The organism is Massilia jejuensis, from assembly GCF_042656795.1.
Lineage (GTDB): Bacteria > Pseudomonadota > Gammaproteobacteria > Burkholderiales > Burkholderiaceae_D > Telluria > Telluria jejuensis.
Map to the genome: position 1 here is coordinate 172,194 of NZ_JBHSMS010000006.1, position 47,415 is coordinate 219,608.

The following is a 47,415-nucleotide window of genomic DNA, read 5'->3' on the forward strand; positions in this document are numbered from 1 at the left end:
GGTTGATGGCTTCCTCGTCCTGGTTGACGCCGCTCGTGGCCTGCCAGTCTTCTTCGGCATGGGTACGCATGGTGCGGGCGGTGGCGAGCGCGTCCTGGTTCTGCAGGCTGAGCACGCCGAGCTTGCCGACGAGCTGGCTGTCGGCATCGCGCAGCGTCGCGCTGCTCTTGTCCTTGAAGGTGACCGTCTTGCCGTCGATTTCTAGCAGTTTCTGCAAGTTGCCCGTATCGCCGTCCGAGCCGTCGCTGGAAAACGCCAGGTCGGCCGGCACGAGGCCATCGGCGACCGTCAACATGTTGTTCGCGCCCGCCGTGAAAATAAACAGCGCCTTGCCGTCAGGCACGGCCGAGGTGCTGTTCATGACATAGCCCTGCTTCAGCTGCGCATTGACTTGCACTTCCAGCATGCTGGCCATGGCGGCCACGTCATCCTGCATCGACGTCAGCGTGCCACGCTCGTAGACGGACAGGCCGCCGAGCTGGCCGCCGAGCTTTTCGGCATCCAGGACGAACCTGGTCGATGCAAACTCGAGCGAGAATACCTGCCCGCCGCCGGCGCCTTCGGCCTTGAGGGTGCCGGCGACGTTGCCGATCACCAGCGCCTGGCCTGTTTTGAGGGAAATGTCGCGCACGCCGCCGGGCTGTTCCGACACTTCCAGCGCCATCTGGCCGGCCAGCTCGTCAATGGCGAGGTCGCGTGCGTCGATCAGGCTCGACACCGGAGAGCCGACGGCATTGGCCTGGGTGATACGTGCATTCAGGGCGGCGATCCTGTCGATGTTGGCATTGGCCGAGGCGACGATCGCGCCGCGTTGCTGGGTGAGCGACTGGCGCTGGGCGTTGTAGACGTTGTTCAGGCTGTTGAAGCGCTGGGCCAGCAAGCCGGCAGCGGTCAGGACTTGCTGGCGCAGCGGGGTCGAGGTGACGCTGTCGCCGGCCACCGCGTTGAGCGCGGCGAAGAAGCCGTCGACCGCGACCGACAGGCTGGCCGTCTCGTCGCCCATCACGCGCTCGAGCTGGGTGAGATAAGGCTGGGTCTGCGAATACTGGCCCGCCTCGGCCGCAGCGCGCCACATCTGCTGGCTCTTGTAGCCGTCCGAAAAACGCAGCAGCGAAGTGACCTGCACGCCGTTGCCAACCGACTTGCCGCTGGCGTCGGCGCCCACGGCCGACAGCAGCGCCGCCTGGCGGGTATAGCCTTTGGTCTGCAGGTTGGCGATGTTCTGGCTGGTTGCCGACAGCGCCAGCTGCGAAGCGAGCGCGCCCGACAGCGCGTTGGACATGATGGTCATGGAGGTCTTTCTCGAGAAACAGGGGGCCTACCGTAACAAGGCGACCGGTGAAGTGAAATGATTAAGTATTTCCCGGAGTAATTTTCTCAGGCAGTAGCTGGCGCAGGATCGCATCGGCCACGCCGAAGGCGCGCTGGCCGGCCATCTGCTTGGCGAGGATGCCGTCGGCCATGTCCTGCATGTCCTGGTTGACGCGGTCCTTGAAGACGCTGTCCTCGTCGGCCATTTCTCGGGTGGTCGCGCGCATGTCCTTGAGCATCTGCGCAATGAAGAAGCTTTCGAACTCGACCGCGGCCTTGGTGGCGTTCGCCACGTGGGCGGCGTCCGCCGCGGCCGGCGTCACCGCGTCCGGCTTGAGGGCGCCCGGCCGGGCCAGGAAGGGATGCAGGGGCGGGGTGCGGTCCATCAGATCACCACCAGTTCGCCTTCGATGGCGCCGGCCTGGTCAAGCGCCTGCAGGATCGCCATGATGTCGTCGGGCGAAGCGCCCAGGCTGTTGACCACGTCGATGATCGTTTGCAGCCTGGCGCCGGCCGGCCACTTGAACATCTGGCCCGAACCCTGGTCGACCGACACCTGCGATTGCGGCGTGACGGCGGTCTGGCCGCGCGAGAACGGACCGGGCTGGCTGACGCGCGCGCTTTCGGAGATGACGACCTTCAGCGCGCCGTGGGTGACGGCGGCCGATTTGACGCGCAGGCCGTCGGCGATCACCACGGTGCCGGTACGCGAATTGAAGACCACCTTCGGCACTTCGGTACCCGATTCGACCGACAGGTTCGACAGCTTGGCCACAAACGCCACGCGCTCGGTCGGGTTGCTCGGGGCGACGACTTCGACGCTGGTGCCGTCGGCGGTGGTGGCGACCTGGCCGAAGCGGCGGTTGATCGCTTCCACGACATTGGTGGCGGTTTCGAAATGCGGATGGCGCAGGCGCAGCAGCACTTGCGGGCGGGTCGAGAAATCGGTGGCGATCTCGCGCTCGATCATGGCCCCGTTCGGGATGCGGCCGGTGGTCGGGGTATTCACCGTCACCGAAGAGCCGCTCTTGCCCGACGCCGACAGGCCGCCGACCACCAGGTTACCCTGGGCCAGTGCGTAGACTTCGTTGTCGGCCGCGCGCATCTGGGTCATGAGCAGGGTGCCGCCGCGCAGGCTCTTGGCGTCGCCCAGCGAGGAGACGGTGACGTCGATCGCCTGGCCGCGGCGGTAGCCGGGCGGGAAGACGGCCGAGATCATCACGGCGGCGACGTTCTTGTTCTTGGCGTCCTGGCCCTCGGGCAGCTTGACGCCGAATTGCTTGAGCATGTTCAGGACCGACTGGCTGGCGAATTTCACCTGGGTCGAGTCGCCCGAGCCGTTCAGGCCCACCACCAGGCCGTAGCCGACCAGGGGATTTTCGCGGACGCCCTCGATGCTGACCAGGTTGCGCAGCGCCTGCGCGGCCTGCGCGGGCACGACCGCGCTCAGGCCGAGGACGGCGGCGAACATGATACGGGGGAGGAGGGTAGTGCCACGAAATTGAATCATGTTTTTACCTTGATTAGAACGGCATCAGCGGGCCGGTGAAAAAGCGCGTCAGCCAGCCGGCCGAATTCGCATCGGCCAGCACGCCCTTGGCCGAATAGGCGATGCGGGCATTGGCCACGCGCAGCGACGACACCTGGTTGTCGGCGTCCACGTCGGCCGCGCGCACATAGCCCTTCAGGCGCACGAATTCTTCGCCCTGGTTCAGCGTCATGTTCTTCTCGCCCGCCACCCGCAGCAGGCCGTTCGGCAGCACTTCCTGCACGATCACGGTCAGGGCGCCGGACAGGGCATTCTGCTGGGTGCTGGTCGAGTCGCCCGAGAAGCTGCGGTCGGCCGAGATGTCGACGCCGGTCTTGCCGAAGGTTTTACCCAATATGCCCAGCGGGGTCACGCCCACCGACGCGCCTTTGTTGAAACTGGTGCCGGCACGCTTGCTCGCCTGCGTGGTCTCCTGCAGGATCACGGTGACCACGTCGCCCACGCGGTAGGCGCGGGCATCCGAGGTGAGCGAGAGCGCATCGCTGCTGAACACGCCGCCGGAGACGCCGCGCTGCACGTTGCGGGTGAGCGGCACGGCATCTTCCTCGGGCAGCGCCGCGATCGGCGCACGCGCGGCGCAGCCAGCCAGCAGCAGCGCCGAGGCGGCGCCCGCTACCGTCGCGGCAAGGCGGGAGCGCATCATTATCGGGCTGCCTGCGCGAGGTATTGCAGCATGTTGTCGGCGGCCGACAACACCTTGGTGTTCATCTCGTAGGTGCGCTGGGCGGCGATCATGTCGACCATTTCCTCGACCACTTGCACGTTCGAGCCTTCCAGCGTGCCTTGCTTGAGCTTGCCCAGTGCGCCGTCGCCCGGACGGCCCTCCAGCGGCGCGCCGCTGGCGGCCGTTTCCGAGAACAGGTTCTCGCCCAGCGCCAGCAGGCCGGCGGGATTGACGAAGCCGGTGAGGGTCAGCGCGCCGATTTCGGTCGGCGTCGCCTGGCCGGGCACGCTGGCCGAGACGGTGCCGTTTTCGGCGATGGTGATCGCGGTGGCATTGTTCGGCACGGTGATCTGGGGCACCAGTGCCAGGCCCTGGGCATTGACCAGGGTGCCGTTGGCGTCGATCTGCAGCTGGCCGGCGCGGGTGAAGGCGGCCTCGCCGTTCGGGCGGCGCACCTGCAGGAAGCCGTTGCCGGAAATGGCCACGTCGAGCTGCTGGCTGGTCGTTTGCAGCGAACCGTTGGTAAACACCTTCTGGGTGCCGACCAGGCGCGTGCCGTTACCGAGCTGGACGCCATTGGAAACGGTGTTGTCGGCGCTTTGCGCGCCCGGCTGGGCGTCGACCTGGTAGTGCAGGTCTTCGAAGACGACACGGTCGCGCTTGAAGCCGACGGTATTCACGTTGGCCAGGTTGTTGGCGATGGCTTGCAGCTTGGCGTCTTGGGCCTGGACACCGGTCTTGCTGATCCACATTGCTGGATTCATGACATTCTCCTTGGGTTGTCGATCAGCGCAGTCAAGCGCCGAGCAGGCGGTTGCCCGCCTCGTTCATCTTGTCGCCGGCCTGGAACAGCTTCATCTGCAGCTCGAAACTGCGGTTCAGGGCCATGGTCGCGACCATCTCTTCGACGGCCGACACGTTGCTGCCTTCCAGCGCGCGGCCGCGCACGGTGATGTTGGCGTCCGCTTCCAGCTGGTTGCCGTTGCGCGCCACGATCAGGCCGGCTTCGTTCTTGGTCAGCTCGGGGCCTTCGGCGTTCACCAGGCGCAGCTTGTCGATCACCTGCATCGTCGTCGCGCCTTCGGCCATGACGGAAATCGTGCCGTCGGTGCCGATTTCCACCGCCGAATGCGGCGGCAGCACGATCGGCCCGCCTTCGCCCAGCAGCGGGCGGCCGGCCACCGACAGGGCGCCGGCGGCATCCAGGTCGATCGCGCCGGCGCGGGTATAGGCTTCGGCGCCGTTGAACTCGACGGCGAAATAGCCATTGCCGTTGATCGCCACGTCGAGCGGACGGCCGGTCTCGCGCACGGTGCCCGGCTTGGTCGAAATGGCGTCGGCCTGCGTCCTGGCCATGTGCACGTCGTCGTAGCCGTAGTTGCCTTGCGCGCCGAGCGACTGGGTCGTCACCAGTTCCAGGTTGGCGCGAAAGCCCGGCGTGTCCATGTTCGCCAGGTTGTTCGCGTGGACCTGCTGGGCGCGCAGCGTGTGCTCGGCGCCGGAGACTGCGGTGAAGATCAGTTTATCCATGGCCCGTCGATCCTTAGTTCAGCGCTTGCATCAGGGTTTGCATCATCTGGTTCTCGGTCGTGATGACCTTCGAGTTGGCCTGGTAGTTGCGCTGCGAGGTCATCAGGCCGACGAGTTCCGAAGTGATGTCGACGTTCGAGCCTTCGAGCGAACCGGTATTGAGCTTGCCGGCCAGGCCTGCGCCCGGGGTGCCCAGCAGGGCCAGGCCCGAGGCGGCGTTGGCCTGCCAGCTGGTGTCGCTGATCGCGGTCAGCGCGCCTTCGTTGCCGAAGGTGGCCAGGGCGATGGTGCCGACGGTCTGCTTTTGCTCGTTGCTGTAGCGCGCCACGACCGAACCGTCCGCCGCCAGCTCGACGCCGACATAGGTGCCCGAGGCATAGCCGTCGGTGCGGTTGGTGGTGCTGGTCGCTTCGCCGGCGAACTGGGTGGTGCCGGTGTAGTCGATCGAGAACACGATATTGGCCGCGCCGTTGGCCGGATCGAGCGTCAGCGTACCGCTGTTGGCGGAACCGGCGGCCAGCTGGCCGGAGCTGTCGAAGCTCAATGCCTTCGATGCGCCCGCGGCCGGCGCCTTGTTGTCGAAGCCGTAGTGCACCGTGACGGCGTTGCTGCCGGTCTTGACGAAGTACTGCGACACGGTGTGCTGGTTGCCCTGCGAATCGTACAGGACCGATTGCTTGACCATGTTGTAGCTGGATGGGTCGTTGGCGTCGAAGGTGCCGTTGGCGGGCGGCTTCCAGTCGGACGACAGGTTGCCGACGAAGTTCACGGCGGTCGAGGCCTTGGCCGCGATCTGGCCGGTCGGGATCTTGATGTCGCCCATGGTGCCGAGCGTACCGTTGAGGGTCGGGCCATAGCCCTGCACCTTGCGTCCGGCCGCGTCGACCAGGTTGCCGGCGTTATCGGCGGCGAAGATGCCGACGCGGCTGTACGACAGCGTGCCCTGCGCATCGCGGCTGATGAAGAAGCCGCGGCCCTCGATGGCGGCGTCGAGCGAGCGGCCGGTCGATTCGACCGAACCGTTGGTGCCGATGTTCTGGGTCAGCGAGCCGACCGCGACGCCGTTCGCCTGCTCACCCGCGTACATGGCGGAGAAATTGGCGCGGCTGCTCTTGAAGCCGTAGGTGCTCGAGTTGGCGATGTTGTTCGACACGGCTTCCAGTTGCTCGTTGATGGCCTGGATACCGGAGAGGGCGATGTTGAAGCTCATGGTGTCATCCTTGAATAGTTAGTTGGCGGCGACCGACGCGGCCTTGCCGTTGAAACCGGTGATGGCGGACGGGTCGACGTCGCCGACGCCCGCCACCTGCAAGACGACGGCGCCGCTGCCCGACAGGCGCACGCTGCGCACCGTGCCGGCGACTTCGACCGCCATGGCCGCGCCGTCGGCGCCCTTGGCCGAGATCGCATAGCTGCCCGGCGCCAGTCCCAGTGCGGCCGGGTCGAGCGTGAAGGCCTGCGCGCCGGCCCTATGGAAGGGCAGGGCGATGCTGTGCGCCTGGCCGTCCGCGCCGGTGAGCACCAGGCTGGCGCTGCCGGCCGCGGGCAGCGTGACGCTGCCGGTGAGCGGGGCGCCGTCCAGCTGCACGCGGCCGGTCGCGACCGTCACCTGCGAGCCGACCTGGCCGCCCATCGCCAGCACTTGCAGGCTTTGCAGCACGCTGGCGCTGGCGCTGGTGGTCTTGGACAGGCTTTGCAGCGCTTCGGTCTGCGACAGCTGCGACAACTGGTTGACGAACTGGCTCGGGTCCGACGGCGCCAGCGGATCCTGGTTGCGGATCTGGGCCACCAGCAGCTTGGTGAACATGTCCTTGGTGGCGCTGACGTCGGCGCTGGCCGCGACCGTGCCGGTGGCGGCGGCGCTGTTCGACGCGGCGAGGGAATTATTGGTCAGCATGGTTTAGCCTTCGCCCAGTTTCAGCAGCGACTGCTGCATCGATTTGATCCGGCCCAGCACTTCGACATTGGTCTCGAAAGCGCGCGAGGCGGACATCATGTCGGCCATTTCGGCGACCGAGTTGACGTTCGAGTAGACGACCATGCCTTCGGCGTCGGCCAGCGGGTTGCCCGGCTCGTATACCTTGCGCACCGGGTCGGCGCTTTGGACCACGTCGAGCACCTGCACGCGGCCGCCCGCATCGTTTTCCATGACGGCGGCGAACACGGGCTTCCTCGCGCGGTAGGCGTCGGCTTCCGAGGAAGCGGCGGTATCGGCGTTGGCCAGGTTCGAAGCGATGGTGTTCAGGCGCACCGACTGCGCCGTCATCGCCGAACCGGCGATCGTCGAAATATCCTTGAAACTCATGCTTATTGACCCTGGATGGCTTTGGCCAGGCCGCGCAGCTTCATGTTGATGAAGGTGAGGCTGGTCTGGAAGTCGGAGGCGTTCTGCGAGAACGCGGCCTGCTCGACGCCGATTTCGACGGTGTTGCCGTCGGCGCTGGGGTGGAAGGGCACGCGGTACAGGGTTTCGGCATCGAGCATGGCCAGGTCGCCGTTGCCTGGGCCGGCGCTGTCGAGCGCCGCACGTTCCTGCAGCATGGCGCCGAAGTCGACGTCGCGCGCCGTGTAGCCGGGCGTGCTTTCGTTGGCGATGTTCGCGGCCAGCACTTTCGTCCGCTCGGCGCGCACGTGCAGCGCATCCGCGTGAACGCCGAGTGCGTCCTTAAAATTAATCGTCATGTTCGATCCTCCGTCGTGAACTGCAGTACGTTTCGTTAGAATGGGTACATCTTTGATGCCTGGGTTCCTGCAATGATGCTTCGCACCGCTCGTCTTCTTGTTCTGCCCGTCTTGCTGGCCGCCTTGCCGGCCTTCGCCACGCCGTCCGTCCTGGCCCAGGTCGAGGAAGCCGCCCGCGCCCAGCTGGAGAGCCAGGCCGCCGCTTCCGGATTGAACGATGCCCGCTTCGAGCTGACCGTGGTGCCGCCGCGCGTGGCGCCACGCTGTTCCGGGCCGGTCGAAGTCGGCGCGCTCGACACCCGGCAGGCGAGCCGGATGCGCTTCGCGGTGCGCTGCCCCGGCGCCGGCGCGAGCCGCCTCGAATACATCGTGCGCGCGCGCATCTCGGCGGCGGTGGTGCTGACCGCCGCGCCGGTGGCTGCCAACGAATTGATTACCGACGCTCATATTACCGTAGGGCAACGTGACATTACCAGCATTGCAGACCCAGTTGTCGCACCAAGTGATGCCGTAGGCCAAACGAGTCGCCGTTCGTTGCGTGCCGGCGACGTTCTCCGTAGCAGTTCGCTAACGGCGCCGGTGCTGGTCAAGCGCGGGGACGCGGTCGTGATGATCGCCCGCGTCGAGGGAATCGAGGTCAGCACGGCCGGCGAAGCGCTCGACCCTGGTGCGAAAGGTGCAACGATCCGGGTACGCAACAGCGCCAGCGGGCAGACGCTGCGCATGCGCGTGACCGCGCCCGGCACCGTCGAGCCCACCGACATGCCCCGCATCAACCGCTAGTTCCCTGCAGTTTGCCGGCCAGGCGCGCCAGCTTGGCGGCGTAGGCCGGGTCGGTGGCATAGCCGCCCCTGGCGAGACCCTGGGCGAAGGCGTTCGCATCGTTGCCGACGCCGAGCGCGCCTTTATAACGCGGGTTATCGAGCAGCATCCGGGCATAGTCGCGGAAGGCCGCCGCGCCGTCCGGATAGGCGCGGAATTTCGCGCTCGTCCTGATCGCGGCGCCGCCGACGTATTCGGTGGTCGCCGTTTCGCTGGTCGCGCCATCCCATTTGGCGCCGGCCTTGATACCGAACAGGTTGTGGCTGCTGGCGCCATCGCCGGTCCGGATCGGGCGCTGGCCCCAGCCCGATTCGAGCGCGGCGTGCGCCTGCACCAGTTCGGGGGCGACGCCCAGCTTGTCGGCCGCTTCCCTGGCCCAGGGCGCGATGCTGTCCAGGAAAGCCTGCTGCTCTTCATTGGTCGAGCTGGCCCCGGTTTCCGGCGCGCCCAGCACTGTCGCCGCGCTGCGCGCATGCCACAGGCCGCCTTCGGGCGTCAGGTCGGGCAGCGCTGCGCCGCCGCCGTTCTGGATGAAGTCGGCGACTTCGCCCTGCACCTCGGCGAAGGCGCGTCCGAAGCCGCTGCCGCCGCCGATCGCTGCGGCCGGGCGGGCCGATGGGGTCGGCAGCGTCGCCGAGACCGGAGCCGTCGAAAAATCAGCGTGGCGCATAGGTGCCGTCCCCGCCGTGCAGCACGCGCTGCATCACGGAAAATTGTTCGGCCAGCAGGTTGCCGTTGCGCGTGGTGGCCAGCTTGCAGGCCACGACCAGGCGTTCCAGCTCGCTCCAGGCGGCGGCGAGCTTGGCGCGGCCGGGTTCGGCCTGGGCGGCGATGAAGCCGGCCATCGTGGCGTCGGCGCCGTGCAGCGCGCGCACCAGGGCCACGCGCTGCCTGCGGCGCGCGTCCATCGCGTCCAGCGCCGGCGCGAGTTCTTCGGCCAGCGCACCGAGCGCATCCCCCTGGTGGCGCAGCGCGGCCTGGAACTGGCGTTCGAGCAGGGCGTGGATGGCATTCGCGGCAACCAGGTCCTGTTCGACGCCGTCGGCCAGGGCGCTGGCCGCCTGCTGGCGCGTAAGGCGGGGTACCGGCGGGCTCATCCGCGTCCTCCGTGGAAGCGCTGGATCAGGCCCGCGAGGCGGCCGGCGTCGAAGGGCAACTCGCCCTTGGCCAGCGCGTCGCGCAGCTCGGCCACGCGCGCGGCGTCGAAGTCGGGCAGGGCGGCAAGGGCCTTTGCGGCCGGCTGCAGCACTTCCGATTCCAGCGGCGAGGCGCTCCGGCCCGGCTGCGCGGCTTGCGCAGGTGCGGGAGCGGGGGCCGCGCCGCCGATCGCAGGCGTCAGGGCGGGCGCGCCGGTTCCAGTGATTTTCATGCGGTTACCTCGGGTTTTCGATTGAATCGTCATGGTTGGTTCGCCAATTGGCCGCGCAACGCCGCGGCGGCGGCGCCCTTGCCCGTGCCTGGCGCGCTGACCGACACGCCGTCGAGCAGTTGCGCGGTGGCGCCGGGGGCGCCGAACATGGCGGCCACCGAGCGCGATTGGGCACGCGTCAGGATCATCAGTTCGATGCGGCGGTTGATGCCGGCATCGGTGCGTTTGGCGTCGAGCGGTGCGCGGTCGGCCATGCCGACCACCTGCAGCACGCTGTCGCCGCGCATGCCGCCGGAAAGCAGCTGGGCGCGCGCCGCCATCGCGCGGTTCGAGGACAGCGACCAGTTCGACATGCCGGTTTTCTCGGCGAAGGTGTACTGGACCGAGTCGGTGTGGCCGACGATCAGCATCTGGTTTTCCATTTGCGCGAACAGCGGCGCCATCTTCTGCAGCAGGCGCGCGAAGCGTCCCGTGGGCAGCGCGCTGCCGCGCATGAACATGCCCTGGCGGTCGGTATCGTGCAGCATCACGCGCAGGCCGTAGGGCGTCACTTCCGACTGCAGGTTCGACGCCAGGCCCGCGTCTTCACTCATCTTTTCCAGCTTTTTCGACAGCTGCTTCAAGTCCGCGGGCGAATCGTAGGAAACGCGCGCTTCGCTCGTCGCACCCGCATCCTCGGCCGGGCCGCTGCCGTCGTGCAGCGTCGGGAAGCGTTCGATCAGGCTGCCGCGCGGCGCGGTCGCGATTTCCGGACGGTTGCCGGGACCTTCGAGCTGGCCGGCGGCGGCGTCGCGCGTCATGCTCTGGATCGCTTCCTTTTCTCGCGCGGCCATCAGCCACAGCACCAGGAACAGCGACAGCAGGGCCAGGCAAAAGTCGGCGAACGCGACTTTCCAGGCGCCGCCGTGCTCGTCGTGGTCGTGCTTGCCGCCGCCACGCTTGACGATGGTCTGGTCGTGGTGCTTGTCGTTAGGCTTGGACACCGCTTACCCCGTCATGCGATCGCTGTTGCGGCGCCGCTTGTTCTGCGATTCGTCGTCGCCGCCCATCGCATTGATCCACTGTTCGAGCTGCGCGAAGCTCGGCTTCGTGTTGAGCTGGATGAGGCGGCGGCCGGCGTCGATCGCCAGCAGGGCGGGCTTGCCGGCCACGTGGGTGCACAGCACGACCTTCACCGTTTCCATGGTCGACGCTTCGCCGTTGACCAGCTGCTTCATCATGTTCGACAGCGGGTCGAGCAGGCCGTAGCAGAAGAAGATACCGATGAAGGTACCGACCATCGCCGCGCCGACCTTCTCGGCGATCGCGCCCGAGTCCGCGCCTTCGGAGACCGAATACATGGCCATCACGATGCCCAGCACCGCGGCCAGGATGCCGAAGCCGGGCATGCCTTCGGCGATCTTGTGCAGGGATTTGGACGGCTGCGTGAGTTCTTCGTGAATCGCGTCGAGTTCCTGTTCGAGCACGCCTTCGAGTTCATGGGCGTTGATCTTGCCCATCGCCATCAAGCGGAAATTGTCGACGATGAAGGCGAGCAGTTTCGGCTCGTCCAGGATGCGCGGGTAGCGCTGGAAGATCGCGCTCTCGCGCGGCGCCTCGACGTGGGCGTCGAGCGCCTTCAGGCCGCCGGCCGCCAGTTGCAGCAGTTCGTACATCAGCAGCAGCAGCTGGCGCTGGAATTCCGAATCGTGCTTCTTGCGCGAAGCGATTTTTTTCAGCTGGTGCGCCATTTCGGCCAGCACGTGCTTTTCGTTGCCGATCACGAGCGCACCGAAGGCGGCGCCGACGATGATCAGGATCTCGATCGGGTGCCAGATCGCAACGACCGTGCCGCCCATCAATGCGAAGCCGCCGAATACGGAGCCAAGCACGATGAATAAACCTAGGAATTGCTGCATGACAGGCCTTTCTGGATGAGGATCATGGTTTCTTTTCTTTCTTTTGTTTGCTTGTCAGCGCGCCCCGAGGGCCGCTTTCATCTTGGCCAGCGCGCTCTTGTTGAGCTGGCAGACACGGGCATCGGACAGGTCGAGCACGGCGGCGATTTCCTTGTAGCTGAGCTCGAACTCGTAAATCATCTGGATCACGCGCTGCTCGCGCTCGGACAGCGCGCCCAGCGCCTGTTCCAGGCTGCGCCGCACCATGAAGGCTTCTTCCGGGCCGGCCGTGCTGTTGGCAGGATCAAGCGCTTCCTGCAGCACTTCGTCGAAGCTCATCATCTCTTCGGCGCCGTCGTCGAGCAGGTGCTGGTAATAGGCTTCCTGGGTGATGCCGAGCGCGTCGGCCGCTTCCTGCGGGGTCGGCTCGCGTCCCAGCGTGCGGGTGAGGGCGCGCAGGCCGTCGCGCACCCGGTGCGCATCCTGGCGCACGGCCCGCGGGCGCCAGTCCTGGCGGCGCAGTTCGTCGAGGATGGCGCCGCGGATGCGCAGCGAGGCGAAGCTGCCGAAACCGGTATCGGGCGCGCCGTAGCGGCGCAGGGCTTCCAGCAGGCCCATCAAGCCGATCTGCTCCATGTCCTCGCGCGACATCGCGCCCGACACCTGCGAATTCAACTGGCGCACGATGCGCTTGACCAGCGGCGCGTAGGCCACCAGGTGCTGCTGCTCTTCGCGCGGGCTCATGCTCGCGCCGGCGCAGGCTTCCTGGTATTCGCTGGCGCAGGAAGCGTCGAGGTAGTCGGCTGAATAGGCCACGCGGTTCCCGGGCTTATTCGACAATGAGCTTGCCGATCATGACTTCGCCGAACGGCTTTTCCCGTTCCTCGCTTGCATAATTGGCATCGAAGGTCTTGTTGAGCTGCGCGGCGACCTGCTCGACCGTCATCGCCGAGGCTTGCGCCAGCGTGTACGACGACAGCGCGCGCACGGCGATCGCGCGCAGCAGCGGCAGGTGTTCCTTGGTCGGCTTCTCGCCCTTGGCGTCGGTGGCCAGCACCAGGTCGGTCGACAGATAATGGGTCTTCGTTTCGTCCGGGCCGCGCTTGAGCATCACGATCACCTTGTCGAGCGTGACGTACTTCGATGGCTCGTCCGATTTTTCCTTTTTGGGCGCCGCCTTGGCCGCCAATTGCGCGCCGGGCGCCGCTTCCTGCGACTTCATCCACCACATGGCCCCGCCGGCCGTACCGCCACCGACGAGCACGACGGCGAGGACGCCGATGAGTATCTTGAGCTTGCTGTTCATGGTTTGTTTAGTTGATTAGCGACGACAATCAGCCGCGTCCGTCCAGCGCGAACGGAGCGTTGCCGGTATGGGCTTCGGCCAGGGCATTGCCCGGGTGTTGTTCGGTCTGGCGTTCGTCCTGCTGGCGCCCGCGGCCGTCGCCGCCGGCGAAGGCGGGCGAACCGCCTGCGCCGCGCGGCGCCTGGGCGATGTTGACCGACACTTCAGTGAACTGGCGCTGGACCAGGTCGTTGCGCAAGCCTTCGCCGACGCTCTGCAGCTGGCGCAGCACTTCGCCATGGGTGGCCGAGATATGCACCTCCAGGGCGCCGGCGCTGTGGCGGATCGCGATCTCGACGCGGCCCAGCATCGGCGGGTCGAGGCGGATGACGGCCTGTTCGGCGCTCTTGCCCACTTGCAGCTGCAGGCGCTCGCCGAGCGCTTCCTGCAGGGTCTGGCGCCATGCGGTCGGCGGACCGGACAGCGCCACGGTGTCCATCGTGCGCTGCGCGCCTGTCGTTGCCGGCGCGGCGATGCCGGCGGTATGGGCGGCGCCGCGTTCGGTGGCCGGCGCAGGCTGGTCGGCCGGCGCGGCGCTGGACGGCGGCGTTTCGGCCGGCAGTGCAGGCGCGGCGCCGGCCGCTTTCGCCGTAACGGCGGCCGGTGCCGGCGCTGCCTGGAGGGGCGTTTCCACGCTCGGCAGGACCGCAGCCGGGACGGGCGCCGCGGCGGCCAGTTCGGCGCGGCCTGCGCGGCCCGGGGCGGCGCTCTCCGCGGGCAGCGAGAGGGCGGTAGCGGCCGCCGGCGCCGATTGCGTGGGGGCCGGCGCCGATTGCCTGGCGGCCGGTACACCCGGCAGCGCGGCGACGAGCGCCAGCGCCGCTTGCGCGGCCGGCATCAGCGGCATCGACATCGTCATTGCGCCCAGCAGGGGCGCATCCGCGTTCTGCTGCTGCTGCTGCTGCTCGTCCGCCGAAGCGTCGGTCGCGGCCGGCGCGGCCTGCGCCGTCGCGGGCGGCGCCTCGGCATGCACGGGGGCCAGCTGTTCCAGGCCCAGCCACTGCGCAAACGCCAGTGCCGGCTGGGCCGGGGCAAGCTGCACGGCGCCCGGCGCCGGCGCGGCGCCCGCCGCATCCGGGCCGGCGCCGTCGTTTGCCGCCGGCGCGGCGCCGTTGGCGGCGAGCGCCGGCTGGTTCATGTTGGTCGAGGTCAGGTTCATTCTTCGTGGTTGGCCAGTTCGGTGTCGCTGGAGAGCGCGTAGGCAATCCAGCCATCCTTGTTGTTACGCATGTCGGCAAGACGCGCGCCGAGCGCGTCGAGCGCTTCGGCGCAGGCGTCGGCGGCGCCGTCGTGGGCTGCGCGCAGCTGCGCCAGTGCGGCCAGTTCGGCGCGGCTCCAGGCGCCGCCTTCGCCCAGCGTCGCCAGCTGCGGCGCCAGTGCACGGGCAAGCGCGCCCAGGCGCTCCCAGTCGCGCGCGGCGCCGGCCTCGGTGAAAGCGGTGGCCAGCGCGCCGATCGGGGCGAGCCTAGGCATTGCGTTCCTGCACGCCTTGCCAGCCCTGGCGGATCGTGGTCAATACGCCGACCACTTCGTCGACCATCGACGGGTCCATGTTGATGCCGGCGCCTTGCAGGCGCGCCGAGCAGAAGTCATACAGGTTGGCCAGGTTGACGACGGTCTCGCCGCCGCCTTCGAAGTCGAGCGAGCTCGACAGGCCATTGATGATTTCGCAGCATTTGTCGATGGCGATGGCCTTCTGCTCGTAGCGCTTGCCGACGATGTGGCCGCGCACGCGCGCCAGTTCGTCGAGCAGGCCGTCGGTCAGCAGCAGCACCAGTTCGACCGGGGTCGCACGCGAGGTCTGGGAATCGAGGTTGACTGCGTGATAATTGCCGTAGGCTTCTTGATAGGACATGGCTATGAGTTTAGTCTTTGGCGCTGCTGAACAAAGCGTCGAACAGCGAGGTGTTATAGGACATGTTGTTTTGAACGGTTTGCAGCTGGGTGAACTGCGCCAGGTAGCGCGTATAGGCGCTGTCGTACTGTTTGTCGAGTGCGCTCTGGCGCTCCGCCAGGTCGCTCTGCAACTCGCTGACGGCGTCCTTGCGGCGGCCGATCTGGCCGTTCGCGCTGTTGGTCCACAGCTTCAGGTAGGTGTCGAGCTGGCCGGCGATGCCGCTGGCGCCGGTGGTGGCACTGCTGCCGACCAGGGTGTCGAGGCCGGTCGGGTCCAATGCCAGCGCCTTGTTCAGGCGGGTGGTGTCCAGGCTGAGGGTGCCCTGGCGGTTGGCGGTGATGCCGAAGTTCGCCAGGCTGGTCGCGCCGCTGCTGCGCAAGGCGCTGATCATGCGGTCGCGCAGCGCGCGCACGCCGCTGTCGCCGGCAAAGGCGCCCGCCGCGCCGCCGCTTTTCGGGTCGCCCGGGCTGACCAGGGCGTCGATGGCCGTTTTCAGCTTGTTGTAGGCGTCCACGAAGGCCTGGGCGTTCGCCGCCGTCTTCGAGGCGTCCGACGCCACCGTCAGCGTGACCGGCGCGCTGCCGGCCGCCTGCGCTTTCGTCAGCGTCATGGTCACGCCATCGACCACGTTGAACGTGTTGCTGGCCTGGCGGATCTCAGTGCCGGTGGCCGAACCCACGCGCACCACGGCGTCGAGCGCCGCCGCCAGCTGGTTCGGCGCCGCGCCCAGCTTGGCCGCGAGGGTCGGGTCCGTGCCTGTGCTGCTGACCGAAATGGTATTGGCCGCGCCCGTCGTCTTCGAGGTCAGCACCAGTTCCGAGGTCGTGCCGGTGGTGATGACCGCGGCCGACATGCTGGTGTTGCCGGTGGCGCCGTTGATGGCCGCGGCCAGCTCGCGCACGGTCCAGTTGGCCTTGGTGCTGAGGTCGACCGAGAAGGAACTGCTGCCCACGCCCAGGGTCAGCGAACCGCCGCCGGCGAAGTCGGCCATGCCGCTGTACGAGACCTTGTGCGCGCTGGCCACCTGCGCGACGAAGAAGCTGTAGGTGCCGGCCGCCGCGCCCGCCGTCGCGCTGGCGCTGGCGATGGTGGTGTCGCTGAAAATCGCGCTGCTGGCGGAAATCGTCTTGTTCAGGCCGGTTAGCGCGGCAAGGGAACTCTGGAAGGCACTCAGCGCCGAGCCGAGCGTGCTCAAGCCTTTTTCGGTGGCGCCGGCCTGCGTGCCCTGGCGTGTCAGGATGGCCTGGCGTGCGGCGGTGAAGGATTCGGCCAGCGCCTGGGCGGTCGATGTCGGATCGTAGGTATTGGAAATGCCTGCCATATTGTTCTCCTTGATGTCCGGGCTGTCACGCCCTGCCTGCCAGCCACGATTGCGTGGCGATGTCGTCTTCGCGCTTTCTTGCGACGCGGTCCTGCTCGCGCGCAAGGGCGTCCTGCTGCTGCTCGAGCACCTTGCCGAGCAGTTCGCGGCGCGTCCATGCCTGCGCCAGGTTGCGCTGCGAGACCGCCATGTTCGCCTCGTGCAGCTGGAGGTCGGTACGGTGGGAATCGCGCAGCGTGAATACCGCTTGTTTGTACTGCCCGCAGTTCAGGGCCAATGCCGGCGCCCATAGTCCAGCCGACTCCTTGCCGGAGGCGCCGCTGTGCTCGACCAGCGAATCCATGCGCGCAAGGTTGGTCGCGTAGCGGGCACGGGTCGCTTCCTGGCGCGCCAGTTCGGTCTGCAGCTTGTCGACCTCGAGGCTGCGCAGGTTGACCAGCGTGTCCAGGCTCCGGATTTGATCGCGCCGCTTCATGCCATCCTCCTCATGCCATCATCCCTTGCAGCTGCGGCACGCAGGCGTCCAGGGGCGCGCCCTCGCGCGTGCCCTGGCACAGGAAGGCTTCGATCTGCGGCTGCAGGCGCACCGCGCGGTCGGTTTCCGGGTCCGCGCCCGGCGTGTAGGCGCCCAGGGGAATCAGGTCGCGCACGCGCGCATGGCGCGCCAGTGCCGCCTTCAGTTTGCGCGCCGCGTTCGCATGCTCGGGCGTGACCACCTGCGCCATGCAGCGGCTGATCGACTGGGCGACGTCGATGGCCGGATAGTGGCCGGCTTCGGCCAGTTCGCGCGTGAGCACGATGTGGCCGTCAAGAATTGCGCGCGCCGTATCGACCACCGGATCCTGCTGGTCGTCGCCTTCGGCCAGCACGGTGTAGATGGCGCTCATGCTGCCGGCGGCGTTCTCGCCGTTGCCGGCCGATTCGACCAGCTGCGGCAGGTTCGAGAACACCGACGGCGGGTAGCCGCGCGTGGCCGGCGGCTCGCCCAGCGAGAGCGCCACTTCGCGCAGCGCCATCGCGTAGCGGGTGAGCGAGTCGACCAGCAGCAGCACGTTCTGGCCGCGGTCCCGGAAATGCGCCGCGACCGAGTGGCACAGCTCGGTGGCCATCACGCGCATCATCGGCGACTCGTCGGCGGGCGCGACGACCAGCACGGACCGTTTCAGGCCATCCGGCCCGAGCGACTTCTCGACGAACTCGCGCACCTCGCGGTTACGCTCGCCGATCAGGCCGACCACGATCACGTCGGCCACGGTCTGGCGCGTGATCAGGCCGAGCAGCACCGACTTGCCGACGCCGGAACCGGCCATCAGGCCGACGCGCTGGCCCTTGCCGAGCGTGAGCATCGCATTGATCGCGCGTACGCCCACGTCGAGCGGCTGGTCGACCGGGGTCTTGCGCAGCGGATTGACTTTCGGCGGAGTGAAATTGAGCGGCTGGTCGCCGCCAAGGCGCCCCAGGCCATCGATTTCCTCGCCCAGGCCATTGACCATGCGGCCCAGCCACGAAGGGCCGATCATCAGGCTGGCCGCGGTTTTTTCGGGCAGCACGCGCGCGCCGGTGGCCAGGCCATTGGCTTTCTTGAACGGCATCAGGTACGACACCTTGTCGCGGAAACCCACGACCTGCGCGTCGAGCCAGCCGCCGTCATTGAGTTCGACGCGGCAGCGCTGGCCGGTGTGCAGCTTGCAGCCGACCGATTCGAGCAGCAGGCCCTGCGCGCCGACCAGGCGGCCGGTGGGCGTGGCGACCGGCACCGCGCCGATGTCGAGCGCGCGCAGGGTGTCGAGCAGGGCCGTCATGCCTGCTGTCCCTCGGGGACGGCGAGCGCTTCCTGCACCTGGTCCATGCAGGCGGCCAAGCGGCCCTGGCAGCCGGCGTCGACTTCATGGTCGCCGGCCTTGACGCGGATCTCGCCCGGAATGAGCGAAGGATCGGCCAGCAGGTTCCACTTCTTGGCGCGCTTCGGATCGAGTTCGGTCACACGCTTGAGTTCTTCCGGATTCATCAGCACTTCGATGGTGTCGCGTGCCGGCGGCATCGCGGCCAGCGCCTCGTCGACCAGCGCCAGGAGCTGGGTCGGCTGCAGGGCCAGTTCGGCGCGGATGACCTGGCGCGCGATCTTGCCGACCAGGTCGACCACTTCCTTGCGCTGGGCGGCTTTGAAATCGCTTTTCAGTTTTTTCAGGGCCTTGAGGGTGGCGTCGACCGGCTTGCCGATCTGGTCGAGGTGCGCCAGCGCCTGGGCGCGGCCTTCTTCCAGGCCGCTTTCGATGCCTTCGGCCTGGCCGCGCGCGAAGCCTTCGGCGCGCGCGGCTTCGTAGCCGGCGTCGTAGCCATCCTGCTGGCCCTGGCGGTAGCCGGCAGCCAGTGCGCTGTCCCAGTCCTCCTGCGAAGTTCCTCCGTTATGCGCTTCATCGCCGGTGGCCGACAAGGTGCCGTTCGCAGCGCGAACCTGGTGCAGGGGCGGGAAGTGAAAAGGCCGGAACTGCTTCATTCGGCGGTGGCCTCGGCGAACAGCTGCACGTCGATCTCGCCGGCGTCGGCCAGCGCTTTGACGGCAACCATGATGTCCTTGCGCGTCTGTTCGATGCGCGACATCGGCACCGGACCCGAACGGCGCATCAGGTCCTCGAAACTCTGCGCCTGGCGCTTCGGCATCGCCATCAGGATCGCGTCGCGCAGGGCCGGCTCGGCGCCCTTGAGCGCGATCGCCCACTGCTCGAGCGGGATGTCGTCGAGCAGGCGGGTGATGACCTGTTCGGTCTGGCGCGAGAGGATGAAGAAGTCGTACATCGACATCTCGATCTTGGACACGACCTCGGGATCGTGGGCGCGCAGCAGTTCGACCATGCCGGCACGGTTGTTCGGCAGGCGGTTCAGGATCTCGGCGACCTGGCGCACGCCTTCGACGCTCGCGCTCTGGGTGTCGAGCGCGGACAGGCAGCGCGTGACGAGGTCTTCGAGTTCCTGCAGCAGGTCGCGGTCGATTTCGTCCAGGCGCGCCAGGTTCAGGAGCACCAGGTCGCGGCTGTTTTCAGGCAGGCCTTCGATGATCTGGCCGGCCAGGCTCGGGGCCAGGAAGGCGAGGAAGACGGCCTGCATCTGCACGTGTTCGTGCGAGATGAATTCGGCCAGCCACTTCGGCGAGGCGTACTGCAGGCGCGCCATCATCGGGCGGATCGCGTCCCCGTAGATCGTGTTGAGGACGCTGTTGGCGATGTCGCTGCCGAGCGCCAGGTCGAGCGAACGCTTGAGGTAGGTACGCGAGGCGCCGTGCAGGCCGCTTTGCTCGCGGTAGTCGTCGAAGAAGTTCTGGACCGCGTACTTGACCGAGTCGACCTTGATGCCGCTCATGCGCGACATCACCTGGGTCAGTTCGATCAGCTCGTCGCGCTCGAGGCAGCGCAGCACGGCCGCCGCCGGCTCTTCGCCGATCGACAGCAGGACGATCGCGGCTTGCTCGACCGGGGTCAGCACGGCGCCCTCGGCGTTATTGTTCAGTTCGGCCATGATTTTTCTTCTGCACCCATTGTTTGACGACCTCGGCAACGCGCTCCGGCTCTTTACCGGCAAGCACCTTGAGGTGATCGACCATCACATCCACGGCGGAACCGGCCGGCGGCAGATCGTAGTTCTCCAGCAGCGGCACGACGGCGGCGACACCGCTGCCGGCAGGCAGCGCGGCGGCGGCCGGCACGATGCCCGCAGCGCTCGGCAGCGCGGCGGCCGCGCCGGCACCGGTGGCGCCCGGCGCCGGCAGGGCAGGGACCATGCGCGCGGTAACGGTGCGCAGCATCGGACGGGCCAGCAGCAGGTAGGCGAGCAGGGCGCCCACGATCCAGAGGCCATAGCCGGTGGCGTCGACGATGGTGTCGCGCTCCTGCCACCATGGTTCCACTGCCGCGGGGGCCGGGAAGGTCAGGCTCGACACGGCCAGCACGTCGCCGCGTTCGGCGTTGATGCCCAGGCCTCCGGCCAGGATCTTTTCGATGTTCGCCAGTTCGGCGGGCGTGTAGCCGGTCTTGGCGTTGGCGGCGCTGGCGTTGTTCAGCACCACGGCGACCGACAGCTTGCGCAGGCGGCCGCGCGAGCGCTTGATCTGGGTGATCGCGCGGTCGTAGGCATACTGGCGGGTGGTCGCATTCTTGCGCGAGTTGTTGTTGTCGCCCGCCTTGTCGGCGGCGCCGTCGGCTGCCGCGCCAGGCGCGGCCGGATCGGCAGTCACCGGAGGACGGTTCGACAGCGTGCCCGGCACACCCATCGCCAGGCGGCCCTTTTCCATCTCTTCGCGCATCGCTTCGCTGGTGACCTTCGGGGCTTCGCCGTATTTTTCCTGGGTTTCCTCGATCCTGTCGTTGTCGATGTCGGCGGTGACGCTGACCTTGAAGTTGTTCGCGCCCAGCACCGGACCGAGCAGCTCGTTGACGTTGGCGCGCACTTCGTTCGATACGCGCTGCGCGGCGGCATCGCCCTGGCCGGCGCCGTCGAAACCTTCCGACAAATCGACTCGCGAGGACAGGTAGTTGCCGGCCTGGTCGACCAGCGAGACGCGGCTCGGGCTCAGGCTGGCGACGCTGCCCGAGACCATGTTGACGATGGCGGCGATCTGTTCGTTGCCCAGCGTTTTACCCGGCTTGGTCGCGATCACGACCGAGGCCGAGCTCTGGTCGGAGGCGCCGGCCACGAAGGAATTCGATTTGGCGATCGCCAGGTGCACGCGCGCCGAGGCGATCGCGTCGAGGGTCAGGATGCTCTGCGCTAACTCGCCCTCCAAACCGCGCCGGAAACGCACGTCCTGCACGAATTGCGACACGCCCAGCGGATCGTTCTTGTCCATCAGCTCCAGGCCTGCCGGCAGCTGGGCCGTCACGCCCTTGGCGGCGAGCAGCATGCGCACCTTGCCCAGTTCGTTCGACGGCACCATCACCTGGCCGCTGTCCGGATGGATGCGGTAGGGGATCTGCTCGGCCTCGAGCACGGTCATCATGTCGCTGGCGGCGACTTTCTCGCGCGCGCCGAAGACCGGCTTGTAGCTGGCCTGGTCCTGCCACATGAACATCATGACGGCGGCGGTAATGACGACGGCCAGTACCAGCATCGGGGTCAGGTTGTTGCGAAGCAGGGGAGGCAGGCCGGGCATCGCGCCGAGCCTTGCGCCGCCGAAGGCATTCTTGAGTTTCGAAATCACGTTGGGCTTTTTCCGTTAAGTCAGACTGCGTCAGACAGGCAGCTTGATCAGTTCGTCCATCGCGCCCATGACCTTATTCCGCACTTGCATGAGCATCGAGAAGGACAGGCTTGCTTCCTGGCTGGCGAGCATCGCGCCGACCAGGTCGTCGCTCTTGCCGCTGTCGACATCGGCCATCTTGACGGCCGCGGCCTGGTCCTGGGCATCGACGCCCTGGATTGCATTCTTCATCGTTTGGGCGAAAGAGAAGTCGGTATGCGCTGCCGGCGTCGCCATGTCGACAGAAGGTGCAATCGCCAGGCGCTGCGCTTCATTTGCCAATGCGGCGAGGTCTGCTTTGATCTGACCGGCTAATTCAATTCCCATTTGTTAAATCCTATGCGTTCAATGTTGCGTGTGGGTGACAGACTAAGTATCTTTTCTGCGACATTTGACGACGAAAAACTGGCTACCCGTTGTCAAATGTTAAATATTGCGCATGTTAAACCTGTATCAAACGGTGGCAAAAACCCGACGGTTTTTCACGATTTCCCCTCGTGCGACAGTGATTGTTCCCAGGAAACCGCGCAAATCAGGATACGATCTTACCGTAGGGCAATGGAAACTTCAAAGCGGAATATCAAGTGATCCAATACATCGAAGCAGGTATAATTGTTGCCTTCGGGAATGAAATAAAAACACGTCCCTTGTAGACCACACCAATTCGTCATTTATGCCGATTAACATTTCAACTGTTCAAGAGCGTCCGCATCAAGTGCTCGATCCGGCCTTGCTGGGCCGGCCCGTGCACTTGCTGCCGGCCTTTGCCGGTGCGTTTGCCGAGGACATGACGGCCATGCTGTCCGCTCCCGGCTGGCGCCGCTATTGGAGCAGCTTCGAACTGGCCCAGGTCGAGTTCGAGCGGGCGCCTGAAAGCAGTAGCTTGCGCTGGCTCGGCACCAGCGGCCCGCATGGCGCCGCCGCCGTCGCCTTCGAGCGAGCCCTGCTGGTGGGCTTGCTGGAAGCGCGCTACAGCGGCAAGGGGCCGGCCCGTGCGCTGCGCGATCCGGCAGGCGAGCGTGTCACGGCCACCGAAGAACGCCTGGCGCACACGCTGACGCAGCAGTTGTCGGAAGTGCTGGCGATGCGCGTGCGCGTCGCTTCCCGCGTTGCCGGCGTCGAGGTCGCTTCGGCCCCGCTGTCGCCGGTAGCGTCGGCCTTGCCCGGCAAGAACGCCTGGGCGCTGGCCATTACCCTGCGCGAACCGCAGGGCGGCAGCACGGCGCGCTGCTATATCGCGCCCGATGCGCGCATGATGGGCCTGATCCTGCAGGCGCTCCAGCCCGAGCGCCCCCAGCGCGCGACGCGCTCCTCCGAATCGATCGGCGCCGGCCTGAAGGTCAAGCTGGACGGCCGCCTGGTGACGCACGAAATCACCCTCGAAACGCTGTTCGCGCTGAAAGTGGGCGATGTGATTCCGGTTTCCGTCGGCCGCGCCGACGTCTTGCTCGACGAAGCCCGCCTGTTTACGGCGGCGGTCGCCGAACACAAAGGCAAGCTGTGTTTAACCTCTTTTGAAGACGCTGAATAAATGGACATGAACCTGAACGAGCAAATGGCTGTCGACGTCCTCCTCGATGACAACGTGGAGATGGGCACACCCGCGCGCAATCCGCGCCTGCCGCAGATGATGCGCCGGATCCCGGTGACCCTGACGCTGGAAGTCGGTTCGGTGCGCATCTCGCTGCAGGACCTGATGGACCTGGGGCCGTCGAGCGTGTTGCCGCTGGACGCGGTAGCGGGCGAACCGCTGGTCATCAAGGTCAACGGCGCCCCGATCGGCCGCGCCGAAGTCGTGGTCGCGGGCGAACAGTACGGCCTGAAAGTGATCGACCTGGACGGTTTGAACCTGGACCTGATCACGGCATGAGTTTACTGAAGAGCGGCGCATTGCGCCGCGGCGCGGCCGCATCCCTGCTGGCCGGCGCCGCTCTTTCGATGCTGTCCGTTCCCGCCGGTGCCCAGGACCTGATGGCCGGCGTCATCCCCGGCGCCAATACCGGGATGAGCGTCAAATCGCAGATCCTGGTCCTCATGACGCTGCTGGGCCTCCTGCCCGTGCTGGTCATGATGACCACCAGCTTCACGCGCTTCGTGATCGTGCTGTCCCTCCTGCGCCAGGCCCTCGGCTTGCAGCAGGGCCTGCCGAGCCGGGTCGTCACCGGCATCGCCCTGATCCTCACGCTGCTGGTGATGCGCCCGATCGGGGTGCAGGTCTGGAACGAAGCCTTCCTTCCCTACGACCAGAACAAGATCGGCCTCGAGCAAGCCTTGAAAACGGCCGAAGTGCCGCTGTCGCGTTTCATGCTGGCCCAGACGAGCAAGAGCGCGCTGGCCCAGGTCGCGCACCTGGCCGGCGAGGCCCCGGCCATGAAGCCCGAGGACCGCGCCTTCACCGTCAAGCTGGCCGCATTCGTCCTGTCCGAACTGAAGACCGCCTTCCAGATCGGTGCCATGCTCTTCATTCCCTTCCTGATCATCGACCTGGTGGTGTCGTCGGTACTGATGGCGATGGGCATGATGATGCTCTCGCCGCTCGTCATCTCGCTGCCGTTCAAGCTCTTGCTGTTCGTGCTGGTCGACGGCTGGACCCTGACCGTCAACACCCTCGTCGGCAGTATCCACGGCTACTAGTTCCGGAGTTTTCGAATGAGTCCTGCTCAATGAGTCCCGATATCGCGGTCGACCTGGTCGCCGAAGCGCTGCGCGTGGTGATGCTGCTGGTGATGGTGCTGGTGGTGCCGGGCCTGCTCATCGGCCTGGTGGTGGCGCTGGTGCAGGCGGCCACCCAGATCAACGAACAGACCCTGAGCTTCCTGCCGCGCCTGCTGGTGACGCTGCTGGTGCTGATCCTGGCCGGCCACTGGATGACCGGCTACCTGATGGACTACTGCGTGTCGGTGTTCCAGCGCGCCGCCACGATCGCGAACTAGATGGATTTCGTCAGCTACCTGATGCCGCTGATCGGCGCGCTGTGGTGGCCCTTTTGCCGCATCATGGCGCTGCTGTCGATGGCCCCGGCAATCGGCGACGGCATCGTGCCGGTCCCCGTGCGCGCGCTGCTGTCGCTGGTGCTGGCCTTCCTGATGCTGCCGCTGACCAAGAACATGGCGATGCCCGATCCGTTCTCGCTGGCCGGCGTGGTCGCCATGTTCGAGCAGGCGATCATCGGCGGCGTGCTCGGTTTCGCGCTGCAGTTCGCCACCTCGGCCATTTCGATGCTCGGCTTCCTGGCCTCGAGCCAGATCGGCTTCGCGATGGCGCAGATGAACGATCCGGTCAATGGCCAGCAGTCCGACGTGATTTCCAGCCTGCTGGCGCTGGTGGCGATCTTCGTGTTCTTCGCGATCGACGGCCACCTGGTGCTGGCGAGCGTGCTGGGGCAGAGCTTCCACGCCTGGCCGGTGGGGCAGGGCCTGGGGTCGCTGGCGCTGCAGACCGTGGCGCTGAACCTCGGCTGGGTGTTCGCCGCCGCGATGCTGCTCGCCTTGCCGATCGTGTTTTCGACGATGGTGGTGCAGATCGGCTTCGGTTTCCTGAACCGCGTGGCGCCCTCGCTGAACCTGTTTTCGCTGGGCTTTTCGCTGGTGACCGTGTTCGGCCTCCTGATGATGGTGCAGCTGGTGCGCTTCATCCCCGAACACTATATCCAGCTTACCAACGCGGTACTCGAGATGCTGCAGCAGCAAATGAGGGCGGCCCGTGTCTGAGACCGGCGACAAAACCGAAAAGGCCTCGGCGCAAAAGCTGAAAAAGGCGCGCGAGGAAGGGCAGGTCGTCCGTTCCAAGGACCTGTCGACCGCGATCGGCATCCTGGTCAGCCTGAAGGCGTTCTCGATGCTGTTGCCGGACTACCTGGAGTCGTTCAGGTCCTTGTTCAGGCTCGTCTTCGTGCCGCTGGGCGAGACGGGCGCGATCGAAAACGCGATGTCGGTGGTGTTCATGGCCGCTTGCGCCCTGTTCGTCAAGATGGTGTTGCCGCTGGCGGTGGTGCCGCTCGCGATCATCCTCGGCGGCCTGGTGCCCGGCGGCTGGATCTTCAGCGGCAAGAACCTGATGCCGAAGGCCGATCGCCTGAGCCCGATGAAAAACCTGGGCAACCTGGCCAGCCAGAAGCACCTGGTCGGCTTCGCGACCGCGGTGGCCAAGGCCGTGGTGCTGGGCTTCGTGCTGGTGCACGTGACGCAGTCGAGCATTGCGAGCTATGTCGACCTGCAGCGCCTGCCGCTGGGCGACGCCATTGTGCGTGGCGGGACCATGATGTTCGACGCCCTGTTCGCACTGGTGGCGGTATTCGTGATCTTCGCCGTGCTCGACGTGCCGATCCAGGCCTTCCAGTTCGCGAAGAACCAGCGCATGAGCAAGCAGGACCAGAAGCAGGAGCACAAGAGCAGCGAGGGAAGTCCGGAAGTGAAGGGCCGCATCCGCCAGCTGCAGCGCCAGCTGGCCCAGCGCAACGTGAACAAGACCGTGCCGACCGCCGACGTGGTGATCGTCAACCCGGAACACTATGCGGTGGCGCTGAAGTACGATACGAACCGCGCCGAGGCGCCGTTCGTGGTCGCCAAGGGTGTCGACGAGATGGCGCTGTACATCAAGAGCGTCGCCGCGAAACACAAGATCGAGACCGTGTCGCTGCCACCGCTGGCGCGCGCGATCTACAACACCAGCCAGGTCCAGCAGCAGATTCCGGCCCAGCTTTACCAGGCCGTGTCGGCGGTGCTGAACTATGTGCTGCAATTGAATGCTTTCCGTGACGGCCGGCGCACCGCGCCCCCACGGTTACCGATTGACGTGGCTGTGCCATCTCATTTAAGCGAGGTAATACCTTCATGAATTCCTTGAACGCCTTCGTCGCCGAGCTGCGCCGCCAGAAGTATGCCGCCCCGATCTTCATCCTGATGCTGCTCGGGATGATCATGCTGCCGCTGCCGCCGATCCTGCTCGACGTCCTGTTCACGTTCAACATCGTGCTGTCGCTGATCGTGATCCTGGTCGCGGTCTCGGCTAAGCGCCCGCTCGACTTCTCGGTATTCCCGACCGTGATCCTCGGCACCACGCTGATGCGCCTGGCCTTGAACGTAGCCTCCACCCGCGTGGTCCTGCTGCACGGCCACGAGGGCACGCACGCCGCCGGTAACGTCATCGAGTCCTTCGGCAACGTCGTCATCGGCGGTAACTTCGTGGTCGGCCTGGTGGTGTTCATCATCCTGATGATCATTAACTTCGTGGTCGTGACCAAGGGTTCGGAACGTATCTCGGAAGTGTCGGCGCGCTTCACGCTCGACGCGCTGCCGGGCAAGCAGATGGCGATCGACGCCGACCTGAACGCGGGCCTGATCAACCAGGAAAAAGCCACCCAGCGCAGGAAAGACGTCGCGGCCGAAGCGGACTTCTACGGCGCGATGGACGGCGCCTCGAAGTTCGTGCGCGGCGATGCGGTCGCCTCGATCCTGATCCTGATCATCAACCTGATCGGCGGTATCGCGATCGGCGCGCTGATGTACGACCTGCCGCTGGGCGACGCCTTCCGCGTCTACGCGCTGCTCACCATCGGCGACGGCCTGGTCGCGCAGATCCCGGCGCTGCTGCTCTCGGCCGCCTCGGCGATCCTGGTGACGCGCATCGGCGAAGCGGGCGACCTCGACAAGCAGGTCGGCAACCAGCTGCTGGCCCAGCCGCCAACCCTGTTCGCCGCCGCCGGCGTGATGATCATCCTGGCCCTGATCCCGGGCATGCCGTTCATGACCTTCGCCGTGTTCGCCGCCGCCCTGGGCTATGCCGGCTGGCGCCTGCACACCCGCGTCCAGCCGGCCGACCCGGGCAGCGTGGCCGCCATCGAAGCGGCACTGCGCGACGACCGCGCGCCGGACCTGGACTGGGAACAGCTGCCGGTGGTGCAGCCGATCTCGGTGGCCGTCGGCTACAAGCTGGTCGGCATGGTCGACAAGGCGCAGGGCGAGCAGCTCACCAAACGCATCAAGGGCATCCGCCAGAGCCTGTCCGAATCGATGGGCGTCCTGTTGCCGAGCATCGGCGTACGCGACGACCTCGCCCTGCGCCCGACGCAGTACACGGTCAGCCTGTCGGGCGTGGTCGTGGCCGAAGGCGAGGTGCATCCCGAGCACCTGATGGCGATCCCGTCGCCCAACGTGTACGGCGAACTCGATGGTATCCCGGGCCTGGAACCGGCCTTCGGCATGGCGGTGACCTGGATCGCGCCCGACCAGAAGGGCCACGCGCTGGGCCTGGGCTACCAGGTTGTCGAGGTGCCGAGCGTGATTGCGACCCACTGCTCGAAAGTGATCCGCGACCACCTGCACGAACTGTTCCGCCACGAAGACGTGCCGGCGCTGATGGAGCGCCTGAACGCCTTGTCGCCGAAACTGGCGGGCGCGCTGGAAAAGGCGCTGAACCACACCCAGCTGCTGCGCGTGTACCGCGTGCTGCTGGCCGAGGGCGTGTCGCTCAAGGACATCGTCGTCATCGGCACCACGCTGCTCGACGCGTCCGAGACCACCAAGGACCCGATCCTGCTGGCGGCCGAAGTGCGGTGCGCGCTGCGGCGCCAGATCGTCTCGACCATGTTCGGCAAGAAGAAGGACATGCCGGCCTTTAACCTGTCGGCCGAACTCGAGAACATGCTGCTCGGCTCACTGAACCAGGCGCGCCAGAACGGCGGCGGCAAGGTCGCGCTGGACAACTATCCGATCGACCCGCAGCTGCTGTCGCAACTGCAGATCAACATGCCGGTCGCGCGCGAGCAGATGAAGCAGCAGCATACGCCGCCGCTGCTGCTCGTGCTGCCGCAGGTACGCCCGCTGCTGGCGCGCTACGCCAAGCTGTTCGCGCCGGGACTCAATGTGCTGTCGTATAACGAGATTCCCGAGAACCGGGAAGTGTCGATCGTGGGGACGGTGGGGTAGGTCACCCCTGCGCCGGCAGCATCAAGGCCAGTTCCGCCACCGCGCGAAACACCGGCAAGGTCAGCACGTCCGCCGCCTCGTCCGCCGCCAGCGCCGCATGCGCCGAAGCGCCCGGCGCCATGCCCGTCCTGAAATTCCAGCGCACCACGACCAGCCCCGCGCGCCGCACCGCCGCGTCGAGCGCCGGCTGCAGGGCACGCAAGCGGGCCAGCGTGGCCGCATCGGGCGCCGCCATGTCGATCGCCACGCCACCCGGCACCGGCTCGACCTGCACCGCGACATGGGTGCCGTCGGCCAGTGCGAGATCGAGCCGCAGCGCCGCGCGCGGGCGTTTGCGGCGGCCATTGCCGTTCCCGGCGTCGGCCCCCTTGCGCAAGACCTGCAGGTGCTGGGCCTGGGCGCTCCCGGCGTGGACGGTGAAGCGCCATGCGTCCGCCGGCAACTGGCCCTCGAATGCGCGGTTCGGCACCCGGCCCTCCTGCCCGGCGAGCATCAGGGCAGGGGGCAAGGCGCCACCGCGGGCGCGCAGTTCGCGCTCGGCCAGGCTGGCGCCGTAATTGCCGACCATTGCGCGCCAGTTGCCGGCCAGGGTGCGGCCGTCGGCTTGCGCAAATACCATCTGGCGCGACATGAACACCTGGTCGGGCCGCATTGCCGCGCCGTCCTGCTGCTCGGCGCCGGGAACGGCTGCTGCCTGCGGATTGGCCAGTGGCTGCGATTGCGGCAGCGGCAGGTAGCTGTCGGCCGCCGCGAAGGCGACCGGCGCGATGGCGGCGATCGCCGCGGCCTGCAGTGGCGGCGTGGTCGGGGGCAGCAGGGGAGCGGAGAGCGAGAGCGGGTTCATGGCGCGATCCAGATAAAAAAAGGCCAGCCGTTTGAAACGGCTGGCCCATGATACTCCCGGCCGGGCTGGCCGGAGGTAGCCGTGATTACTGCAGGAGCGACATGACCATCGACGACATCTGGTTGGTCTGCTTGAGCATCGCGGTACCCGCTTGCATCAGCATCTGGCTCGAGGTCATCTTCGCGCTTTCCGTTGCGAAGTCGACGTCCATGATACGGCCGGCAGCAGCTTGCGTGTTGGTGCTGATGTTCGACAGGTTGTTGTAGACGTGGTTCAGGCGGTTCGAGGTAGCGCCGATCTTCGAACGCAGCGAGCTGACCGAGTTGATCGCCTGCGACAGTTCGTCGATGGTGGTGTTCGCGTTGGTTGCGCCCAGGGCTTCGGTCGTGCCGCTGATGTCGGTACCGACTGCGGTCGAGCCGGCAACGGTGCCGCCCGAGTAGCGCAGGCTGGTTGCGGCCAGCTTGGTGTGCACGTCGGTCAGTTCGGTGGTGAAGTTGCCGGCCATGGTTTCGGCCTTGTCGGCGCCGATCTGGAAGGTGACCGAAGTGGCCAGCTTGCCGGTGTTCGTGTTCAGCAGGGCGGTGCCGCCGAACTTGGTGTTCTTCATGATGTTGCCCAGCTCGTCAGCCAGCGAGTCGTACTCGGCTTGCATCGCGGTCTGGTCATCCTTCGACGACGAACCGTCGGCGGCCTGGGTTGCCAGGTCTTTCATGCGCATCAGGATGTTGCCGGTTTCGTTCAGGGCGCCTTCGGCGGTCTGCAGCATCGAGACCGAGTTCTGGGTGTTGCGCATTGCGACGGCCATGCCGCTGGTCTGCGACTTCAGGCGGGTGGCGATCTGCAGGCCGGCTGCGTCGTCGGCTGCCGAGTTGATGCGGAAGCCGGTCGACAGGCGGGTCATCGAGGTCGACAGCATTTTTTGGGTCGACGACACGGAATTTTGTGCGGACAGGGAAGCGGCGTTGGTGTGAAGGCTCAGCATGTTTAGCTCCAGTTGGGTGGGGTTCAAGGAGCAGTTCATCTGCTCTCACAAGTACAAGACGACCGTTTCCTTAGCTTCATTAAATGCCGCACGGAAATTTTTTTAAATTATTTTTCAACCCACACTGTGGCGCGAATCACGCTGCATCGCGTAGCGGCATGCGGCAATTCTTGCCGCACGTAAACAGCTCCCTCTATAATGGGGCGCAACTTATCCTCACCGCCGGCTATCCTGCACGGCGCGGCGCTGCCAGGTACTCAGGCGCCATTTCACCAGCAAAGGTTCCGCACCATGGGAAAGCACAGCAAGGGCGCACCGGCATTCAGGTCCGCCAACCAGACCGAGGCACGTGTGTCCACACTATTTGCCGAAGGGGTGGAGTTCCACGTGAACGGCCAGCTCGACCGCGCACTGGCCGCCTATGAACAGGTCCTGTGCCTGATGCCGAAGCATTTCGAGGCCCTGCACCACACCGGCATCATTGCCTTCCAGGGCGGTAACTACCAGGGTGCCGTCGGCTTCATCGGCGCGGCGATCGCGATCAGCCCCAAGGTGGCGGCCACCCATGGCAACCTTGGCAATGCCCTGAAGGAGATGGGCCGCTACGACGAGGCGCTGGCCAGCTACGAGCGCGCGCTGTCGCTGCAGGCGGACGACGCCGATACCCATTACAACCAGGGCACCGCGCTGCAGGCCCTGGGCCGCTACGACGAGGCGCTGGCCAGTTTCGCGCGCGCCATCGCGCTCAACCCGGGCGACGCCGACGCCTTCAACAACCAGGCCGTGGTATTGCACGAACTGCAGCGCAACGAGGAAGCACTGGCCAGCCTGGACCGCGCGCTGGCGCTGAACTACGGTTTCGCGCATGCGCATAACAATCGCGGTAATGTATTGAAGGACCTGGGACGCTTCGAGGAAGCGCTGGTCGGCTACGAGTCCGCCCTGGCGCTGCTCAATTCCTTCGGCGACGCCTGGTACAACCGCGGCATCGCCCTGCATGTCCTCGGTCGCGCCGAGGATGCCGTGGCCAGCTACGACAATGCGCTCGCGCTCAATGGCGAATCGGCCGCCGGCTGGCACAACCGCGCCCTGGCCTTGCAGGTGCTGCGGCGCCGTCCCGAGGCGCTGGCCAGCGCGGAGCGGGCACTGGCGCTGCAGCCGGACAATCCGGAAATCCTGCGCCACCGCAGCCGGCTGCTGGCGCAGCTCCACATGCACGACGCCGCCCTCGGCGGCATCGACAAGCTGGGCGCCCAGAGGCCGGACGACCCGAAGACATTGCACCTGCGCGCGCAGACCTTGCGCGAACTGGGGCAGGCCGAGGCCGCGCTGGCCAGCATCGACCGTGCGCTGGCGCTCGAGCCTAATCGCTACGAATACCTGCTCACGCGCGGCACGCTCTTGCGCACCCTGCTGCGCTACCCCGAAGCCCTCGCGTGTTTCGAGGAGACGCGGGTACAGCGCCCGGACGCCGCTTCGAGCCACACCGATTGCGGCATCGTGCTGGCCGACCTGGGCCGGTTCGAGGCCGCGGGCGCCGCCTACGACCGCGCGCTGGCCCTCGATCCGGACTTCGCGCTGGCGCGCTGGAACCGGGCGCTCATGAAGCTCCTGCTCGGCGACTTCGCCCAGGGCTGGCAGGATTACGAAGCACGCTGGAACGTGGAGATGCTCGGCGTCTTCCACGAAAAGCGCGACCTGGGCGCACCGCTGTGGCTGGGCGCCGAGCCGCTGGAGGGCAAGACCATCCTGCTGCACGCCGAGCAGGGCCTGGGCGACACGCTGCAGTTCTGCCGCTACGCGCCACTGGTGGCCGGGCTGGGCGCGCGCGTCATTCTGGAAGTGCAGCCGGCTTTGGTCTCGCTGGTGCACAGCCTGCCGGGTGTGGATCAGGTCGTGGCGAAGGGCGATCCGCTGCCGGCGTTCGACCTGCATTGCCCGCTGCTGAGCCTTCCGCTGGCCTTCGGCACGGCGCCCGAGTCCATCCCGCATCCGGCCGCCTACCTGGCCCCGGACGAGGGCAGGGTGGCAGAGTGGGCGGCCCTGCTCGGCGAAAAGACGCGTCCGCGCGTGGGCCTGGTCTGGAGCGGCAACATGCATCACCGCCTCGACCGCTACCGCAGCCTGCCGTTCTCGTCGATCGCCGCCCTGGTCTCGGACCAATTCGAGTTCGTCTCGCTGCAGAAAGAGCTGCGCCCGCTCGACAAGCTGGTGCTGCAGATGAAGGGCAACGTGCGCCATGTCGGCGAACGCCTGAACGATTTTTCGGACACGGCGGCGCTGGTGGCGCAGATGGACCTGGTCATCACGGTCGATACCAGCGTCGCCCACCTGGCCGGCGCCATGGGCAAGCCGGTCTGGATCCTGCTGGCCGGCGGCACCCTGGCCGACTGGCGCTGGCTGCTCGAACGCCGCGACACGCCGTGGTATCCGAATGCGCGACTGTACCGCCAGCAGGTGCCGGGCGACTGGGCCGCGGTGCTGGGCGAGGTGAGGGCGGACCTGGGCGCGCTGGCGGCGGCACCTGCCTAGGCGAAGAAGGCCTTCACTTGTGCTGCAACATAGGCCACGTCGTCAGCGCTCAGGTAGGGCGCCATCGGCAGGCTGAGGATCTCCGATTGCAGTAGCTCGGTGACAGGGAGCGCAGACCAGGCCTGGTCGGCAAATGCCGCCTGGCGGTGGCAGGGCACCGGATAGTGAATTTGCGTGCCAACGCCACGCGATGCCAGGTAATCGCGCAGGGCATCGCGCCTGGGCGTGCGCACGGCGAACAGGTGCCAGACGGACTGGGCCTGCTCAGGGACCCGGATCAATTCGAGAGGCGTCTCGGCCAGCGCTTCGCGATAAGCAGCCGCGAGCGCTGCGCGCCGTGCGTTGTCCGCATCCAGGTGCTGCAGCTTCACGCGCAGCACGGCCGACTGCATCTCGTCCAGGCGGGAATTGACGCCCGCGACCTCATGCTGGTATTTGATCGATGAGCCGTAGTTGCGCAGCTTCCTGAGACGCTCGGCAAGCTCGTCGTCGTTCGTCGTGATCGCGCCCCCGTCGCCCAGCGCGCCCAGGTTCTTGCCGGGATAAAAACTGAAGCCCGCCGCGTCGCCGAGGCTTCCCGCGCGAAGCCCGCCGTAACGTGCGCCATGCGCCTGCGCGGCGTCCTCGATGACGCGAAGACGATGTCGTCGCGCGATGTCCAGGATCGCATCCATGTCGGCCGGCGCACCGTAGAGGTGGACCGGCATGATCGCGCGCGTTCGCGACGTGATCGCTTCTTCGATCCGCTCCGGGGCGATGTTCCAGGTCGACGGGTCGGGTTCGACCGGTACGATGCGCGCGCCGACCAGGCTGACGGCGAGCCAGGTGGCGATGAAGGTATTGGCCGGCACGATGACTTCGTCCCCGGGGGCGATGCCGTAGCCGCGCAGGATCAGGTGCAGCGCGTCCAGCCCGTTGGCCACGCCGATACAGTGCGTGACGCCGCAGTAGCGCGCGAACTCCCGTTCGAATGCGGCGGTTTCCTCGCCCAGGATGTAGTAACCCGAGCGAAGCACGCGGTCGATCGACTCCCGAATCGCCGAGTCATATTCGGCGTTCACGCGGCCGAGGTTGAGGAATTCTATCTGCATTTTATCGGTCGACTCTTCGTGCAAAACAGTTCATGCAGCGGCAAACGGCTTGTGCCGGGCGCGTGCGAGGAATTCGTCATGGTCGCGAATATAGTCGTCGGGGGTGTAGGGTTCCGAGGCGAGCACCATGCAGACGCCGCCCGACGAGAAGTTATCGAGCGTACGCCACATCATCGGGCAGATATACAGTCCATAGTAGGACCGGTTCAAATGGAAGCGACGCTGGCGGTCGCCGTCGTCCAGAACAATGTCGAAGCTGCCCGACATTGCCACGACAAACTGATGCAGGTTCTTGTGTGCATGCGCGCCGCGGTCGGAGCCGCCCGGGACGTCATACAGGTAATAGACCCGCTTGATGTCGAAGGGGATATGGTTTCCGCCTTCGACAAAGGTCAAGTTGCCACGGGGGTCGGAAATCTTCGGCAGTTCGATCAAGCGGCAATCATTGAGAGGCATTCCCAACTCCTTGTAAGGTCAACTCGTAGAATTCATGGACGACTCCGCCGGCGCCGAACTCGTTCTTGAACTGTGCAAGACCTTCGTTCAGGACCAGTCCCTGGTTTTCGGTGCTGATGCCGAAATCGAAATAGCGTTTGCCGGACGCGCAGCCATGCCCGATCGCTTCACCGAACAGCAGATCGAGTGCGTTGACCGCATGACCGGCTTCGCTCGAAGCGATGTACTGCGCGTGCGCCACCGTGTGCCCGAGAAAAAGGACGATGCCCGCCTCGACGACGCCGGCTACCTGCGCGGCCATGACATGGATATGCTCGGGAAAGCGGTCCACGAGCAGGCTTATCTCGTCCAGCGTATGGACCGGGGCGACGCCATGATTACGCATGAGGTTATCGGCAAGCACCGGCCATAGCGCCGCCAGCTGCGCTCGTCCCTGGATAATGCGCACGCCTGCCCGCTGTGCTTTCCTTTTCCCGCGCTTGCGGCGTTCGCTGATCGGCAGGCGGTATCGCAGGTCGATGCAACTGGAGAGGTCGGCGCGATAGCGAACCGCGCCCGCGCGAAAAAGCGCGTAAAGATCCTCCTGCGCGGGAGCGGCCTGGTAGATGTGGGGAACGGCCTTGTATTGCAGCCGCTCGTAGCCGGCGCGGGCCCAGAGCGCACGTGCCGCATCGAACGCGTCGAGCATGTGGGCACCCCTGAGCCGTCCCTGATGCACGATCCCGCCATAGGTCGCGCCCGGGTGGGACACGACAGTGGAGGGGTCGGCAGGATGGCCCGCGGCCGGGATGACCCCCAGCCACTCGCCATCGCGCTCGATGACGACGGAGCGGTCGATGAACCGGGTGCCGTGATAGGAAAGGAAGGCGCGCGAATGCAAAAAAGTGGCGCCATGCGCGCCGCGGCAAAATTGATCCCAGGCGCCTGCTTCATCCGCATCGAAAAAACGTGCCCGCATCATGGCTGCACGCGCTCCGCGATGCCGAATCCTGTGCCGCCGAAGTCATTTCCGTTATACAGCAGCCAGGTTTTGCCGCCGGCTTCGATGTCGATACCGTAAGAGGTGGCCTCGCCATCCCATGCCCCGTCGGTGACCTCGACCCCCATGTCGGCGTCGAGCCGTTGCCAGGCCAGGCCGTCGCGGGATTGCGCATACCCCAGGCGATAGCGGGCGGGATTGCGCTTGCGGATGGAGTAGAACATCCGATACCCGTCGGAATGGTGCCGAACGACCGGCCGCCCGAAGCCATGCTCGTTCTCGAGCACGACCGGCAGCACGACCCGCCCCTGTGCCGGCCATTGCAGGCCATCGTCCGATTCCGCATAGCGGATGTCGTAGATGGGCATCTGCTTGCCGTCGATGGTTTCCCACTTGCTGCCTGCGACGTACCACATGCGAAAACGGTCGCCTTCATATTCGACCCACGGGCCGCAGCGAAAGAACTGCTCGTGCGGGCTGCGCTCCAGCACGGGCGTGGCCTGGGCGCGCTGGAACGTGTTTCCGTTATCCGTGCTGATGGCAAGCCCCGTCAGGAGGCGATAGCGAATCCGGTGGCACAGTTCAAAACCGACGTAATACATGAAGAGACGGCCATCCGCGACCCGGATGACCGAGGTTTGAAACACGCCGTTGTCGTCGAACGAGCCGGGCGAACCGACGTCGAGCACTGGCTCCGTACTCTCACGGATTACCTTGCGCGGGTCGGCCGGGTCGAGGTCGACGAAACCGATGCGCCCGACGTTATGCTCGTCGCGGCATTGCACGTAAACGCGCAGCGTCCGGTCGTCGAGCCAGATCGGCGTCGGGCAGGTGGCATGGGTGCGCGCCCACGGTTGCGTTCCAGACGGCGTCCATACGACGCCATGCTTCAGCCACTTCATTGGCCCACCTTGAAGAAGCGTGTCGCCGGCACTTTTGCAGGCTCGGCATGCGCGGCCTTGAACAAGGTATCGGGCTCGGTATTTTTCATCAGGGTCACGCCGGGGCCGACCCAGTTATCCCGACCGATCGTCACGTTGTTGGCAATGGCCGCATTCACGCCGAGGAAAGAATTCTCGCCGATATCGCAAAAACCGGAAATGACGACATGGGATGATACGAAGAGGTTGTCGCGCAGCTTGCTGTGATGGCCGATATGGTTCCCGCTCCACAGCACGACGTTATCGCCGATCTCGACAAATGGCTGGACCGTATTGTCTTCGAAGATGAACACGTGCTCGCCGAGCTTCACGTTGCGCCAGACGAAGGCGCGTGGACTGACATACGATGCAAGCCGGTATCCCTTGCCCTTCGCTTCGCCGGCAAGTCGCGTTCTCAGGCGGTTCAGCTGCGTGTAGACGGCAGCGACGAACACGTCATGCTCCTGCGGCGGATACAGCGCATCGAGCTGTTCGAACGCCACGACCGGCAGGCCGTGCAATTCGTTCCGGGTCAGGTAGGACGCTTCCACGGCGAAGGCCACCACTTGGTAGTGCGTATCGACGTCGAAGTATTCGCGTGCGATTTCGGCGAACGCCGAGGCGCCGACAATGACCAGCTTTCTCTTTTCCATACACGCTTTCAAGTGGGGCGGTACCATGTCCTTCACTATGGCTTAACGATCAGTACATCTTCTCGCCGGTTTGCCATCGGAAGCGTGTTCCCCTGGGGCAGCCAGTAGGCATCGCAGCCTTGGGCGCGGGCGCGCATGATCACGCCGAGGATGACGGCATCGTCGATCTTGGTGGCTTCCACCGCACGAAAATCCACGTGCGGCACTTCTGTCGTTTGCGTGAAATCCTGGTGGAACTTGACACCCGCATCGCTCGCAAAGAAGCGCTTGCGTTTGGACACGTTCGGAATATCCCCGATCAGCATCTGGCCGCCCGGTGCAAGCAGCTCGATCGACAGGTCCAGGAATTTCCAGAAGCTGGCCTCGACGAAGATGTATTGAAAGACGCTGTAGCAAAGAATGGCGTCGAAACGGCCCACCCATGGCTGCAATGCATCGTCGCAATCCGGGTAAAAGCCCGGCAGCTTGATCACGCCGGAGGCATCGGGCAAGTGCGCCAGCATTTCGGCGGAATCGATCAGCACGAGCGAATGCTCGCGCTGTTGGCACGCATCGATCAGCAGGCGCGGCAGGCCCGCGCAACCGGGGCCGATATCGAGCACGTTCCCGCACCGGAGCGCAAGGTTGGTCAGCTTCGATTCGATGTCGGCGAAGATGGCCTTTTCATGGGCATCCCGATAGGCATCGGGAAAGCCGATCTTCTCATGCACGCTCAGGCTATCGTTCATCGCCATCCGGCGAAAATCCTCATAGCCAATATCGTCGAACACACCCATTATCTCACCCCTTCCAATGCGGCGAACCGGTTAAACAATGAAGAAGTGTATGCCGGCGCAAGCACGGGAGATCCGGGGAACTGAAGCCCGATTGACGCTCAGTTCAGTCGTTGACCGGATCACGCTCGCGCGCGCGCCCTGACCATGTCGCTCATCTCCTCGAGGTACTTGACGAAACTGAAGAGCGAGAAATGGCTTTGGTAGTGACGCGCGAAATCGGCGCACTGCGCCCGGTGGGCATCGGGCGACTGCATGACGCGCTCCGCGCGGGCACGCAATGCGCCGGGAGCGCCGTCGAAGAACAGGTCACTGTAGTCGCCGCCGAGGAAAGTCTCGTACGACCAGTTGGACCCCATCAGGAAGCCCGACCGGTTGCTCATCGCACGAAGGGTGCGGTCGTGCAACGCATCGTGCGTGGGCGCCGCATCGATGATGCCGTAGCGCGACGCGAACTGGAAAGCATTGTCCGACATCGCGTCAAACGAGAGGAACTCGTGATTCGGGTTCTGCCTGCGCTGAAAACGCTCCCATCCCCGTCCGTAGATCTTCAGCGGCACATCCTTGAGATCGTTGACGACGTGCTCGGCGACCATATTGCGATAGATTTTGTCGAGCACCATATGGATATGCACGCGCACCGTAAACGCCGAGTTATCCAGGTCCTCGCAGAGCGCCGCCATCGCCTCGGGATTGAGCATGCCGTCGATGATGTCGTGATGATTCGTCCGGTTGCCGTTCCTGAATTCACCGATGATCGCATCCGCGGCATCGAGCAGGAAACCTGCGATACGGCGCTGCGACGCCGCGCGCCACCCGTTCAAGGTCGCGTCGAGATCGTCGATATTCTTGGGGAAGACGAAGAAATCTCCCTCGAACCGACCTTTGACGCCGTCGGTAAACCAGACGGGCGTCGGAAAGAAGGTCGCACCGCTCTCGCGCGGAAAGTGCGTGTTCGCGAACATGGCGAACGACGCCGTGCCGTAGATATGCTGCACCAGTGGCGACATGGCCTTGTGATGAATCGGCATGTGGACCGGATGGTCGCCGTGGTAGCACAGTACCGGCACCTTCAGGTGGTCCCAGACGGTGGTGGGGTCCTCGTCCGTCGCGCCGATCTGCAAGCCTACGCCCTGCCACAAGATGACAAAGTCGATGCCCTTGTTGTGGAATGCGGCCAGTTCGTCCATGAGGCTATCCTCGAGGTGGACGATGTGCGTCTTGCGCCCCATCCGCTCGAACGCCTGCTTCATGCATGTGCTGAAATAGGTGAAGGGATCGTTCTCCCCGCCCCGCCAGTTAATTATTAATATGCTCATAGGTGTGCGAGATAGAGTGGGGAGTCGTGCGAAACGCCGACAATATCATGAAGGTCTGGGCGCAAACAAGCCGTGGCGGGCAGATTGGCAATGGCATGCCGAGAAATATTTTCCCGGCCGGTTTGCGCTAGAATCGGCCCTTCGCCCGTATCGAAACCCGTATGCCATTCCCAGACAAGCTGCCAACGCGCCGCCTTTTTCCGCGCCGGATCACCCGCCGCCTTCGACCGTCCATCGCGCCATGAACAAGCGCCGCGCATTCGTTACCGGCGCCAGCGGTTATGTCGGCTCCCGGCTGGCACGCCGCCTGGCCGCCGACGGCTGGGACGTGCACGTGCTGCTGCGCGCCGGCTCCAGCCTCGATGCCCTGGAAGGCGTGGCGCTCACCGTGCACCGCTTCGGCGGCGCCGCGCCTGAACTGGTCGAGATCGTGCGCGAGGCCGCGCCCGACGCCGTCTTCCACCTGGCGGCGCTGTTCCTGGCCCAGCACCGGCCGGAGCAGGTGGACGCGCTGGTGCAGGCTAACATCCTGTTTGCGACCCAGCTGGCCGAGGCGATGGCGGCCAACGGCGTGCGCATCCTCGTCAACACCGGCACCGCCTGGCAGCACTTCGGCAACCGCGACTACGATCCGGTCAACCTGTATGCCGCGACCAAGCAGGCGTTCGAGGCGATCCTTTCGTACTACGTCAACGCCCATGGGCTGTCCGTGGCGACGCTGGCGCTGTTCGATACCTACGGCCCGCACGATCCCCGCCCCAAGCTGGTGAGCGCATTGTGGCAGGCGGCACGCACGGGCGCTGCGCTGTCCATGTCGTCCGGCGAGGAGGTGCTCGACATGGTGTATATCGACGACGTCATCGAGGCCTTCCTCGCCGCCGAGCTGTCGCTGCGTGCGGCGGGTCCGGTGCAGCTGCGCTATGGCGTCTCGTCCGGCGCTGCGCTGCGCCTGACGGGGCTGGTCGCCGCCTTCGAGCGCGCCACCGGCCTGCACGTGGACGCGCGCTGGGGCGAGCGACCCTGCCGTCCGCGCGAAGTGATGCAGCCCTGGACCAGTTTCTCGCCGCCCCCTGGCTGGCAGCCGCGCGTGGCGCTCGAAGAAGGCCTGCGCCGCAGTGCCCCACCCGGCACCCCGGCCATGCGTGGGCCGGGATAGCTGTGTACAATGTCGGACCCGGACGCCCGGTCCCGCATGCCGCCGCCGTTTTCTTCTCCCACGATGACTCTCGAAACAACTCCCAAGCACGCCGCCGGCGCACGCCGCCTTTGCGTCGCCCCGATGATGGACTGGACGTAGTTTCCAGTGTTCATGCGGGTTTCAGGAGGTTCGTGTGCATGATGTGTGCACTCATCGGTGACTGTGTGACGCGATCTTTCGTAGCGGTTTCTTAAAAATAAAAAAGTCCGCAAGGACGGTCACGCCGCTTAACACCCATGGGGATGAACCAAATGTTGCGTTTCTGGAAATTAATATATCGACAAGAGGTTGTTGCCGTCACTCGCTTCACAAGGCACACAGCCTAGTTCCTTATAATTTTCCGCACTGCACCTCTACGGATTAAAATGACCCTTTTTTCCAAGAGGCAGTATGGCGTACGCTACCCTACAGTTCACCCGCACCGAATACAACGCTGCTGGTCGTGCCTTTGCCGACGCCGTTGGAAATCCCGCTGACTGCTTGGCAATAATCGACAACTTTCGCGCCTCGCATGCACATCCTCTTAATACGTTCCATACCACGCTAAAGAACCGGGCGCAGAAGCTTGCACCGAAAGCACTAGTGGTTCAGCGCATCAAGCGACTTGATTCGATTGCAGCCAAGCTCAGGACAAAGAGTAGTATGCGGCTAACGCAAATGCAGGACATTGGTGGTTGTAGAGCCGTCATGCCGACTGTCCAACTGGTTAGACGCTTGGAGGCAACGTACGTAAATTCGCCTTTAGTCCATACACTGTCGAACAGCAAGGACTATATTGCGACACCCAAACCAACTGGCTATCGGGGTGTCCACCTCATGTACGCGTTCGCTGGTGCTTCTAGTCCGTATGCCGGGCTAAAGCTTGAGATCCAAATTCGGACACAGCTACAACATAAATGGGCTACTGCTGTCGAGGCAGCGGAAACATTCACCGGGCAAGCCCTTAAGTCGAACCTAGGTAGCGAGGAATGGAGGCGCTTCTTCGCACTAATGAGTTCTATCTTTGCACTGCGGGAAGGGTGCCCTACAGTCCCAGGAACGTCCGATGACTTTCTCAAACTCTCCGAAGAAATTCGGCAGCTTAATGCTAGTCATCACATGGCTAACGTGTTCGCGGCGTATAGGGCGATTTTGCCAAGAGTTGAACAGCAGAAGAACGCACGCTACTTCCTCGTCCGTCTCGAACCTGCTGGGCGACGAGTGTTCGTGAGGGGGTATCGCAAAGAACAGTCCAGACTTGCACACCACGAATACACAACCGCCGAAAGCCTTATTCCTGCTGGTTCGTCGGTTCGCGTGGTTCTCGTATCTGTGTCCTCTATTAATTCACTGAAGAGAGCATATCCGAACTACTTTTTGGATACTGAGCAATTTTTGAACGAAGTACGAGTTATCACCGGCTAAAAGGAGCACGACGATTCGCCGCTATCGTTAGGACTTCAGGGCGGCGTAAATCGTCCCTCTCGACACTTTGTACTCGGCTGCTAGTGCTGCCTTGCTTTCGCCTGCGACACAGCGGGCCTTGATCGCTTCCACATCGGCTGGCTTCAGTCGTTCTGGTCGTCCGGTGGGTTTGCCTGCTGCCTTTGCTGCTGCGATGCCTTCACGCTGGCGCTCTAGAATCATCGAACGCTCGAACTCTGCAAATGCTCCCATCATTGAGAGCATGAGCGTGTTCATCGGGCTGGAAGTGTCGGCGCTAAAAGTCAGGTTCTCTTTGACGAACGTAACGGCTACGCCCTTATCGTTTAAGCCCGATACGATCGCCCGAAGATCGACAAGGTTACGAGCAAGACGGTCGATAGAGTGCACCATAACTGTGTCGCCTTCACGAACGAACGCTTGTAATGCTACCAGAGCAGGGCGCTTGACATCTTTGCCGGATGCCTTGTCCTCGAACAGCCTATCGAGCTTGATACCGTCAAGTTGACGAGCAAGGTTCTGGTCCACCGAACTCACGCGTACATAGCCGACTGTTTGTCCTGTTGCCACTTATCTTCTCCTTCGTTGATCTGTTCAACAAAGTCTAAGGCATTATTGAAAAGTGTGCAACAACTATCGTTATGGGCCTTGTTGGGCAGTGTTTCTCGGCTGTTTCAGCGTGTGCAGAAAGGTGTACTTCTTGGAATCAATACACCCGGCTCTCTAGGGCCAAAGGAACGTTCATCTACGGTAATACTGGTGCTATACTGACAATAGACTGGAAACAACATCTGGCATTAGGCACGTTAGCGGATTTCGTAAGCATGTATATGTTCCGCTCCAACTTACTCATAACATAGATTAGAGTCTAACAATGTTCACTATTAGCTATCCGTCGGTGTCAGGCAATGAAAACGCAATTTCACTTCCAGTGGGTAGCACATTGTTCGTTGTCGGGGCGAACGGAACTGGTAAATCGAGCTTAATGCATCGATTCTATGTCCAGAACTATCAAAGTGCACGACAGATCTCGGCGCATAGGCAGACTTGGTTCAGTTCAAGTGCCATTACATTGTCGCCGCAACAGAAACGCGATACCGAAAATAACATCAAGAGCCAAGATACCAGCACACAGTCTCGCTGGATGGATCACTTTTCCGCTAATCGGGCTAGTATTGCGATCTATGACCTCATCGATGCTGAAAATGTGCGAGCACGGCTTATTACTGGTGCTGTAGAACGTGATGCTTTAGATGAGGCTAGGATATTGGCGCAAAAAGATGCTCCGCTGAGGATGATCAACGAATTGCTACAGCAATCTAATATTCCTGTGACGATTTCCGTAAAAGAAAGCGAGCAGGTCCTTGCAAGCAAAAATGGTGGGCCGACCTATAGTGTTGCTGAGCTATCCGACGGAGAACGAAATGCGCTTCTCATTGCGGCAAATGTTCTCACGGCTAAACCAGGAACATTGATCCTTGTCGATGAACCAGAGCGTCATTTACATCGTTCAATAATTTCGCCGTTGCTTACGCTGCTCTTCGCGAAACGATCCGATTGCTCGTTCATTGTCTCTACGCATGATGTAATGCTGCCGATTGATAATCCAACTGCACAGACGCTCCTTGTTCGTAGTTGCAATTACCAAGGTGCGACCGTAACGGCATGGGACGCTGACATGGTCGAGCCTACAGACGAGATTGATGAGGCATTAAAGCTAGATGTATTGGGGTCCCGCCGGAAATTAATTTTTGTCGAGGGGGATGAGCAGAGTCTCGATAAGCCGTTGTACAGCTTAATTTTCCCATTTGTCTCGATTGTTCCTAAATCTAGCTGTCACGAAGTGGAGCGGTCAGTAGGAGGGATACGGGATGCTAACCGCTTCCATTGGCTGTCTGCATGGGGAATTGTTGATAACGACCGTCGAACAACGGAAGAGATTAGTGAACTTAAGTCAAAAGGTATTTTCGCTCTTCCTGTGTTCGCAGTTGAGTCGATCTATTACGATCCTCGATTACAACGAATGGTTGCAGAAAAACATGCTTCTTTAGTTGGTAGCAATGCTGAGGAGTGCTTGAGGGCTGCTAATCAGGCGGCCATTAATGCAATTAAGCCCCATATTAATCGTCTGTGTGAAAGAACTGTTGAGAAAGCACTTCGTGACGAAGTGTTTAAACACCTGCCTAGAAGAAAGCAGATTTCTGCTGGGCAGCCTGTTAAGATTGAAATCGATGTGGCTCAGTTCATTGCACGAGAGCGCCAGCGTTTTGAATCTCTGATCGATAATAGAGATTTGTCAGCTATTATAGCCACCTACCCGGTCCGCGAAACTCCCGCGTTGGATCAAGTGGTTGATAAATTAGGTTTCAAGGGGCGGCAGCAATATGAGAGTGCTGTCCGCAGATTGCTCATGGAAAACAGTGAGGCCCTCAACTTGGTTCGCGGAATGTTTGGAGACCTTGTAGTGGAAATTAATAAAGGGCTTCGTCCTGTTGAGCAGGAAAGCGTAACGCAATAACGCTGTTAATAATATTAACGATTAGTGTATAGGTGCAGAATGCATGCGTTGCTATGCAACTAACATTGCGCAACTTTTCCTTAATAATTAATTTCATTTTCTATAGACAAGGTACGATGAGAACTTTTCCGATTTTAGCGTTATTATCGCTCTTAAGTGCATGTGCTACAATTGATGTACCTACCGCGTCGAAGAGATACACAAGTGAAGTGGCGATTTTGAAAGTCACACGGCAAGGCTGCGGAATTCATGCTGAAAGAAGAAACATTAGTTCGGGGCCGCTCCGAAGTCTGTATGTCACTGTTGTCGGACTGGATGCTAATAAGGCCAGTGTCGATACCGCTACTTTAAGGTTTATGCCCATTGTAGTGGGTGGTAAATCTGAGGCAGTTGTGTATTTTTCTCAAGGGCACGGCTTGGCTTGCGTCGATATAAAAGATTTCGCATTGTCGTAAAAATAAATGTCAAGCTCGACTGTGTTGGCTTCCAAAGTAAGTCCGTGCCAGACCTGAGACTTTTGATCGGCTCTTTACTAGATACGAAATCCATATCAAGCAGTCAGACAGTTTTTCCCCGGCTAGGGTGGCGTAGTTCACCCGCTTACCTAGTCGAGTTCGATGTATCGGGTTCGCCGGAGGGGCGATGTAATACGTTAGCTCTCGCTTCTGCATCATCACAGCAAGCCAGTGTTGAGAGTTGTGGTTTAGGACAGAGCAAGGATTGCGGTGCTTTGCCTCGGCCAGGATGAACACATGGAAGTGCAGTCCTTTCTCGTCGTCCACTTCGAGACATCCTTTCCACTGGCAGGGAATGTTCTGTCTGCGTAGTTCGAGACATAGCGCCTTCATGGCTGCTTGGTAGTCCCGGCTCTGTTCTGATCCCATCATTACGATGTGATAGAGTCGTGGGGACACGTAGTTATTGTCGTTGAGCATACGCTTCATCTTTCGGTATGCCTTCTGGTTGTGCATTCCTCCGTTAGCCAGAGTGATGACAGTTTCCTCCTTCTTCATTGGGTTGTACTCCTTGTTGTTACTGCTCCTACACTGCTTCTCCTTACTTACTAGTACAAATCGGCGGTGGTACACGAGCGGGTTAGTGGTTTCTCCTATATGGGAGTGCTTAAAAACGGGTTAAATCACTGCTTTCATTGACAGGTCAGAAGAACGCCGTCATCATAGGAGAACTTGTGATAGCGCCTTTCTTCTAAAGTGGCGAATCGGTATTCCTGTTGGTAACGTGCTCTGAACTCTACTGTTTTCTATCCATCCTTGAATAGCGGGCTTTTGAGCGCGTTTCTTCTTGGTGGCTACCTACCTGCCAACTTCTTCTAATAACGCCTTCTAGGGCCTTTAGATCGCCTTGAATCGGCTGTTGAGTTGACGCTTCCTGAGTCGGTGTTGATGTGGCACTGCGGCATTTAATCTGCTCAAGAATTCAGCACGCTATTACATACAAAACGTACCCCAATGCTTAACCAGACTGCGGTTTTCTGTCTTCGCGACAGAGAATCGACTACATCAGTGACTTCGCTGGATTGCTGGGACTACGAGTTCTGACAAGCGAAGAAAGGTGGCGCTCTACTGCGGCGATAGGGTACAGGTAGTTCCTGCCGAGCAAGACGTACTCCGGGCCTTGGCCTCGTTTGCGCCATGCGTCAAGCGTGGACACTTTCACTCCTGCAAGCGTGGCAAAACCATGCTCGTCAAGGCAGTTCACAAGCCGGGCTAGGTCGGCTACGTTGGGGGTGGTGGTGTGGGTTGCCTGCATTTCAAATCCTCCGCTGTTGTTGATGAGGACTGAACTGTAAGGTGCGAGTATTCAGCAACCCGGTTACTTGTCAATTCAGCGGTTTGTACTTTTTCACTGTGGCGTGGATTGTTGTCGGGCTAACGTCGTATTCAGCGGCAAGCGCCTTCGCAATGCCGTAGCTGGTCCCATCTTCTTTGCTGTCCCAGTACCGCTTCGCGATGCGGCGGCAGTCGCTTTCCTCCAGTTTTCGGGGCTTCGATGCTCGCTCGCTCTGGGTCTTGCTGTGGCTTTCAACCCGAGCAAGCGCCTGTGCCGACAGGATAGAGTTCCGTACTCCGCTGAAAACGGTCACGATCTGCTGCTGTTTTACTATTACCTGTTTCAACGCCGCATTTAGCGATTCCTGACTGTCGTACGCTTGTTGCTCGCCGTCACAGAACACCAAGTTGGCATACGAGCGGCAATATGCGACTAGGGTAGCGTGGTTGATGTCGTTATCGTTCAGGTAGGGTTCAAGCCACGTAAGAGCATGCTGCACGCACTCGAAGAACTGAACAGGTGTACCGTCCGTGGGGAAGTCGTTGAATGGATCGTCACTAATTTTTGTCATGGTGCCTGAGTCTGAACTTTGGATAACGCCAATACAGCCGCGTGTACATCTTCCGAATTGGTATGGGTGTAGCGTTTCAGTTGCGTCCACGTTTTGTGGCCTGTCAGTACCGCAACCTCTGGAATTGACAGCCCGAGGCGGAACAGGTCGCTTGTGGCCTTATGCCGAAGATCATGGAATCGAAGGACCTCGATGCCTACCTTGGCACATGCACGGGTGAACGCTGTACTTACGCTGGATGCCTGATACGGAAACACCCGTCCAATCTTTCGCATTGCCAGTATTGGTTCGACTAGTGCCCATGCAGCAGGTAGCAGGGGAACCGTCTGGTGGTTTCCTTCCTTCTTGCGGGGGTCCTTCCGGTCGCGAATGATAACCGTGCGCTTCTCCGCATCCACATCCTCCACTTGGATTGAGCAAATCTCATCTTGGCGCATGGCCGTAGCAAGGGCAAACGCGCAGAGCGTTGTCATGGGCACCTTCTGGCGCTTGTTGGCTGTCCAGAATGCGTAAAGCCTTTCGAGTTCCGACGTCGTTGGCTCGCGATCACGCTCACTACTGCGGGTGCTCACGTTCCGGGCGCTCAAATCCCTGCGGGCATCACGGGCAAGGTCGGTCGGCAGGTCCATCCGTCGGGAGTGCTTACCCCACTTGAGGATCGCCCCGAAGAAGGACAGGTCTGCTGCAATCGTCACGCCGCCAGCGCCAGCTTTAACTCTTAAGTCGATGAAGTCACGCAAGTGAATGCTGTTGATGCGTTTCAGGGGGATGCTGCCTAGGGTGTGTCTGACTGAGTTCATAGGAGCCATAACATAATTGTTGCCACGGTCACGGCAGCGA

At 63.6% G+C, this 47,415-nt stretch carries 51 protein-coding genes (1 of these 51 cut by a window edge); 12 read left to right on the top strand and 39 right to left on the bottom strand.

The window, feature by feature from the left end; genetic code table 11:
• From flgK to flgB, 10 genes are all read right to left on the bottom strand, one after another.
• Window positions 1–1,291, bottom strand: the 5' portion of a protein-coding gene (gene flgK, locus ACFPOU_RS02090; protein WP_379716462.1) for a flagellar hook-associated protein FlgK. It extends 92 nt beyond the left edge of the window; only the first 1,291 of its 1,383 coding nucleotides appear in the window; the start codon lies at window positions 1,289–1,291; its stop codon lies off the left edge, out of view.
• Between the two features lie 61 nt (window positions 1,292–1,352).
• Complete coding sequence (locus ACFPOU_RS02095; RefSeq protein WP_379716466.1) at window positions 1,353–1,697, bottom strand: rod-binding protein; 345 nt, start codon at window positions 1,695–1,697, stop codon at window positions 1,353–1,355.
• A complete protein-coding gene (locus ACFPOU_RS02100) occupies window positions 1,697–2,782 on the bottom strand; it encodes a flagellar basal body P-ring protein FlgI (RefSeq protein ID WP_379716621.1) in 1,086 nt (361 codons plus the stop codon). Before ACFPOU_RS02100 ends, ACFPOU_RS02095 begins: the two co-directional genes overlap by 1 nt.
• A gap of 52 nt (window positions 2,783–2,834) precedes the next feature.
• Window positions 2,835–3,500, bottom strand: a complete 666-nt coding sequence (flgH, locus tag ACFPOU_RS02105; RefSeq protein ID WP_379716624.1) for a flagellar basal body L-ring protein FlgH — start codon at window positions 3,498–3,500, stop codon at window positions 2,835–2,837.
• Window positions 3,501–3,502: 2 nt separating this feature from the next.
• On the bottom strand, window positions 3,503–4,288 hold the full coding sequence (flgG, locus tag ACFPOU_RS02110; RefSeq protein WP_379716469.1) for a flagellar basal-body rod protein FlgG: 786 nt from the start codon (window positions 4,286–4,288) through the stop codon (window positions 3,503–3,505).
• Between the two features lie 31 nt (window positions 4,289–4,319).
• Entirely contained in the window at window positions 4,320–5,054 is a 735-nt protein-coding gene (locus ACFPOU_RS02115) for a flagellar basal body rod protein FlgF (protein WP_379716472.1), read from the bottom strand.
• Window positions 5,055–5,067: 13 nt separating this feature from the next.
• A complete protein-coding gene (locus ACFPOU_RS02120; protein ID WP_379716475.1) occupies window positions 5,068–6,264 on the bottom strand; it encodes a flagellar hook protein FlgE in 1,197 nt (398 codons plus the stop codon).
• Between the two features lie 18 nt (window positions 6,265–6,282).
• Window positions 6,283–6,951: a flagellar hook capping FlgD N-terminal domain-containing protein gene (locus tag ACFPOU_RS02125; protein WP_379716478.1), complete on the bottom strand. Its 669-nt coding sequence runs from the start codon at window positions 6,949–6,951 to the stop codon at window positions 6,283–6,285.
• 3 nt (window positions 6,952–6,954) lie between these two features.
• Window positions 6,955–7,359 carry a flagellar basal body rod protein FlgC gene (gene flgC, locus ACFPOU_RS02130; protein ID WP_379716481.1) on the bottom strand — a complete coding sequence of 135 codons (405 nt, stop codon included), beginning with the start codon at window positions 7,357–7,359 and terminating at the stop codon, window positions 6,955–6,957.
• Between the two features lie 2 nt (window positions 7,360–7,361).
• Window positions 7,362–7,736: a flagellar basal body rod protein FlgB gene (flgB, locus tag ACFPOU_RS02135; protein ID WP_379716484.1), complete on the bottom strand. Its 375-nt coding sequence runs from the start codon at window positions 7,734–7,736 to the stop codon at window positions 7,362–7,364.
• Window positions 7,737–7,808: 72 nt separating this feature from the next.
• Between flgB and flgA the strand changes: the two genes are divergently transcribed.
• Window positions 7,809–8,519: a flagellar basal body P-ring formation chaperone FlgA gene (flgA, locus tag ACFPOU_RS02140; protein ID WP_379716487.1), complete on the top strand. Its 711-nt coding sequence runs from the start codon at window positions 7,809–7,811 to the stop codon at window positions 8,517–8,519.
• Here the strand turns inward: flgA and ACFPOU_RS02145 are convergent.
• Genes ACFPOU_RS02145 through fliE form a run of 17 tightly spaced genes read right to left on the bottom strand, consistent with a single transcriptional unit; the run spans window position 8,509 to window position 21,924 of the window.
• Window positions 8,509–9,228, bottom strand: a complete 720-nt coding sequence (locus ACFPOU_RS02145; RefSeq protein ID WP_379716490.1) for a glycoside hydrolase family 73 protein — start codon at window positions 9,226–9,228, stop codon at window positions 8,509–8,511. The genes flgA and ACFPOU_RS02145 overlap by 11 nt on opposite strands.
• Window positions 9,215–9,655 (bottom strand): flagellar export chaperone FlgN, encoded by a 441-nt coding sequence (gene flgN / locus ACFPOU_RS02150; protein ID WP_379716494.1) that lies wholly within the window; start codon window positions 9,653–9,655, stop codon window positions 9,215–9,217. Before flgN ends, ACFPOU_RS02145 begins: the two co-directional genes overlap by 14 nt.
• Window positions 9,652–9,927 carry a flagellar biosynthesis anti-sigma factor FlgM gene (flgM, locus tag ACFPOU_RS02155; RefSeq protein WP_379716497.1) on the bottom strand — a complete coding sequence of 92 codons (276 nt, stop codon included), beginning with the start codon at window positions 9,925–9,927 and terminating at the stop codon, window positions 9,652–9,654. Before flgM ends, flgN begins: the two co-directional genes overlap by 4 nt.
• A 29-nt stretch (window positions 9,928–9,956) precedes the next feature.
• Entirely contained in the window at window positions 9,957–10,910 is a 954-nt protein-coding gene (locus ACFPOU_RS02160) for a flagellar motor protein MotB (protein WP_379716500.1), read from the bottom strand.
• Window positions 10,911–10,913: 3 nt separating this feature from the next.
• Window positions 10,914–11,825: a flagellar motor stator protein MotA gene (gene motA, locus ACFPOU_RS02165; RefSeq protein ID WP_379716503.1), complete on the bottom strand. Its 912-nt coding sequence runs from the start codon at window positions 11,823–11,825 to the stop codon at window positions 10,914–10,916.
• 54 nt (window positions 11,826–11,879) lie between these two features.
• Entirely contained in the window at window positions 11,880–12,620 is a 741-nt protein-coding gene (locus ACFPOU_RS02170) for a FliA/WhiG family RNA polymerase sigma factor (protein WP_379716506.1), read from the bottom strand.
• A gap of 13 nt (window positions 12,621–12,633) precedes the next feature.
• Window positions 12,634–13,110, bottom strand: coding sequence for a flagellar basal body-associated FliL family protein (locus ACFPOU_RS02175; RefSeq protein WP_379716509.1), 477 nt, complete (start codon window positions 13,108–13,110; stop codon window positions 12,634–12,636).
• Between the two features lie 28 nt (window positions 13,111–13,138).
• On the bottom strand, window positions 13,139–14,308 hold the full coding sequence (locus tag ACFPOU_RS02180) for a flagellar hook-length control protein FliK (protein WP_379716512.1): 1,170 nt from the start codon (window positions 14,306–14,308) through the stop codon (window positions 13,139–13,141).
• Window positions 14,305–14,622 carry a hypothetical protein gene (locus ACFPOU_RS02185; RefSeq protein WP_379716515.1) on the bottom strand — a complete coding sequence of 106 codons (318 nt, stop codon included), beginning with the start codon at window positions 14,620–14,622 and terminating at the stop codon, window positions 14,305–14,307. The genes ACFPOU_RS02180 and ACFPOU_RS02185 overlap by 4 nt, the downstream gene beginning before the upstream one ends.
• Window positions 14,615–15,004, bottom strand: a complete 390-nt coding sequence (gene fliS / locus ACFPOU_RS02190; RefSeq protein WP_379716518.1) for a flagellar export chaperone FliS — start codon at window positions 15,002–15,004, stop codon at window positions 14,615–14,617. Before fliS ends, ACFPOU_RS02185 begins: the two co-directional genes overlap by 8 nt.
• A 10-nt stretch (window positions 15,005–15,014) precedes the next feature.
• Window positions 15,015–16,367 (bottom strand): flagellar filament capping protein FliD, encoded by a 1,353-nt coding sequence (gene fliD / locus ACFPOU_RS02195; RefSeq protein ID WP_379716521.1) that lies wholly within the window; start codon window positions 16,365–16,367, stop codon window positions 15,015–15,017.
• A 25-nt stretch (window positions 16,368–16,392) separates the two neighbouring features.
• Window positions 16,393–16,842 (bottom strand): flagellar export protein FliJ, encoded by a 450-nt coding sequence (gene fliJ / locus ACFPOU_RS02200; RefSeq protein ID WP_379716524.1) that lies wholly within the window; start codon window positions 16,840–16,842, stop codon window positions 16,393–16,395.
• Between the two features lie 10 nt (window positions 16,843–16,852).
• A complete protein-coding gene (gene fliI, locus ACFPOU_RS02205; protein ID WP_379716527.1) occupies window positions 16,853–18,169 on the bottom strand; it encodes a flagellar protein export ATPase FliI in 1,317 nt (438 codons plus the stop codon).
• The gene (fliH, locus tag ACFPOU_RS02210) at window positions 18,166–18,864 is read right to left on the bottom strand and encodes a flagellar assembly protein FliH (RefSeq protein ID WP_379716530.1); all 699 of its coding nucleotides are present in this window, start codon (window positions 18,862–18,864) and stop codon (window positions 18,166–18,168) included. Before fliH ends, fliI begins: the two co-directional genes overlap by 4 nt.
• Complete coding sequence (locus tag ACFPOU_RS02215) at window positions 18,861–19,880, bottom strand: FliG C-terminal domain-containing protein (RefSeq protein WP_379716533.1); 1,020 nt, start codon at window positions 19,878–19,880, stop codon at window positions 18,861–18,863. The genes fliH and ACFPOU_RS02215 overlap by 4 nt, the downstream gene beginning before the upstream one ends.
• Window positions 19,861–21,558, bottom strand: coding sequence for a flagellar basal-body MS-ring/collar protein FliF (fliF, locus tag ACFPOU_RS02220; RefSeq protein ID WP_379716536.1), 1,698 nt, complete (start codon window positions 21,556–21,558; stop codon window positions 19,861–19,863). Before fliF ends, ACFPOU_RS02215 begins: the two co-directional genes overlap by 20 nt.
• A gap of 30 nt (window positions 21,559–21,588) precedes the next feature.
• Window positions 21,589–21,924: a flagellar hook-basal body complex protein FliE gene (gene fliE, locus ACFPOU_RS02225; RefSeq protein WP_379716539.1), complete on the bottom strand. Its 336-nt coding sequence runs from the start codon at window positions 21,922–21,924 to the stop codon at window positions 21,589–21,591.
• A gap of 346 nt (window positions 21,925–22,270) precedes the next feature.
• Here fliE and ACFPOU_RS02230 point away from each other — a divergent pair, with 346 nt between their 5' ends.
• Genes ACFPOU_RS02230 through ACFPOU_RS02260 form a run of 7 tightly spaced genes read left to right on the top strand, consistent with a single transcriptional unit; the run spans window position 22,271 to window position 28,523 of the window.
• Complete coding sequence (locus tag ACFPOU_RS02230; protein ID WP_379716542.1) at window positions 22,271–23,128, top strand: FliM/FliN family flagellar motor switch protein; 858 nt, start codon at window positions 22,271–22,273, stop codon at window positions 23,126–23,128.
• On the top strand, window positions 23,129–23,467 hold the full coding sequence (locus tag ACFPOU_RS02235) for a FliM/FliN family flagellar motor switch protein (RefSeq protein ID WP_379716545.1): 339 nt from the start codon (window positions 23,129–23,131) through the stop codon (window positions 23,465–23,467).
• The gene (fliP, locus tag ACFPOU_RS02240) at window positions 23,464–24,231 is read left to right on the top strand and encodes a flagellar type III secretion system pore protein FliP (protein ID WP_379716548.1); all 768 of its coding nucleotides are present in this window, start codon (window positions 23,464–23,466) and stop codon (window positions 24,229–24,231) included. The genes ACFPOU_RS02235 and fliP overlap by 4 nt, the downstream gene beginning before the upstream one ends.
• 29 nt (window positions 24,232–24,260) lie before the next feature.
• The gene (gene fliQ / locus ACFPOU_RS02245) at window positions 24,261–24,530 is read left to right on the top strand and encodes a flagellar biosynthesis protein FliQ (protein WP_379716551.1); all 270 of its coding nucleotides are present in this window, start codon (window positions 24,261–24,263) and stop codon (window positions 24,528–24,530) included.
• On the top strand, window positions 24,531–25,307 hold the full coding sequence (fliR, locus tag ACFPOU_RS02250; protein WP_379716554.1) for a flagellar biosynthetic protein FliR: 777 nt from the start codon (window positions 24,531–24,533) through the stop codon (window positions 25,305–25,307).
• Window positions 25,300–26,433: a flagellar type III secretion system protein FlhB gene (gene flhB / locus ACFPOU_RS02255; protein WP_379716557.1), complete on the top strand. Its 1,134-nt coding sequence runs from the start codon at window positions 25,300–25,302 to the stop codon at window positions 26,431–26,433. Before fliR ends, flhB begins: the two co-directional genes overlap by 8 nt.
• Window positions 26,430–28,523: a flagellar biosynthesis protein FlhA gene (locus ACFPOU_RS02260; protein ID WP_379716561.1), complete on the top strand. Its 2,094-nt coding sequence runs from the start codon at window positions 26,430–26,432 to the stop codon at window positions 28,521–28,523. The genes flhB and ACFPOU_RS02260 overlap by 4 nt, the downstream gene beginning before the upstream one ends.
• Before the next feature lies 1 nt (window position 28,524).
• On the opposite strand, the gene ACFPOU_RS02265 is transcribed toward ACFPOU_RS02260, so the two are convergent.
• Window positions 28,525–29,367: a hypothetical protein gene (locus ACFPOU_RS02265; RefSeq protein ID WP_379716564.1), complete on the bottom strand. Its 843-nt coding sequence runs from the start codon at window positions 29,365–29,367 to the stop codon at window positions 28,525–28,527.
• Between the two features lie 85 nt (window positions 29,368–29,452).
• Window positions 29,453–30,352, bottom strand: coding sequence for a flagellin N-terminal helical domain-containing protein (locus ACFPOU_RS02270; RefSeq protein WP_379716567.1), 900 nt, complete (start codon window positions 30,350–30,352; stop codon window positions 29,453–29,455).
• A 351-nt stretch (window positions 30,353–30,703) separates the two neighbouring features.
• On the opposite strand from ACFPOU_RS02270, the gene ACFPOU_RS02275 reads away from it, so the two are divergent.
• Window positions 30,704–32,884 carry a tetratricopeptide repeat protein gene (locus tag ACFPOU_RS02275; RefSeq protein ID WP_379716570.1) on the top strand — a complete coding sequence of 727 codons (2,181 nt, stop codon included), beginning with the start codon at window positions 30,704–30,706 and terminating at the stop codon, window positions 32,882–32,884.
• On the opposite strand, the gene ACFPOU_RS02280 is transcribed toward ACFPOU_RS02275, so the two are convergent.
• The 7 genes from ACFPOU_RS02280 to ACFPOU_RS02310 all read right to left on the bottom strand — a co-directional run bounded on the left by ACFPOU_RS02280 (window position 32,881) and on the right by ACFPOU_RS02310 (window position 39,009).
• Entirely contained in the window at window positions 32,881–33,975 is a 1,095-nt protein-coding gene (locus ACFPOU_RS02280) for a DegT/DnrJ/EryC1/StrS family aminotransferase (protein ID WP_379716573.1), read from the bottom strand. The genes ACFPOU_RS02275 and ACFPOU_RS02280 overlap by 4 nt on opposite strands.
• 30 nt (window positions 33,976–34,005) lie before the next feature.
• Window positions 34,006–34,431: a sugar 3,4-ketoisomerase gene (locus ACFPOU_RS02285; RefSeq protein ID WP_379716576.1), complete on the bottom strand. Its 426-nt coding sequence runs from the start codon at window positions 34,429–34,431 to the stop codon at window positions 34,006–34,008.
• Window positions 34,418–35,392: a GNAT family N-acetyltransferase gene (locus tag ACFPOU_RS02290; RefSeq protein ID WP_379716579.1), complete on the bottom strand. Its 975-nt coding sequence runs from the start codon at window positions 35,390–35,392 to the stop codon at window positions 34,418–34,420. Before ACFPOU_RS02290 ends, ACFPOU_RS02285 begins: the two co-directional genes overlap by 14 nt.
• Entirely contained in the window at window positions 35,389–36,312 is a 924-nt protein-coding gene (locus ACFPOU_RS02295) for a glycoside hydrolase family protein (protein WP_379716582.1), read from the bottom strand. Before ACFPOU_RS02295 ends, ACFPOU_RS02290 begins: the two co-directional genes overlap by 4 nt.
• Window positions 36,309–36,983 carry an acetyltransferase gene (locus tag ACFPOU_RS02300; protein ID WP_379716585.1) on the bottom strand — a complete coding sequence of 225 codons (675 nt, stop codon included), beginning with the start codon at window positions 36,981–36,983 and terminating at the stop codon, window positions 36,309–36,311. The genes ACFPOU_RS02295 and ACFPOU_RS02300 overlap by 4 nt, the downstream gene beginning before the upstream one ends.
• Window positions 36,984–37,018: 35 nt before the next feature.
• Window positions 37,019–37,759 carry a methyltransferase domain-containing protein gene (locus ACFPOU_RS02305; RefSeq protein ID WP_379716588.1) on the bottom strand — a complete coding sequence of 247 codons (741 nt, stop codon included), beginning with the start codon at window positions 37,757–37,759 and terminating at the stop codon, window positions 37,019–37,021.
• 119 nt (window positions 37,760–37,878) lie between these two features.
• Window positions 37,879–39,009 (bottom strand): hypothetical protein, encoded by a 1,131-nt coding sequence (locus tag ACFPOU_RS02310; RefSeq protein WP_379716591.1) that lies wholly within the window; start codon window positions 39,007–39,009, stop codon window positions 37,879–37,881.
• A 307-nt stretch (window positions 39,010–39,316) separates the two neighbouring features.
• On the opposite strand from ACFPOU_RS02310, the gene ACFPOU_RS02315 reads away from it, so the two are divergent.
• Window positions 39,317–40,231, top strand: coding sequence for an NAD-dependent epimerase/dehydratase family protein (locus tag ACFPOU_RS02315; protein WP_379716594.1), 915 nt, complete (start codon window positions 39,317–39,319; stop codon window positions 40,229–40,231).
• A gap of 432 nt (window positions 40,232–40,663) precedes the next feature.
• Window positions 40,664–41,677, top strand: a complete 1,014-nt coding sequence (locus ACFPOU_RS02320; protein ID WP_379716597.1) for a RelA/SpoT domain-containing protein — start codon at window positions 40,664–40,666, stop codon at window positions 41,675–41,677.
• Window positions 41,678–41,704: 27 nt separating this feature from the next.
• Here ACFPOU_RS02320 and ACFPOU_RS02325 read toward each other — a convergent pair whose 3' ends face one another.
• Complete coding sequence (locus ACFPOU_RS02325) at window positions 41,705–42,265, bottom strand: recombinase family protein (RefSeq protein ID WP_379716600.1); 561 nt, start codon at window positions 42,263–42,265, stop codon at window positions 41,705–41,707.
• Window positions 42,266–42,569: 304 nt separating this feature from the next.
• Here ACFPOU_RS02325 and ACFPOU_RS02330 point away from each other — a divergent pair, with 304 nt between their 5' ends.
• Window positions 42,570–44,213, top strand: coding sequence for an AAA family ATPase (locus tag ACFPOU_RS02330; RefSeq protein ID WP_379716603.1), 1,644 nt, complete (start codon window positions 42,570–42,572; stop codon window positions 44,211–44,213).
• 1,840 nt (window positions 44,214–46,053) lie between these two features.
• Here ACFPOU_RS02330 and ACFPOU_RS02335 read toward each other — a convergent pair.
• The gene (locus ACFPOU_RS02335; protein ID WP_379716606.1) at window positions 46,054–46,575 is read right to left on the bottom strand and encodes a hypothetical protein; all 522 of its coding nucleotides are present in this window, start codon (window positions 46,573–46,575) and stop codon (window positions 46,054–46,056) included.
• On the bottom strand, window positions 46,572–47,415 hold an 844-nt coding region (locus tag ACFPOU_RS02340), incomplete at its 5' end, for a site-specific integrase (protein WP_379716609.1). The genes ACFPOU_RS02335 and ACFPOU_RS02340, both read right to left, overlap by 4 nt.

Bases quoted from the DNA above. Each gene is read 5' to 3' on its own strand.
- ACFPOU_RS02095 (WP_379716466.1), bottom strand. From the start codon at position 1,697: ATGGACCGCACCCCGCCCCTGCATCCCTTCCTGGCCCGGCCGGGCGCC.
- ACFPOU_RS02100 (WP_379716621.1), bottom strand. From the start codon at position 2,782: ATGTTCGCCGCCGTCCTCGGCCTGAGCGCGGTCGTGCCCGCGCAGGCC.
- flgH (WP_379716624.1), bottom strand. From the start codon at position 3,500: ATGCGCTCCCGCCTTGCCGCGACGGTAGCGGGCGCCGCCTCGGCGCTG.
- flgG (WP_379716469.1), bottom strand. From the start codon at position 4,288: ATGAATCCAGCAATGTGGATCAGCAAGACCGGTGTCCAGGCCCAAGAC.
- ACFPOU_RS02115 (WP_379716472.1), bottom strand. From the start codon at position 5,054: ATGGATAAACTGATCTTCACCGCAGTCTCCGGCGCCGAGCACACGCTG.
- ACFPOU_RS02120 (WP_379716475.1), bottom strand. From the start codon at position 6,264: ATGAGCTTCAACATCGCCCTCTCCGGTATCCAGGCCATCAACGAGCAA.
- ACFPOU_RS02125 (WP_379716478.1), bottom strand. From the start codon at position 6,951: ATGCTGACCAATAATTCCCTCGCCGCGTCGAACAGCGCCGCCGCCACC.
- flgC (WP_379716481.1), bottom strand. From the start codon at position 7,359: ATGAGTTTCAAGGATATTTCGACGATCGCCGGTTCGGCGATGACGGCG.
- flgB (WP_379716484.1), bottom strand. From the start codon at position 7,736: ATGACGATTAATTTTAAGGACGCACTCGGCGTTCACGCGGATGCGCTG.
- flgA (WP_379716487.1), top strand. From the start codon at position 7,809: ATGATGCTTCGCACCGCTCGTCTTCTTGTTCTGCCCGTCTTGCTGGCC.
- ACFPOU_RS02145 (WP_379716490.1), bottom strand. From the start codon at position 9,228: ATGCGCCACGCTGATTTTTCGACGGCTCCGGTCTCGGCGACGCTGCCG.
- flgN (WP_379716494.1), bottom strand. From the start codon at position 9,655: ATGAGCCCGCCGGTACCCCGCCTTACGCGCCAGCAGGCGGCCAGCGCC.
- flgM (WP_379716497.1), bottom strand. From the start codon at position 9,927: ATGAAAATCACTGGAACCGGCGCGCCCGCCCTGACGCCTGCGATCGGC.
- motA (WP_379716503.1), bottom strand. From the start codon at position 11,825: ATGCAGCAATTCCTAGGTTTATTCATCGTGCTTGGCTCCGTATTCGGC.
- ACFPOU_RS02175 (WP_379716509.1), bottom strand. From the start codon at position 13,110: ATGAACAGCAAGCTCAAGATACTCATCGGCGTCCTCGCCGTCGTGCTC.
- ACFPOU_RS02180 (WP_379716512.1), bottom strand. From the start codon at position 14,308: ATGAACCTGACCTCGACCAACATGAACCAGCCGGCGCTCGCCGCCAAC.
- ACFPOU_RS02185 (WP_379716515.1), bottom strand. From the start codon at position 14,622: ATGCCTAGGCTCGCCCCGATCGGCGCGCTGGCCACCGCTTTCACCGAG.
- fliS (WP_379716518.1), bottom strand. From the start codon at position 15,004: ATGTCCTATCAAGAAGCCTACGGCAATTATCACGCAGTCAACCTCGAT.
- fliD (WP_379716521.1), bottom strand. From the start codon at position 16,367: ATGGCAGGCATTTCCAATACCTACGATCCGACATCGACCGCCCAGGCG.
- fliJ (WP_379716524.1), bottom strand. From the start codon at position 16,842: ATGAAGCGGCGCGATCAAATCCGGAGCCTGGACACGCTGGTCAACCTG.
- fliI (WP_379716527.1), bottom strand. From the start codon at position 18,169: ATGACGGCCCTGCTCGACACCCTGCGCGCGCTCGACATCGGCGCGGTG.
- fliH (WP_379716530.1), bottom strand. From the start codon at position 18,864: ATGAAGCAGTTCCGGCCTTTTCACTTCCCGCCCCTGCACCAGGTTCGC.
- ACFPOU_RS02215 (WP_379716533.1), bottom strand. From the start codon at position 19,880: ATGGCCGAACTGAACAATAACGCCGAGGGCGCCGTGCTGACCCCGGTC.
- fliE (WP_379716539.1), bottom strand. From the start codon at position 21,924: ATGGGAATTGAATTAGCCGGTCAGATCAAAGCAGACCTCGCCGCATTG.
- ACFPOU_RS02230 (WP_379716542.1), top strand. From the start codon at position 22,271: ATGCCGATTAACATTTCAACTGTTCAAGAGCGTCCGCATCAAGTGCTC.
- ACFPOU_RS02235 (WP_379716545.1), top strand. From the start codon at position 23,129: ATGGACATGAACCTGAACGAGCAAATGGCTGTCGACGTCCTCCTCGAT.
- fliP (WP_379716548.1), top strand. From the start codon at position 23,464: ATGAGTTTACTGAAGAGCGGCGCATTGCGCCGCGGCGCGGCCGCATCC.
- fliQ (WP_379716551.1), top strand. From the start codon at position 24,261: ATGAGTCCCGATATCGCGGTCGACCTGGTCGCCGAAGCGCTGCGCGTG.
- fliR (WP_379716554.1), top strand. From the start codon at position 24,531: ATGGATTTCGTCAGCTACCTGATGCCGCTGATCGGCGCGCTGTGGTGG.
- ACFPOU_RS02260 (WP_379716561.1), top strand. From the start codon at position 26,430: ATGAATTCCTTGAACGCCTTCGTCGCCGAGCTGCGCCGCCAGAAGTAT.
- ACFPOU_RS02265 (WP_379716564.1), bottom strand. From the start codon at position 29,367: ATGAACCCGCTCTCGCTCTCCGCTCCCCTGCTGCCCCCGACCACGCCG.
- ACFPOU_RS02270 (WP_379716567.1), bottom strand. From the start codon at position 30,352: ATGCTGAGCCTTCACACCAACGCCGCTTCCCTGTCCGCACAAAATTCC.
- ACFPOU_RS02280 (WP_379716573.1), bottom strand. From the start codon at position 33,975: ATGCAGATAGAATTCCTCAACCTCGGCCGCGTGAACGCCGAATATGAC.
- ACFPOU_RS02285 (WP_379716576.1), bottom strand. From the start codon at position 34,431: ATGCCTCTCAATGATTGCCGCTTGATCGAACTGCCGAAGATTTCCGAC.
- ACFPOU_RS02290 (WP_379716579.1), bottom strand. From the start codon at position 35,392: ATGATGCGGGCACGTTTTTTCGATGCGGATGAAGCAGGCGCCTGGGAT.
- ACFPOU_RS02295 (WP_379716582.1), bottom strand. From the start codon at position 36,312: ATGAAGTGGCTGAAGCATGGCGTCGTATGGACGCCGTCTGGAACGCAA.
- ACFPOU_RS02300 (WP_379716585.1), bottom strand. From the start codon at position 36,983: ATGGAAAAGAGAAAGCTGGTCATTGTCGGCGCCTCGGCGTTCGCCGAA.
- ACFPOU_RS02305 (WP_379716588.1), bottom strand. From the start codon at position 37,759: ATGGGTGTGTTCGACGATATTGGCTATGAGGATTTTCGCCGGATGGCG.
- ACFPOU_RS02310 (WP_379716591.1), bottom strand. From the start codon at position 39,009: ATGAAGCAGGCGTTCGAGCGGATGGGGCGCAAGACGCACATCGTCCAC.
- ACFPOU_RS02315 (WP_379716594.1), top strand. From the start codon at position 39,317: ATGAACAAGCGCCGCGCATTCGTTACCGGCGCCAGCGGTTATGTCGGC.
- ACFPOU_RS02320 (WP_379716597.1), top strand. From the start codon at position 40,664: ATGGCGTACGCTACCCTACAGTTCACCCGCACCGAATACAACGCTGCT.
- ACFPOU_RS02330 (WP_379716603.1), top strand. From the start codon at position 42,570: ATGTTCACTATTAGCTATCCGTCGGTGTCAGGCAATGAAAACGCAATT.
- ACFPOU_RS02335 (WP_379716606.1), bottom strand. From the start codon at position 46,575: ATGACAAAAATTAGTGACGATCCATTCAACGACTTCCCCACGGACGGT.